47 protein-coding genes (2 of these 47 running past the window's edge) are annotated in these 57,671 nt (G+C 62.8%); 5 read left to right on the top strand and 42 right to left on the bottom strand.

Annotated features, from left to right (window positions below; genetic code table 11):
- From ACUY1T_RS09700 to ACUY1T_RS09690, 3 genes are all read right to left on the bottom strand, one after another.
- On the bottom strand, positions 1-4,758 hold the 5' portion of the coding sequence (locus ACUY1T_RS09700) for a DNA repair ATPase (protein ID WP_446022241.1). The gene continues 180 nt to the left of window position 1, outside the view; the window shows 4,758 of its 4,938 coding nt (coding positions 1-4,758); its start codon is at positions 4,756-4,758; the stop codon falls past the left edge of the window.
- A gap of 153 nt (positions 4,759-4,911) precedes the next feature.
- Complete coding sequence (locus tag ACUY1T_RS09695) at positions 4,912-6,834, bottom strand: flotillin family protein (RefSeq protein WP_446022239.1); 1,923 nt, start codon at positions 6,832-6,834, stop codon at positions 4,912-4,914.
- Positions 6,835-6,894: 60 nt separating this feature from the next.
- Positions 6,895-7,518, bottom strand: coding sequence for a hypothetical protein (locus ACUY1T_RS09690; protein ID WP_446022237.1), 624 nt, complete (start codon positions 7,516-7,518; stop codon positions 6,895-6,897).
- A gap of 175 nt (positions 7,519-7,693) precedes the next feature.
- Between ACUY1T_RS09690 and ACUY1T_RS09685 the strand changes: the two genes are divergently transcribed.
- The 3 genes from ACUY1T_RS09685 (at position 7,694) to ACUY1T_RS09675 (ending at position 9,450) form a co-directional block, all read left to right on the top strand.
- Positions 7,694-8,098: a YjfI family protein gene (locus tag ACUY1T_RS09685; protein ID WP_446022235.1), complete on the top strand. Its 405-nt coding sequence runs from the start codon at positions 7,694-7,696 to the stop codon at positions 8,096-8,098.
- Between the two features lie 20 nt (positions 8,099-8,118).
- Positions 8,119-8,823 (top strand): PspA/IM30 family protein, encoded by a 705-nt coding sequence (locus ACUY1T_RS09680; RefSeq protein ID WP_446022234.1) that lies wholly within the window; start codon positions 8,119-8,121, stop codon positions 8,821-8,823.
- 99 nt (positions 8,824-8,922) lie between these two features.
- Complete coding sequence (locus ACUY1T_RS09675) at positions 8,923-9,450, top strand: hypothetical protein (RefSeq protein ID WP_446022232.1); 528 nt, start codon at positions 8,923-8,925, stop codon at positions 9,448-9,450.
- Positions 9,451-9,940: 490 nt separating this feature from the next.
- Here ACUY1T_RS09675 and ACUY1T_RS09670 read toward each other — a convergent pair whose 3' ends face one another.
- The 36 genes from ACUY1T_RS09670 to ACUY1T_RS09495 form a co-directional block, all read right to left on the bottom strand.
- A complete protein-coding gene (locus ACUY1T_RS09670; RefSeq protein WP_446022230.1) occupies positions 9,941-10,156 on the bottom strand; it encodes a hypothetical protein in 216 nt (71 codons plus the stop codon).
- A gap of 72 nt (positions 10,157-10,228) precedes the next feature.
- Positions 10,229-10,615 (bottom strand): hypothetical protein, encoded by a 387-nt coding sequence (locus tag ACUY1T_RS09665; RefSeq protein ID WP_446022228.1) that lies wholly within the window; start codon positions 10,613-10,615, stop codon positions 10,229-10,231.
- A gap of 33 nt (positions 10,616-10,648) precedes the next feature.
- Positions 10,649-11,272 (bottom strand): hypothetical protein, encoded by a 624-nt coding sequence (locus ACUY1T_RS09660; RefSeq protein ID WP_446022226.1) that lies wholly within the window; start codon positions 11,270-11,272, stop codon positions 10,649-10,651.
- Positions 11,273-11,404: 132 nt separating this feature from the next.
- On the bottom strand, positions 11,405-12,181 hold the full coding sequence (locus tag ACUY1T_RS09655) for a hypothetical protein (protein WP_446022225.1): 777 nt from the start codon (positions 12,179-12,181) through the stop codon (positions 11,405-11,407).
- A gap of 175 nt (positions 12,182-12,356) precedes the next feature.
- Positions 12,357-13,106, bottom strand: a complete 750-nt coding sequence (locus ACUY1T_RS09650; RefSeq protein ID WP_446022223.1) for a hypothetical protein — start codon at positions 13,104-13,106, stop codon at positions 12,357-12,359.
- Positions 13,107-13,229: 123 nt separating this feature from the next.
- Entirely contained in the window at positions 13,230-13,352 is a 123-nt protein-coding gene (locus ACUY1T_RS09645) for a hypothetical protein (protein ID WP_434233032.1), read from the bottom strand.
- Between the two features lie 257 nt (positions 13,353-13,609).
- On the bottom strand, positions 13,610-14,602 hold the full coding sequence (locus ACUY1T_RS09640; RefSeq protein WP_446022221.1) for a hypothetical protein: 993 nt from the start codon (positions 14,600-14,602) through the stop codon (positions 13,610-13,612).
- A 228-nt stretch (positions 14,603-14,830) separates the two neighbouring features.
- Entirely contained in the window at positions 14,831-15,241 is a 411-nt protein-coding gene (locus ACUY1T_RS09635) for a hypothetical protein (RefSeq protein ID WP_446022219.1), read from the bottom strand.
- Between the two features lie 233 nt (positions 15,242-15,474).
- Entirely contained in the window at positions 15,475-15,825 is a 351-nt protein-coding gene (locus tag ACUY1T_RS09630; RefSeq protein ID WP_446022218.1) for a hypothetical protein, read from the bottom strand.
- Between the two features lie 256 nt (positions 15,826-16,081).
- Positions 16,082-17,074, bottom strand: a complete 993-nt coding sequence (locus ACUY1T_RS09625) for a hypothetical protein (RefSeq protein ID WP_446022216.1) — start codon at positions 17,072-17,074, stop codon at positions 16,082-16,084.
- A gap of 371 nt (positions 17,075-17,445) precedes the next feature.
- Positions 17,446-18,036: a hypothetical protein gene (locus tag ACUY1T_RS09620; protein ID WP_446022215.1), complete on the bottom strand. Its 591-nt coding sequence runs from the start codon at positions 18,034-18,036 to the stop codon at positions 17,446-17,448.
- 1,065 nt (positions 18,037-19,101) lie between these two features.
- Positions 19,102-20,274, bottom strand: a complete 1,173-nt coding sequence (locus tag ACUY1T_RS09615) for a hypothetical protein (protein WP_446022213.1) — start codon at positions 20,272-20,274, stop codon at positions 19,102-19,104.
- A 356-nt stretch (positions 20,275-20,630) separates the two neighbouring features.
- Complete coding sequence (locus tag ACUY1T_RS09610; RefSeq protein WP_446022211.1) at positions 20,631-21,746, bottom strand: hypothetical protein; 1,116 nt, start codon at positions 21,744-21,746, stop codon at positions 20,631-20,633.
- Between the two features lie 2 nt (positions 21,747-21,748).
- A complete protein-coding gene (locus ACUY1T_RS09605) occupies positions 21,749-22,411 on the bottom strand; it encodes a hypothetical protein (protein WP_446022209.1) in 663 nt (220 codons plus the stop codon).
- A 462-nt stretch (positions 22,412-22,873) separates the two neighbouring features.
- Entirely contained in the window at positions 22,874-26,317 is a 3,444-nt protein-coding gene (locus ACUY1T_RS09600; protein WP_446022207.1) for a toxin VasX, read from the bottom strand.
- Between the two features lie 24 nt (positions 26,318-26,341).
- Entirely contained in the window at positions 26,342-27,244 is a 903-nt protein-coding gene (locus ACUY1T_RS09595; protein WP_446022206.1) for a DUF4123 domain-containing protein, read from the bottom strand.
- Entirely contained in the window at positions 27,241-29,295 is a 2,055-nt protein-coding gene (locus ACUY1T_RS09590; protein WP_446022204.1) for a type VI secretion system Vgr family protein, read from the bottom strand. The genes ACUY1T_RS09595 and ACUY1T_RS09590 overlap by 4 nt, the downstream gene beginning before the upstream one ends.
- Position 29,296: 1 nt before the next feature.
- Positions 29,297-29,584, bottom strand: a complete 288-nt coding sequence (locus ACUY1T_RS09585) for a type VI secretion system PAAR protein (RefSeq protein WP_197449157.1) — start codon at positions 29,582-29,584, stop codon at positions 29,297-29,299.
- Positions 29,585-29,616: 32 nt separating this feature from the next.
- Positions 29,617-30,192, bottom strand: coding sequence for a GNAT family N-acetyltransferase (locus ACUY1T_RS09580; protein WP_446022201.1), 576 nt, complete (start codon positions 30,190-30,192; stop codon positions 29,617-29,619).
- On the bottom strand, positions 30,176-33,829 hold the full coding sequence (gene tssM / locus ACUY1T_RS09575) for a type VI secretion system membrane subunit TssM (protein ID WP_446022199.1): 3,654 nt from the start codon (positions 33,827-33,829) through the stop codon (positions 30,176-30,178). The genes ACUY1T_RS09580 and tssM overlap by 17 nt, the downstream gene beginning before the upstream one ends.
- 64 nt (positions 33,830-33,893) lie before the next feature.
- Complete coding sequence (tssA, locus tag ACUY1T_RS09570; RefSeq protein ID WP_446022198.1) at positions 33,894-35,324, bottom strand: type VI secretion system protein TssA; 1,431 nt, start codon at positions 35,322-35,324, stop codon at positions 33,894-33,896.
- 7 nt (positions 35,325-35,331) lie between these two features.
- Positions 35,332-35,988, bottom strand: coding sequence for a type VI secretion system-associated protein VasI (vasI, locus tag ACUY1T_RS09565; RefSeq protein WP_446022196.1), 657 nt, complete (start codon positions 35,986-35,988; stop codon positions 35,332-35,334).
- Positions 35,985-37,586 carry a sigma-54 interaction domain-containing protein gene (locus ACUY1T_RS09560; protein ID WP_446022194.1) on the bottom strand — a complete coding sequence of 534 codons (1,602 nt, stop codon included), beginning with the start codon at positions 37,584-37,586 and terminating at the stop codon, positions 35,985-35,987. The genes vasI and ACUY1T_RS09560 overlap by 4 nt, the downstream gene beginning before the upstream one ends.
- A gap of 3 nt (positions 37,587-37,589) precedes the next feature.
- Positions 37,590-40,325: a type VI secretion system ATPase TssH gene (gene tssH, locus ACUY1T_RS09555; RefSeq protein ID WP_446022192.1), complete on the bottom strand. Its 2,736-nt coding sequence runs from the start codon at positions 40,323-40,325 to the stop codon at positions 37,590-37,592.
- Positions 40,326-40,333: 8 nt separating this feature from the next.
- Positions 40,334-41,176, bottom strand: coding sequence for a type IVB secretion system protein IcmH/DotU (gene icmH, locus ACUY1T_RS09550; RefSeq protein ID WP_263581994.1), 843 nt, complete (start codon positions 41,174-41,176; stop codon positions 40,334-40,336).
- A gap of 3 nt (positions 41,177-41,179) precedes the next feature.
- Positions 41,180-42,514 carry a type VI secretion system baseplate subunit TssK gene (tssK, locus tag ACUY1T_RS09545; protein ID WP_446022189.1) on the bottom strand — a complete coding sequence of 445 codons (1,335 nt, stop codon included), beginning with the start codon at positions 42,512-42,514 and terminating at the stop codon, positions 41,180-41,182.
- Positions 42,514-43,065 carry a type VI secretion system lipoprotein TssJ gene (gene tssJ / locus ACUY1T_RS09540; RefSeq protein WP_446022187.1) on the bottom strand — a complete coding sequence of 184 codons (552 nt, stop codon included), beginning with the start codon at positions 43,063-43,065 and terminating at the stop codon, positions 42,514-42,516. The genes tssK and tssJ overlap by 1 nt, the downstream gene beginning before the upstream one ends.
- A gap of 41 nt (positions 43,066-43,106) precedes the next feature.
- Complete coding sequence (gene tagH, locus ACUY1T_RS09535) at positions 43,107-44,489, bottom strand: type VI secretion system-associated FHA domain protein TagH (protein ID WP_446022186.1); 1,383 nt, start codon at positions 44,487-44,489, stop codon at positions 43,107-43,109.
- A 4-nt stretch (positions 44,490-44,493) separates the two neighbouring features.
- Positions 44,494-45,513 (bottom strand): type VI secretion system baseplate subunit TssG, encoded by a 1,020-nt coding sequence (gene tssG, locus ACUY1T_RS09530; protein WP_446022184.1) that lies wholly within the window; start codon positions 45,511-45,513, stop codon positions 44,494-44,496.
- Positions 45,477-47,240: a type VI secretion system baseplate subunit TssF gene (gene tssF, locus ACUY1T_RS09525; RefSeq protein WP_446022182.1), complete on the bottom strand. Its 1,764-nt coding sequence runs from the start codon at positions 47,238-47,240 to the stop codon at positions 45,477-45,479. Before tssF ends, tssG begins: the two co-directional genes overlap by 37 nt.
- 30 nt (positions 47,241-47,270) lie before the next feature.
- Positions 47,271-47,702, bottom strand: a complete 432-nt coding sequence (gene tssE / locus ACUY1T_RS09520; protein ID WP_446022180.1) for a type VI secretion system baseplate subunit TssE — start codon at positions 47,700-47,702, stop codon at positions 47,271-47,273.
- A 15-nt stretch (positions 47,703-47,717) separates the two neighbouring features.
- Positions 47,718-49,199 (bottom strand): type VI secretion system contractile sheath large subunit, encoded by a 1,482-nt coding sequence (tssC, locus tag ACUY1T_RS09515; protein ID WP_446022178.1) that lies wholly within the window; start codon positions 49,197-49,199, stop codon positions 47,718-47,720.
- A gap of 82 nt (positions 49,200-49,281) precedes the next feature.
- Positions 49,282-49,791, bottom strand: coding sequence for a type VI secretion system contractile sheath small subunit (gene tssB / locus ACUY1T_RS09510; protein ID WP_446022176.1), 510 nt, complete (start codon positions 49,789-49,791; stop codon positions 49,282-49,284).
- Between the two features lie 502 nt (positions 49,792-50,293).
- Positions 50,294-52,216 carry a 1-deoxy-D-xylulose-5-phosphate synthase gene (dxs, locus tag ACUY1T_RS09505; protein ID WP_446022174.1) on the bottom strand — a complete coding sequence of 641 codons (1,923 nt, stop codon included), beginning with the start codon at positions 52,214-52,216 and terminating at the stop codon, positions 50,294-50,296.
- 36 nt (positions 52,217-52,252) lie between these two features.
- Positions 52,253-53,137 carry a (2E,6E)-farnesyl diphosphate synthase gene (ispA, locus tag ACUY1T_RS09500; protein WP_446022172.1) on the bottom strand — a complete coding sequence of 295 codons (885 nt, stop codon included), beginning with the start codon at positions 53,135-53,137 and terminating at the stop codon, positions 52,253-52,255.
- A complete protein-coding gene (locus ACUY1T_RS09495) occupies positions 53,127-53,423 on the bottom strand; it encodes an exodeoxyribonuclease VII small subunit (protein WP_446022170.1) in 297 nt (98 codons plus the stop codon). Before ACUY1T_RS09495 ends, ispA begins: the two co-directional genes overlap by 11 nt.
- 212 nt (positions 53,424-53,635) lie before the next feature.
- On the opposite strand from ACUY1T_RS09495, the gene serA reads away from it, so the two are divergent.
- Complete coding sequence (gene serA / locus ACUY1T_RS09490; protein ID WP_446022168.1) at positions 53,636-54,886, top strand: phosphoglycerate dehydrogenase; 1,251 nt, start codon at positions 53,636-53,638, stop codon at positions 54,884-54,886.
- Between the two features lie 107 nt (positions 54,887-54,993).
- On the opposite strand, the gene ACUY1T_RS09485 is transcribed toward serA, so the two are convergent.
- Both ACUY1T_RS09485 and ACUY1T_RS09480 read right to left on the bottom strand, forming a co-directional pair.
- The gene (locus ACUY1T_RS09485; RefSeq protein WP_446022167.1) at positions 54,994-55,332 is read right to left on the bottom strand and encodes a hypothetical protein; all 339 of its coding nucleotides are present in this window, start codon (positions 55,330-55,332) and stop codon (positions 54,994-54,996) included.
- A 75-nt stretch (positions 55,333-55,407) separates the two neighbouring features.
- Positions 55,408-56,145: a maleate cis-trans isomerase family protein gene (locus tag ACUY1T_RS09480; RefSeq protein WP_446022165.1), complete on the bottom strand. Its 738-nt coding sequence runs from the start codon at positions 56,143-56,145 to the stop codon at positions 55,408-55,410.
- Positions 56,146-56,293: 148 nt separating this feature from the next.
- Here ACUY1T_RS09480 and ACUY1T_RS09475 point away from each other — a divergent pair, with 148 nt between their 5' ends.
- A complete protein-coding gene (locus tag ACUY1T_RS09475) occupies positions 56,294-57,214 on the top strand; it encodes a DMT family transporter (RefSeq protein WP_446022163.1) in 921 nt (306 codons plus the stop codon).
- On the opposite strand, the gene ACUY1T_RS09470 is transcribed toward ACUY1T_RS09475, so the two are convergent.
- Positions 57,211-57,671, bottom strand: the final stretch of a protein-coding gene (locus ACUY1T_RS09470; protein ID WP_446022162.1) for an amino acid deaminase. Its footprint extends 778 nt past the window's final position; only the last 461 of its 1,239 coding nucleotides appear in the window; its start codon lies off the right edge, out of view; the stop codon is at positions 57,211-57,213. The two genes, ACUY1T_RS09475 and ACUY1T_RS09470, sit on opposite strands and share 4 nt — an antisense overlap.

Below are 57,671 nucleotides of genomic sequence, written 5' to 3'. Positions count from 1 at the left end.
CAAGGTACCGCGAATCTCCTTGAGCTTGAGCAGGTTCTCTTCCGCCCCTTGGGTCAACAGCTGGGCCTCACCGAGGTAGTGGTCGTCGAGGATCGCTTCGAGTTCTTCGTCGGACAGGATCGGCGAGATCTTCTCGGCCAGGCGGTTCATGTTGCGGTAGCTGCCCTGCAGGCGGAAGCTCGGCTCCGTACGGTAGGCATCCGCCTGGGCGCTTGAAGCGATGTACTGCTGATTCACCCGCAGCACTACCTCGCGTACCTTGAACATGTGCTTCAGCACCGCCACGATTTCCTCCCGCTCGGCAGCACTGTAGTCGTGCTCGAAGTCGGTGCTCGCTACCTCACGGCCCGCTGCCAGGTCGGCGAAGCGATAGAAGTCGTCCAACCCGCGGGTCGCCAGCGGCGCCAGCACCGTATTGGAGCTGATGGCATTCTCGATGTAGGAAAGGGCAAAAACGCCCTCCATGCCGCTCAGCACGTCGCCGAGGTTGTAGACGTCGGCCCGATTGGCCAGCATGTCGGGTACCTTGAAGGCTTCCCCGCTCTCGGTGTAGGGATTGCCCGCCATGGCGATGCAGAAGCGCTTGCCGCGCATGTCGTAGGTCTTGGTACGCCCCTCCCACACGCCGTCGATGCGGCGGCTGCCATCACACAGAGAGATGAACTTCTGCAGGAACTCCGGATGGGTGTGCTGGATGTCGTCGAGATAGAGCATGACGTTGTTGCCCATCTCCAGCGCGAGGTTGAGCTTGACCAGCTCGGCCCGAGCGGTGGAGTGGGCGGCCATTTCCGGATCCAACGAGGTCACGTCGTGTCCAAGACTCGGGCAGTTGATCTTCATGAAGATCAGCCCCAGGCGATTGGCGACGTATTCCATCAGGGTGGTCTTGCCGTAGCCGGGAGGCGAGATCATCATCAGCAGGCCGCTGTTGTCGGTACGGCGGGTGTCGCCGACGGTGCCCATCTGTTTGGCCAGGTTGTCGCCGATGATCGGCAGGTAGCTCTCGGTGATCAGCTTGTTGCGTACGAAGGAGTTCAGCGGCTTGGGCATGAACTCCTCGAGACGAAGCCGTTCGCGCTGCTCACGCAGGACGGCCTGGCGGCGCTCCTGAAGCTCCGACCAGCCGCGCAACACCTCCTGCTGGTGGTGGCGCAGGCGTTCGTGGAAATCGTCAAGTTGCAGCGACAGGGCCTGCTGAGACAGCCGCGGGTGCTGCCCCAGCAGCCCCTCGACGAGAAACGAGAGCTCGACGTTGTGGGTCGCCGTGGCCAATCGATCCGCCGTATTCAACAGGGCAATCGCTTCCGGCAGGTAGTGCAGCAGCGCCTCCTTGCCCGCTTTGCGAGCATGCGCCTGCAGCCAGTGTGATGTGATCGTCCAGCGTGGCCCGGGCTGCCCGGCCACCACCGCCAGCGACTCCTCGAAGTGGCCGTAGTGTCCTTGCTGCTTCATCGCGGTGATAAAGCCGTTGACCAGCTCCGCGGCATACTGGGTGACGGGGAAGCTCTCCCCCTCCTCGGCGAGCTGGCGCACCAGGTATTCCGAGGCGCTTCTGCGTTCGCTCGGCGACCCGGCAAGCTGGCACTGGCTGACGAAGGCGTCCAGCAACGGGGCAACCTCCTCGACCAAGGCCAGCAGCAGGTCTTCATTGCCCATGACCCGGCACAGCATGCCCGCCGACAGGCAGCGCGCGCGCAGGTTGCGTGAAGCGGCCTCGTCCTCACGGCATTGCGCCCAGTAGAGCATCGCGATGGACCGCGGCAAGGGGCCATAGCCGAGCAGCCCGGCACTCTGGCGCGCGGGCCAAAGGGTGCGCACGATTCTGGCTGCGTCGTGGTCGTGAATGCCTTTTTCATAGCCTTCGCGGTAGCGCGGCGAAGCAAAGCGGCTGATGTGGCGCTCGAGCTCAGCCTGATCCTCGACGTTGACCCGCTCGGCCCCGGGACGGGCCATCTCTTCCATGATCAGGTAGGCCAGGTACTCGGCCCGATAAACGGCATCGGTTTCCGAGGGCAGGGTGATCGACCAGTAGGGGCGCAGCGCTTCGAGGCGCTCGTCCGCCAGCGCTGCATGGAACTGCGTCCCGGTGAGATGCAGCATGATCCGCTCGTCACGCGGCACCAGCGTCAGGTCCAGATGCTGTTGATTGACGCTGAAGCGATGGCGCGGCCCCAGGCGAATGACGTTGCCGCCGGACTCGTAGATATCTGCCCGGTCGCGGACGCTGCGCAGGGCGGCGTCCTGGGTCGAGCGCAAGCGTCCCGCCAGGTCGTCGGCCTCGAGGCTGGCGCCCATGGCGCGCAGCTCCTCCGCCATGCTGCGCACCTTGGCTACCATCGCATCCGAGGCGAAGAAGCTGTGCAGGGCCTCAAGGGTCTCGAAGCGCTCGGTGCGCCGCTCCACGTTGTGCAGAATGCGCTTGCTGGCATCGGTGAGTGTGGTGACCCGGCGCTGGCGCTCGTCCTGCAGCTGCTGGCGGCGCGCCTCGATGCTCTCGTGGGCACTCTCGCGCTGCTCCAGGATCATGCCCAGGAATTCATCGAACTCGCCGAACTGCCCTTCCAGCTCCTGCAGTTGATCCAGCATCCGTGTCATCAGCCGGTCGCAGTCGTCGGGTTCGCGCAAGGCCCCCACGCCGTTGGCCAGGCTCTGCTCGAACAGGCGGATCTGGGCAGCAAACTGGGCCTGTGCTTCGGCACTGCCCTGCTCGCGCATGCGGATCTCCGCCTCGGAGCGCTGCTGGTTGATGGTGGCGTAGATGCTCGAGATGTTCTCGGTGATACGGGTCTGCTGGGTGGCATCGTCGCCGGACATGGAAGAGAGCATGGCCTGTATCATGTCGAGGCCAGCCGTCAGCTCGCGGTACTCACCCACGCATTTCGCCAGTTGATCCCGCGTTTCGGATTCCTTCACCCGCTCCGCCAATGCCGCCAGGGTCTCCCGGTAGCCGTTCAGCGCCTCGGGGGTGGCAAGGAAGTCGAAGGTCTGCCGGGTCAGGTTCTGCTCGGCCTTGTCCAGCGCCTGCTCCAGCTCCTTGAGGCGCTCTTCGTCGAGATAGCGACGGTCGCGCAGCGCCAGCAAGCCACCGCGATGGTCGCGCAGCGCCTTGAGATACGATACGAACTGGTCCGGTGTCTTCCAACTGCTCGGCTTGAGCTCCCGCAGCAGTTCATCCTGCCGCTTGCCGACGTTGTCCAGCGCCTCGGCCGTCTGCGCCCGAATCGCCAGGACCTTTTCGTATTCGTCCAGCATCAGCTCGGCGGTATGCTTGAGCTGCACCAGCAGCTCGTGCACCGCCTGGAAGGCAGGTTCCCCCAGCCAGTGGAACTGGTTGAGCGCACGATCCACTCGGCGAATGATGGCATTGTAATGCCGCTCGGATGCCTGCTGTTCACCGGCCAACTGAACGATGCTGTTCAGCTCGGCGATGCCGCGCACCAGCTCGGGGTTACCGATCCGGCCCAGCGGAGTATCGTTGCGAACGGCATCCTGGGCGTGGAAGCTCTCCGACATGAAGGGCGTGTCCCACACCTGGATCGGGTGTACCAGGGTCGGTTCATCGTCGGAGTGGAAAATCGACAAGTGACCATTTTCCAGCAGCGCGAAGCCATGACCGACCATCGGCGTGTCGGTCTGCTTGCGAATCAGGTTGTAGCGGTAGAGCACCACATGACCGGTCTTGGGTGCGTAGAAGATGTAGAGAACGTCCTCGCCGTTCGGCGAGCGCACCATACGCTTGAAGCGCAAGTCCTCGTCGGGCACCTCGTAGGTTCTCAGCTCACCGCTGTTGAGATAGTAGCCCGAGGGAAAAATGATGCCATGGTTCTCGGGAAGCACCACGACCGAGCCGGCCATGTCGTCGATGCGCTGGACCACCTGCTCGGCGCGGTTGAACAGGTAATAGCGCCACTGCCTCTCATTGAAAGGCAGGATTCGAACCAGCAGCACGGCTCCCAGGTCGGCGTATTCGAAGGTGGCATCGTCCAACGACTGGGAGTCGGACTCCACGGGGTCGGAGTAGATGCCCTCGCCGCTACTGGTGTTGTTCTCGATCTTGAAGGTAATGTTGCCGCGCAGGTTGTCGATGAACACCGTATCGAGAATGTTCAGGTGCGGCGCCCGCCCCTGCTCATGATGGTCGCGGCCCGCCTCTTTCCAGGGGAAGGCAAAGCGCTCCGGCAACACGAGGTCGCGCTCGCCGCGGTTGTCGATGTAGCGGCTGACATTTCCATCCGCCGACAGCTCCCAGCGGAAGACACGAACATCGGTCAGCTTTTCGCCAATCTGGAAAGCCGCCAGCAGCATCCCGTTCATGGTCACCAGTTGGACCAGTACGGCATTGCTGTAGTACTGCTGCAGCTCCCTGAAGTCCTGGACGAACCGGTCATCGGTCAGGAAACTGCCCTCGATCGGTGCCTCCTGAAGCTCGAAGCCCTCGGCGGTGTCCTCCAGATAGTAGAGAGCAAAAAGGTCGACGACTTCCAATACCTTGCGCAGGCCCAGTTGCACATTGAAGCCGAACAGTATCCTGTCGCCGATGCGCACCATATCGCGCGCAACGGCATTGTTCTCGGTACGCACCCGGGCACGCCCCAGCAAGGCCATGGTGCTGCTACCGAAAACCCCGGCCCGCTCTTCGTTCAGCTTCCCGACTGACGCATGCAGGCTTTCCCCCTGAGTTCGCAAGCGTCGCTGGATGGTTTCGAACGCTGTGCTTTCCCTGACGATGCTCTCGACCGGAGATGGTTCCTTCGACATAGTCTTCATCCTGGAAGTAGGCTGGCAATGGCAAGGACCGCAACATGCGCGATACATGGCGGCCCTGATGCGAAAGGTCGGGGCGGCGGCAGGTGCCGGCCCCGACGGCAGCGCGTTCTAGGCGACACCACCCAAGGCGGTGCCGCCCATGCCTCATGCGGTCTCGGAGGACTTGACCGCCGGCTGGCTGCCCATTGCCCGGCTTGCGATCCCCATCAGGGTCGCCTGCAGCGCCGGCGACTTGTCGAGAACCCCTTGCACGGTCTTGCCGTATCCCAGGCCCTTGGCGAATTTCTCGAAGATATCGCCGTCGCCACCGATCAGCTCGAACTTGGCATTCTGCAACGCCGCCGCCATGACCTTGCCGTTCTCCAGCATGCCGATGCGCTGGGCCTCGATCTGCGCCATGACTTCCTTCTCGTGCACCTCGAGGTTCATGCGGAACTCCTCGAAATGACGCGCCTCCTCGGACATGTTGTCGTAGGCCCTGAGTTTCTCGACCAGGCCATTCGCCTCGGCACGTGCCATTGCCTCGCGCGCCTGGGCCTTGGCGGTGCCCAGCTTCTCTTCGCCCATCGCCTCTGCCTCGAGGCGCTGTTCGAGTACGCGAACCTCGGCCATGCCGGCTTCTTCATCGGCCTTGGCGTTCGCCGTCTTGACCTCGGCCTGGGCCAGCCCCTCGCTGCGCAGCGCATGTGCACGAGCTTCCAGCACCTGCGCTTCCGCCAATCCGTCGGCGGCGGCCATCGCTTGATGACCACGCGCCTGCTTCTCGTCCGCCGCGGCTTTCTTCTCGGCGGCATCCAGTTCCGCCTGTGAACGAATCACCAGCTCTTCCGCTTCGAGCTTGGAACGTTCGAAGGTCGCCTCGGCCTGCCTCACTTCCTTCAGCTTGCGTTCTTCGGCCTCGGCCTGGGCAGCCGTCAGACGAGTCACCTTATGGCGTTCGGCTTCGGCACGGTTGCGAACATCGTGGATGTTCTCTTCTTCTTCCGCCACGCTGCGCTCAACGGCAATCCGCTGGCTGGTAATGTCGGCAATTTCCTTGCGCTCTTCCTCCAGCGCCTTTTCCATGCCGATGCGCTCGATTTCCACCGCACGTTCGCGGTTCACGTCCTCGAGCTCACGCGCCTGGCGAATGCGTACCTCTTCGATCTGCACAGCGCGCTCGCGGGCCTTGGCCGCCATCTCGATCTGGCGCTGCATGTTCTCATCGGCAATCGCCAGTTCTTCGTCAGTCTTGATCCGCGCAGCCTCGCTCTTGGCGCGCTCCCGCTGACGAACCTGCTCGGTTTCGGAACTCTCCCGCGCCTGCAGGCTCTCGATCTCCCGGCGCTGGCGCGCCTCAGCGTCGGCCTGGGTCCGCTCCAGCTCCAGCCCCGCTTCACGGGCAGAAACGTTCTTGCGCTGGATTTCCAGCTCCTGATCACGCTCCAGCCGGTTGGTTTCGACGTTATGCTGGGCCGTGATCTCGGTAATACGCTTGATGCCTTCCGAGTCGAGGATGTTGTTGGGGTCCAGTGAGCTCTTGGGCGTCTGCTCGAGATAGTCAATCGCTACGTCTTCGAGGATGTAGCCATTCAGGTCCTGGCCAATGGTTTCGACGATGGCGTCACGAAACTGCTGGCGCTCGTCGAAGAGCTGCATGAAGTCCATCTTCTTGCCGACGGTCTTCAACGCCTCACTGAACTTGGCATTGAACAGCTCGTTCACTGCATCCCGGTCGGAAGCCCGCCCCACGCCAACCGACTTGGCAACGCGCAACACGTCATCCGCAGTGGCATTGACCCTGAGGTAAAAGGCGACGCTGATATCGGCGCGCAGGTTATCGCGGCAAATCAGACCTTCCTTGCCGGTACGATTCAACTCGAGAGTAATGACCGAGATTTTCATGATCTCGGATCGATGGATGACGGGTAGCACCATGGCACCCGTGAAATAAACCTTCGGTGTCGCTGAAAGATCGTTGACGATCAATGCCTGCCCTTGGTCGATCTTTCTATAGAAAGCCTGGAACAAGGCCAGCAAGGCAAAAATGGTGAGGGCGATGACACCAACGGCAACTATCAGTGGCATGATCCATGACAAGTCCATTTCTTTAGTCTCCCAATGTTTCCTGCGCGTTTATAACCCGGCTCAGCCGGAATGGAACTCTTTTTCTGGTACGACCCAGTAGGCCTGCTCTTCCGCCATGTACTCGATCAGTACGGCCCTATCTCCACGAGCCAGAGCCGTGTCGCTTCTGACTTGCAGAATCAAGTGAGAGCCATCGACATGCACGTCGGCGCGTCCGCTGCTCGGACCAACCGAGCCGGAACGAATCGTGCAAAGCGTGCCGATGAGCTGCGCTTCCTGCGGTTTGTGATATGCCCGCGTGAAGAGTGGCCTTAACGGGCGGACAAGTATCGCGGTTGCAACGAAAGCACCAACCAGAGAGGCAATGAAGAGAATGGTGCCCAATAACCAGCTCAGCCAGCCCCCCGCAGCACTGATACCCAGCCAAAGGTCAGCGAAATAGCTCAGCAACCACCCCGTTAAAGACAATAGCGTCATCATGAGAGGCAAGGGCACGCCCTGAAGCCCAAGGGTGGCCAGTAGACCACCGAAATCCACCGCCCCATCTCCTCCGATATCACCATCCAGTGCATCGCCATCGACCAATCCCGTGAGGGACACCAGCCAGTAGATAACGGCCACGCAGAGCAGAGCGGTAAAGAAAACGGTAGGAAAAGACGTGACAATAGAAAGGAATATCGACATTTATGCAATCATCCCTGATACAGACTTCACCCAAGGCCGCCTAAGAAATCCTTGGCAAAGCCCCCTTCAACGACATGCGTAATCAATTGTCGTTGCCAACCCCCGAGTCAACTGGATAAACTTAAAGAGTTGTATTAATTCTGTCAACAGGCTTCCACGAGAAAAGGAGAGCGAAGTGGATACACAAGACCTAACGTTACACCTCAGTGACACCACCTATGAAGGCCGCCACTTTCATGTCATGCCGATAGAAGGCAAAGAAGACGTTCTACAAGTCACCGTGTCGGGTGCAGAAGAGGTGCCTGTCTACCTGACTTTCGACGAAACACAAATCCTTTTTTTCACTTACCTTTTTGATGAGAGCGAAGTCACTCCGGAGCGCCTTCCGGAACTCCTCGACAGCATGCTTCGGCTCAGCGTGCCCCTGCCGTTGAGTGCTCTTGGCAAAATCGAGCAACGCTATGTCGTGCATGGTGCCCTTGCCACTTCGGCAACTTACAGGGAAATCGCGCAGGAACTCACCACTCTTGCCGACAACGCAATCGATCTGCTTGAAATATTTGAAGAATTTTTAAAGTAAACAGGAAGGAGCGACAGGGAATGAGATCGATACTCAAAAAAATTCTTACCGCTGTCCGCGGTGGAGCCAACGAGTTGGGCGAATCGGTAGTGGACAGCCAAGCGAACCGTATTTTCGAACAGGAAATCCGTGACGCCGAGAACGAACTTCGCCTGGCGCGCCAGGAACTCGCGGCTCTCATGGCTGAGAACACCTCACTGGCCCGCCAGATCAAGAATACTGAAGACGAAATTGCACGCCGTGAAGACGAAGCCCGCAGGGCCTTGCAAGCTAACAAGGAAGAGCTCGCTCGCGAAGTTGCGGAGCGAATCGTTGAAGCCGAGCGTCAGCGCAACGATCTTTCCACTACCCGCACCAACCTGCAGGGTAAAGTGGATGTCATGCGCGAGCGTATGCAACGCTCCGAGAAGCAGCTGGCCGAATACAAACGCGAGCTTCAAGTCGTCAAGACCAACGAGCGGGTGCTGCGTACTACGGCACAGATCGACACCAATATCGGCAGCAACCAATCCTCCCTGACCAGTGCCAAGGCCACTCTGGAGCGTATCCGCGAGCGGCAGCAACGCATCGAGGACCAGCAGCACGCCAGCGTGCAACTGGAGAAGGAGCTTACCGGCGCCGATCTCGACGAGCGCTTGAAGGCGGCGGGCATCAATAAGGAGAGCGATGCCGTGGAAGACGTCATGGCTCGCCTCAAGGCCTCGCGTAGCGAACCTGCCTCGTAACTCCCCATAAGGAGCCATGGAAACATGGCTCCTGATGTCCCCCGCAAATCGAGCCTGCCGCACCGGGCTTCACCTCGATCCCTGAGACCGACAAGACCCATGCGAACGGAATCCAAGAAGCTTTCCCCTCCTGCGACACCTGCGTGGGAATCCATTCTTGTTTATGTCGTGCTTGGGCCATGGCTCCCCATTTTACCACTTGTCCTCGTTTCTCCTGGACTGATACTTGCCATTCCTTTTTTCCCCTTGGTTTATGCATTCGCCGGCCTGGCTCCAATGGTGACGGGAATAGTCTATGTTCTTATCCGACGCTATCTGGCTCGCCACAGCTATCCTTGGCAAATTGCCATGGGCCTCATCGCGGCCACCTTGGCATTGATGATACTGCGTCTCGATTATTGGCCTATGAACCGGCTGCCTCCCGCCATTTTCATGAGTAAAGACGAAGATGCAGATTTCATAGTTATTGCCTCCCTGATTGCCAGCCCGCTATGTGCTTGTTTCATTCGCTGGGGAGACAAGCGGCCGCGAATAAGGCGCTGCGCCGCACTGATACCGCTAGCCCTGATGCTTTGGGTAGCAGTTCCCTTAGGCCTATTCCTGCTCATCGCGGCCATCGCGCATTGATCTCGAGTCAAAATCATCAAGATACCTATGTAATCTTCGATCAAGACCCAATTGCTACCGCAGTTATCGCATGTGTGACAACGAAACAAGTCATCCAGAAAGCTGAGGACCAGGTTCCCGCTAGGCATGAAGTGCATTTCATGTAGTCAATCCCTTCAAAACAAAAACTCTGTTACCCTATGAACTCCATAACAGATTTAAATCACGTGCCAGTACGCTCAGTACCGCCCTGGCCTTCATCAACCCCAAAGCGACTTAGCTCTTCTTCGCTATAGTGGTCAAAACGAAACACGTTACCCTCTACATGCTCCACTTTCACAGGCCTATCCCACTCTTCCTCGCTCTTTAACCCATAATATGTCAACATATAGCTCTCAGGAGTGTGATTAATCGGGACGAGTCTGCCTCCCAAAAAAGCCAAAAGGGCTCCAACTGAAACGATAGGGCCGGGATATAGCTGAAGAAACTGTATGAATGTAGGGCCTGAAAATCAGTTGATCATGACGGTGCTTGGCCCGAAGATCAAAAAACACCCCCCGACAAAAACCATCAATGCGGCCACACCCATTATCATGTTAGCAACAACCTTGGTTGTCTTGCTTTCCCTGCAGTAAGCCTCATATCGAGACTCAAACCTTGGCACCTCCTTCTCTTCAGGTAAATTTTCAACATCAATTTCAATATCACCAAATACCTTATTCTCCACAGCACCCTCTTTTTTACTCTACTAAAGAAAATTTTATTGCCACCAGAACGCTACCAAACGCTCAAAACAGGATTACTCCGCCAGCCCCAAGCGAATAGAAAGATCAGTCTTGCTATCGAACAGCATCTTTAAACAAGAGAAGACCACAAGCCCCATGGGCATATAAAGCAAAAAACCCAGCCCACCAAAAAAGAGGGATACGATGAGCCCACCTAAAGCGTAGATCAGCATAAAGACAAACATTGCCTTCCCGAATCTATCTTTCTTTTTAATGAAGGCAGCCAGTCCATCTCTCTCCTCTTTCCCAAGCAGAAGCTCGCCACCACAGCTTGGGCAAGCGGCTGCCCCGGACTCAAGTAGGTTAGTGACCCATTGAGAATCCTTGCAGAAGCAAGAACCACACGAGGAGCATTCGAAATCGAGATCTTCTATTACATTTTTTTCTTCTTTATTACTCACACTTGCATTCTCCTATACTGAGGCATAATGGGGCTATGTATGGGATGGTTTTGCGCCTTCTCCGTCTTGGTTAAGAAGCCTTTTCAGCTTGGCTCGGCCGAGCGACTTGATCATCGGCAACGTCAAGAGACTCGCCGGGGAGGTGGGTAAGGCGCCAATGGCGAGGAGGATTACGGAAGGGACGACCCATTTCTCTTGGTCAGGTTTATACGAATAGGCCATCAACGCTAGGCCCGAGAGAACAAAAGCCAAGCAGGAAAGAATATAAGGGTAAAGGAATTCGACATAATTATTGACGGTATAAACCAATCCGCCCCCTGCGACTAGCACGGCATAAGCCAGGATGCAGATGATTCCAGTATCAAAGCTGACTTCTTGACGAGCGACACCCTGTTCCTTCAGAAAGGCGAGCAATGGAGCACGCAGCTCTCCTGCGTGCTTCATATGCACGATGCCTTCTTTCGGCCCCATACCGAACAGCGGCTTATTGCTGCTATTGCGAATTTCCCCAATGCCAGCCTTGCTGGGGACATCGGTCTTGCGTCCGCTCTTAGTTCTAAGCACCAGCTTCAATGATTCGTCATGGCCCTGGAGGTGATCATAAAGGGACTGGAGAAACTCGATGTCGAAAGACCGTTTGAAACTTAATGGTAACATGCGCTTTTCCTTAGTGATTAAAGAGCGATCAGATAGAAACAAAGTAAATATTCCTGGCACTCTATCCTTAACTGTAAAACGCGTTCCGGCGAGAGTTCGCACAGCCCGCTTTTAAGGCTGCAAGTCAGAGCATCAAGGTGCTGCGCGGTAGTGTTCGAACAGCCCATGGCGCACCCGCACACCACGCTCAGCGCTTGGGGCGAGCCATATTCCAAGATCCTTGCCGTCCAGCTCGAAACGGGCCAGACATAGAGTGTGAAGCTTCACGCCCGTACGTGAAGAGCTCTTGACAGTGCGACAACTACTTAAACGAACATCCTCAACCAGCGTTTCCTGATAAGGGAAAGCAATCTCCATCATTGCTAGTATCAGCAGCACATTGAGTGTATGGGCCAACAAGCCGATGCGGTGAGGCCAAAGGGTGACGACCTGATCGACCCCAAACGGTCCGAGCAACATCAGCCCCAGCACCATCCCTGCGAGCACATATCCAGGTACCGAAGAGCTCGTGCTCCTGATTAACAAGGTGTCGTGCACTGCAATCAGCAGCACTACCGGCAATACGAACATTACCAACACGAACATCGCCATTTTGCGACCGCTGTCGTGCTCACCAAAGAGCATCACCATATGGTTAGCAACCAGTAACCAGACTATCCCAAGAGCGAGCAGTACGCCGAAAGGAGAAATTATCAGAAGGAAGCCGCCTATCGGCGAGCCAGTTGCCATTAACAAGATGCCAGCTAGCGAACAAATACCAAAGATCAGCGGACCCCAAAGCGGGAAGAGTCCCTCCAAGGTGCGCACCAGTAGTAAATTGGCTGCCTGTGTGACGCGACCCAACGGGAGGCGTACCGAGTTCTCGGGGTTTAAGGACATGTAATTTCCCGTTCCGATATGATCTTTCATACTGGCGAGACGCGCTCTCTGAACCGCAGCCTTCACGCCTCCCCACGCTACCGCCGGGGCAGACGCCCCGCGCCTACCCTGATTTCATCGTTTTCCGCCCCGCTGCGCGGTTTCAGGCAACAGCGGGGGCTAGGGCCTTCCTGTGAAGGCCCGGTGATGACTCGATGACTGTGGCTTAGCGCAGGCGGATGTTCTTGCGGTACTTCTCTTCCTGGATCTTCTTGACGCTGGCTTCGTCCATGTCACGCCAGTAGCGCGGGTTGCGGCCCTGCTGCTGATCGGCTGCCGCCGTAGTGGGATCCTTATGGCGGTGAATCTCCAGGCCCGGCACATCGGGCAGCGGCTGCGAGACGTCCATGTAGCGCTGCAGGAACTGCCACGCCGCAACCAGTTCCCCGGGCATCTTGGTCGGCGGGAACTGGGCATCCAGTTTCTGCCGGATTCGCTGGAAGGGGTGATAGAGAATCAGCGAGTAGGTGGCACTGCCCTGGGTATCGGGGGAGCTCTGCAGAAAGGCATCGAACTCCCAGAAAGGGGCTTCCAAGCGAGTCTTCCAAGCATTCTTAGGATCAAAGATAGTGAACAAGCCTGTTTGGCGGTTAAGCTGCCAAAGCGGCGCCTCGCGCATGCCATAAAAGACCGTCGGCTTTTTTGCTTCTAAAAACCTCCCCCCCTTCCAAAAAAACAAGCAGACCATCACCACAGGCAAGCACAGCCATAAGTTCATCAAAAGTCCCAAATAAAACTCTTCAACACCGCCCCTGCCAAACAGCCAGTAAAACAAGTCAACAGCTACAAGAAAAATAAACCCAAAGGCAAAGAAATAGAAACCAACAACCGAAAATGCCATGATGATATACAGAAACTTCGCTACAGCAGTGTAATTAGGAGGCATCATAACTTGGTGATCGTAACGCACCTTCATCGCTTTGAAAATATCATCGCCTTCCAGCCTCCTTCTTGCCCGTTGATCTTCCCAATTCTGAGAAATAGAAATATTATTATAACCATACTCCTCGTTTGTCCCGTTATCCTGGGTCCGGCGATTTCATGATAGCCGCGAGCCGATAATAGTATCCCGCTCAGGGTTGGCTGCCTCCCATTGCTGGCGCTTGGTGGGGGTGTAGGTAGTATCGGCATAGTAGTCGCCGAGATTTTCTTTAGCGGACATTGAGTCTTTCCTTGATCCAGTAGTCATCTTCAGCTCTCTCGATGCTGAGGACGGTGGACATATCCTCCGGCATGGCTGTCAGCGGAGCAGGCGCCAGCCAACCCCTCATGCCTCTGGATTTCCCCACGCTACCGCCGGGGCAGACGCTTGGCGTCGGCCCTGATGGTTGTGTGTTTCCGCCCCGCTGCGTGGTTTCAGGCAATAGCGGGACCAGAGCCTTCGTGTAGAAGGCCCGGCGATTGGCTCGTTGACTGCGGTTAACGCAGGCGGATGTTCTTGCGGTACTTCTCTTCCTGGATCTTCTTCACGCTGGCTTCGTCCATGTCTCGCCAGTAGCGTGGGTTGCGCCCCTGCTGCTGATCGGCTGCCGCCGTAGTGGGATCCTTATGGCGATGGATCTCCAGGCCCGGTACATCGGGCAGCGGCTGCGAGACGTCCATGTAGCGCTGCAGGAACTGCCACGCCGCGACCAGTTCCCCGGGCATCTTGGTCGGCGGGAACTGGGCATCCAGTTTCTGCCGGATTCGCTGGAAGGGGTGATAGAGAATCAGCGAGTAGGTGGCACTACCCTGGGTATCAGGGGAGCTCTGCAAAAAGGCATCGAACTCCCAAAAAGGGGCTTCCAGGCGTGTATTCCAAGCATTCTTAGGATCATAGATAGTGAACAAACCCGTTTGGCGGTTAAGCTGCCAGAGCGGCCCTTTTCTTGTTCTAAAAGCCAAATCTTTTTTTCTGTTTACCCATTCCCCACCCTTCCATATAAAAAATGAAACTATAAAGCAAGGGAAGAGCAGAACAAAAAAAACCTTAACTATCTCTAGGTACCTCTTGGAATCAATATTTCCAAAAGCCAAGAAAAGGGCATATACAATTAGAAAAAAAATAAAAGCAATGACCGACAGGTAACTGACAACCTTCCCAAGCGCCATGGAAACAAAGAAATATCTTGCGCTTGACTTATAATTTGGCGGCATTATAGCCTGGTGATCGTAGCGCATTTTCAGCAAGCGGTATACTTCATCGCCTTTAGCATTATTCTCTAGGCAGCGCCGATCTTCCTTTTCGGAAATTTCAAGATGGCTGAAGTCATAATCCTCTTCCATGGCATTATCTTGAGTTTGGCGAACCCAAGATAACCGCGAGCCAACAACAGTATCCCGTTCAGAGTTGGCCGCTTCCCACTGCTGCCGCTTGGTAGGGGTATAGGCGGTATCGGCGTAGTAGTCGCCGAGATTTTCTTTAGCGTACATTGAGCCTTTCCTTGATCCAGTAGTCATCTTCAGCTCTCTCGATGCTGAGGACGGTGGACATATCCTCCGGCATGGCTGTCAGCGGAGTAGCGTCCCCCACGCTACCGCCGGGGCAGACGCCCCGCGCCTACCCTGATTTCATCCTTTTCCGCCCCGCTGCGCGATTTCAGGCAATAGTGGGGCCAGGTCCTTCCTGTGAAGGCCCGGTGATGACTCGATGACTGCGGCTTAGCGCAGGCGGATATTCTTGCGGTATTTCTCTTCCTGGATCTGCCTGACGCTGGCTTCGTCCATGTCGCGCCAGTAGCGCGGGTTGCGGCCCTGCTGCTGATCGGCTGCCGCCGTAGTGGGGTCCTTATGGCGGTGAATCTCCAAGCCCGGCACATCGGGCAGCGGCTGCGAGACGTCCATGTAGCGCTGCAGGAACTGCCACGCCGCAACCAACTCTCCCCGCATCTTGGTCGGCGGGAACTGGGCGTCCAGCTTCTGACGAATTCGCTGGAAAGGGTGATAGAGAATCAGCGAATAGGTGGCACTGCCCTGGGTATCGGGTGAGCTTTGCAGAAAGGCATCGAACTCCCAGAAGGGGGCTTCCAGGCGAGTTTTCCAGGCGTTCTTAGGATCATAGATAGTGAACAAGCCTGTTTGGCGGTTAAGCTGCCAGAGAGGTGCCTTTCGCATTCTATAAAAAACGGAAGGGTGTTGTTTCTCCAAATACCGCCCCCCTTTCCAGAAAGCCAAGCAGACAGCGATGATTGGAAGAGAAAACTTGGCGCTTACAAGCAATCCCGAATAAAAATATTCAGCATCCTGACTTCCAAACACCCAGCTAAACAAAGCGATTAAAAACACCAGAACAAAGCTGGCTGAGGCTAGAAAAAAAACACAATCCCGAATCCCATGGAAATATGTAGAAACTTAGCCATTGCCGTATGATTAGGCGGCATAATGCTCTGATAATCATAACGCACCTTCATTTCTTTAAAGATACTGCTTCCTTCCAGCTTTTTCTTTTCTCGCTGCTCCTCCCAGTTCTGCGAGATGGCGATATTATTGAATCCATACTCTTCGTTAGTGCCATTATCCTGGGTCCGCCGGTCCCAGGAAAGCCGCGAGCCAATAATGGTATCCCGCTCAGGGTTGGCTGCCTCCCATTGCTGGCGCTTGGTGGGGGTGTAGGTAGTATCGGCGTAGTAGTCGCCGAGGTTTTCTTTAGCGGACATTGAGCCTTTCCTTGATCCAGTAGTCATCTTCAGCTCTCTCGATACTGAGGACGGTGGACATATCCTCCGGCATGGCTGTCAGCGGAGCAGGCGCCAGCCAACCCTCATGCCTCTGGATTTCCCCACGCTACCGCCGGGGCAGACACTTCGCGCCGGCCCTGATGGATGTGTGTTTCCGCCCCGCTGCGCGGTTTCAGGCAACAGCGGGGGCCAGGGCCTTCCTGTGAAGGCCCGGTGATGACTCGATGACTGTGGCTTAGCGCAGGCGGATGTTCTTGCGGTACTTCTCTTCCTGAATCTTCTTCACGCTGGCTTCGTCCATATCACGCCAGTAGCGCGGGTTGCGCCCTTGCTGCTGATCCGCTGCCGCCGTAGTGGGGTCCTTATGGCGATGAATCTCCAGGCCCGGCACATCGGGCAGCGGTTGGGAGATGTCCATGTAGCGCTGCAGGAACTGCCACGCCGCGACCAGTTCCCCGGGCATCTTGGTCGGCGGAAACTGGGCATCCAGCTTCTGCCGGATCCGCTGGAAGGGGTGATAGAGAATCAGCGAGTAGGTGGCACTACCCTGGGTATCAGGGGAGCTTTGCAGAAAGGCATCGAACTCCCAGAAGGGGGCTTCCAGGCGCGGTTTCCAAGCCTGGTTGGGATGATAGATGGTGAATAGACCCGTCTGGCGGTTAGCTTGCCAGAGCGGACCACTCCTTGTTCCGTAAGCAAAGTCCGAATTTTTACGTGTTAGCCACCCCGCCCCCTTCCATATAATTAGCATTATGATAGCAACCGGTGCTAAAATAAAAGCCATCATCCTTATGGCCATTAGTGATTGCAAAAATTTTCCATCAAAAACAGCCATGCCTAACAAACCAGCGACAGCCAACCCAAGAATCCAGAAGCAAATAAAAAAACAACCCTTAGCAACTGCCATAGATATGAAAAAAAATCTTGCACTGGGTTTATAATTTGGCGGCATTAAGGACTGATTGTCATAACGCATTTTCAATAGATTGAACTTTACGTCGTCATTTACATCATTAGAAACGCAGCGCCGCTCCTCTTCTTGGGAGATTATAACATGACTAAAATCATAATCTTCTTTCATCGCATTATCTTGGCTTCGTCGATCCCACGATAGTCGAGAGCCAATAATAGTATCCCGCTCAGGGTTCGCTGCTTCCCACTGCTGACGCTTGGCGGGGGTATAGGCGGTATCGGCGTAGTAGTCGCCAATAGTTTCTTTAGCGGACATTGAGTCTTTCCTTGATCCAGTAGTCATCTTCCGCTCTATCGATGCTGAGGGCGATGGACATATCCTCCGGCATGGCCGTCAGCGGAGCAGGTGCCAGCCAACCCTCATGCCTCTGGATTTCCCACGCTACCGCCGGGGCAGACACTTCGCGCCGGCCCTAATGAATGTATGTTTCCGCCCCATTGCGCGATTTCAGACAATAGCGGGGCCAGGGCCTTCCTGGAGAAGGCCCAATGATTCACTAGCTCACTACGGGTTAACGCAGCGAATGTCTTAGAAACTTACCGCACGTTGGCTGCATTCATGTATTGACTTAAGTGAGCGATAACCACTCTGCTTGTTGGCAAAAGCCCGCTTTCGAGGAGAAAGCATCAGGCTTCGACTCCCTGCCGACGATAGGCTTCTGCGAAAACTTCTTCGACCGGTCGCTGCGGATCGCGCTGGCGAATCCGCCGTACCTCTTCTGACAGGCGCGCCAACTCCTCGCTGGGCTTGGCCCACTGCTCCTTGGGGAGCGGCTTGGACCACTCCGCCAGCCAGTCCCTGGGTACCGCCTTGGGCAGCACGTGCTTCATGCGATATTCGGTGTACCAGTGAGCGAAGCGGGCATGCTCCCATAGCCGCTTGCGGCGGAAGCGCCGCCAGCGGGCCATGTCGTTGGTGCGTTCACATTCCGCCTTTTCCCGGGCGACGTAGGCGTCGTACCACTCGAGGCCCCACTCCCGGGCCGAAGGCGTGATGGCCTCTGGTCCTTCTTCCATGAAGCGGCGAATGTACTCCCACTGAGCCAGCGCCCCGGGCAGGCCGCCCACACCGACGATAATGCCGGCCCCGGGCAGGGTATAACCCGGCCGCTCGGGGTCGGGTGGCAGCAGGGCAAAGTTCCAGCCGAAGCCTGTGACGGCCCCGGCGCTCACGCTGGGGTTGAAGACCGCCAGGGCAATCACGTCCTCCCAAGGCACCAGGACCGTCTGCCGTTCTTGCCCCGCCAGCTTACGGCAGAAGTCGTAGACATACGGATATAGCGGAAGGAAAGCCAGAGAGGCGACATGCAGAAGCAGTATCTTTAGTGGGAAGCCCGCCTCACCGCCAGGGCGCAAGAACTCTGCGGCGTCCATAATCAGGTAGTGCCCGGACACACCAGCTGCTACCCATGTAAAAGAGCCTAGCCACATATTAGAGGGACTGGGTAGCCAAAGTCGCTGCCCCGGGCTTTCTACCACGAAGGCTACCTCACGGCGATGTCGGTGCAGACGGATGGGGGGGGTACGCTTAAGGATTATATTTCCCATTATGATGGCCAGGATAAAAGCGAAAAGAACAATCACATAGAACATCCCCCCCCACCCTGCGACCAACTCCAATGGCAACGATCCTTTGGAAATGGCCATAAGCAAGAATATAACTCCAAGCCCTACCATAAATGTTGTTAATCCACTGGCAATATGCCCCATGGTCAATAAGCTTTCGTGGTTGGCCCCCTGGCGAAGATCCATGGTGGCGTCGTTATGGCAAACGTCGATATGGGCGACATCCACCCCATGCTCGCTATCGGTGGGCAGAGGCAGGGGACTTAGGCAGTATTGCTCGCCGCCGGCGCGGCTTTCTCGCTCGCCGGCACGCATCGGGGGAAGCGAATCGTCAATGGTCGGTTTGGGCATGGTGCGTCAAATCCCTTATCGTTATTGCCAGGCCGTCAGAGGCATGTTAGGCCAATTGCCTACCCGGCCACGCGTCCAGAAACTGTCACCAAGGGCAGAAATGGCACGCCACTCGCCGGATAGTGCGCTGCCGCGCTTTTACAATTCGTGGGCTACACGTCCCTGTTATACGGCAACCAAAGCCACCTTTAGATAGGCTGCTACTGCCGGGGCAGGCAAGAAGTGCCTTCCCTGGCGGGTATCGTATGAGGGCGCTTCGGGTGTGGATAACCAAACCGGGCATCCGCTCTGCAGTCAAAAGCTAAAGATAAAGCGCCCTTGGGGGCCTCCTTGCGGAGGCCCCGATATCTGTCGTCGTGCCGGATATCAGCGTGAGCGTTGGTCGTTTTCCTGTGGCTCCGATGAGTCCTGGGGCGGTGTCGCTTCCGGCCGGTCGAGGAACTTGCCGGCTTTCCAGGGGAAGCGGCCAAAGGCGTTGACGTCCTCCGGTTCGCCCCTGCGGGTCTCGCGGTAATTGGGCACCGAAATCTCCATCAGGTCCGGGCGGCCACCCCAGGCTGTACCGTCCACCTCGGCGCGGTGGGCTTCGCGCAAAGCCTTGAGTTCCGCGTCACTGCTGTTGGCGTAGAGGTCGCGCCAATAGGTGGCGGGACGGCCCCGCTTGCCCGCCTCGTCATAGGCCTTGGTGGTCGGGTCGAGATGACGGAAGGGTTCCACTTGGGGAATATCCGGCAGTGGCTGAGAGACATCCATATAGCGCTGCAGCATATCCCAGGCAGCATATAGCTGGGCGATGCTGCCAGCTACGGTAAAGCTGAACTCCAGCGGATGCTTGGTATGCGGCAGACGGCTGCGGTGCGGGTAGCGATGGATCAGCTTGAGCGAATGAAACTGCGAACCCTGGGTGCCCACGGTCATTTCGATATAGGCATCGAACTCGTAGAAAGGAAAGTCGCCGATATCCGTCTTGACCATGCCGCTACGCCGATAGAAGGCGTAATCATTCGACCAATTTCGATTTCCTTTATAGAATTTAATAGAGTGCTTTTCCCAAAGCTGGCGAAGAACAGTTGCAACACCACAAATAGCGCCAACGGTAAGAGGTATTCCAAGAAGCAGAAAAGGGAAGCGTGGCTCATCAACGAAAAGCTGCCCTATCGCCCCTACAACAGAGACAAATATGGCAATCCCTGTAAACACCCACCCCCCCCCACCGGCGAAACTAAATCCGTGGGAGAAAATGACAAAAACAAACCTGACAATACGATAAAAATCGTTGAGGTTTTCGTCAACACGCTGTGACCAACGCAACTCGTTGATCATGGTATAGTCGTGATACTCCTCGCCAATATACTGATACTCCTTGAACCAGAGTTCGGAATACTGGTAAGTGGTGGGATTGACTCCCACATAGCTTCCCCAGGGGAGACGGGTTTCGAGGATACGCCCGCGCAGCATCTCATTCTTAGGAGCATGGCTCTGCTCGGGAATGGCATCGGCGCGATAGGCAGTTTCCGCATAACTCTCATGTAGACTCATCGGCGGTCTCCCTGCCTGGCCCATACCCAGGTCAGCGAGGCGGGGTGCGTGGTAAAGGTCATTTCGTTCTCAATGGGTTGGGGTCGACGATAGGTGTTCGATTTCCCACGCTACCGCCGGGGCAGATGCTTGGCGCCGGCCCTAATGAATGTGTGTTTCCGCCCCGCTGCGCGGTTTCAGGCAACAGCGGGGGCCAGGGCCTTCCTGGAGAAGGCCCAATGATTCACTAGCTCACTACGGGTTAACGCAGCGAATGTCTTAGAAACTTACCGCACGTTGGCTGCATTCATGTATTGACTTAAGTGAGCGATAACCACTCTGCTTGTTGGCAAAAGCCCGCTTTCGAGGAGAAAGCATCAGGCTTCGACTCCCTGCCGACGATAGGCTTCTGCGAAAACTTCTTCGACCGGTCGCTGCGGATCGCGTTGGCGAATCCGCCGAACCTCTTCCGACAAGCGCACCAGCTCCTCGCTGGGCTTGGCCCACTGCTCCTTGGGGAGTGGCTTGGACCATTCCACCATCTCCGGTGGCAGCGACTTGGTACCGGAGCGCCTAGCCAACCATGTCGTCCATTCAGCCAGATAGCCCGGCAGGGTCCAGAAAGTGAGCAGGTGATAAAGGTACCAACCCAAGGTATAGAACCAGCCTACCTCTCCGTTGCGGCGGCGCCGGTGAAGCCGGCGATGGGCGTTGCGAATGGTATGCGCTCCCTCCCAGGGGGGATCCCCCTCTTCCCGGATGGACAGCGGGCTCTGGATCTCATCGAGCGTGTTGATCTCGTACTCCATATAGCCGCGAAGCGCTTCCCATTCAGCAAGGGCCAGAGGCAAAGCCGGCGTCATGAACTCCGTTTTCACCCACTGGTCGGTGCCGGGCAGCACATAGCCGATCCCCATACCGTACTGTTGCTGCACGCCATATTGAGTAACACCACGCGTCTCGAAAACCCACGCTCGAAGTGATTCCCAAGGCACGAAAACTGGTGACCCATAACCATCACCATTATTTTTTTCTGGCACAAAGCAGACTTCTCGTCGCTGGCGATGAAAGCGCACGGGAATAGCCTTTTTTCGATCAATAAAAGCTTTAATCGTTACCAAAACCCCTACACTCATTCCAATGGATGCCATATAAAGCCCGTTCCTTACAAACCCATCGGAGAGTGCATTGAAGAGTCTTTCCGACATAAATGGCGACAATATTAGAGGAGCCACGACTGCCATCAGAAGAAACGACGCAAATGAGACCCCTAAAACTAGCTGGTTGCCAAAGACTCCAAACCATCCAACACCATAGTCCAGCCAGGTATCATTGAGTCCACTGACAGCCCCTTCGTTTAGCGCCGGCTCTCCCGTCGGGAGAGGTAGAGGTGCCAAGAAGGCGATACGGCCCCCTGGCAAAGGCTCTACATCACCAGCTCGCTGTGGCTGGGTGGGGTCGGGCCCAGAAAAGCCCTTGCGCTGTTTGTCCATCGTCAGGCTTCGACTCCCTGGCGACGATAAGCCTCGGCGAACACTTCTTCGACCGGTCGCTGCGGATCGCGCTGGCGAATCCGCCGTACCTCTTCTGACAGGCGCACCAACTCCTCGCTGGGCTTGGCCCACTGCTCCTTGGGGAGCGGCTTGGACCATTCCACCATCTCCGGTGGCAGCGACTTGGTACCGGAGCGTCTGAGTAGCCACGTTTCCAACTCAGCCAGATAGCCCGGCAGAGTCCAGAAAGTGAGCAGGTGATAGAGGTACCAGCCCAAGGTGTAGAACCAGCCTACCTCTCCGTTGCGGCGGCGACGGTGAAGCCGGCGATGGGCGTTGCGAATGGTATGAGCTCCCTCCCAAGGGGGATCCCCTTCTTCCCGGATGGTCAGCGGACTCTGGATCTCATCGAGCGTGTTGACCTCGTACTCCATATAACCACGAAGCGCTTCCCATTCGGCAAGGGCCAGAGGCAAAGCCGGCGTCATGAACTCCGTTTTCACCCACTGGTCGGTGCCGGGCAGCACATAGCCGATCCCCATACCGTACTGTTGCTGCACGCCATATTGAGTGATGCCACGCGTCTCGAATATCCATACGCGCAGCGACTCCCAGGGCACGAAAACCGGCGCCTCATAGCCCTCACCGTTCTTCTTTTCCGGCACAAAGCAGACCTCACGTCGCTGTCGGTGAAAACGTGTCGGAATTACCTTTTTGCGCTTTGAATGGACGGAAATAACACCCCAAAGGCCAGCAATTAGCACAGTGGCCGACATGTATAGGCCATTCCTTATAAAGCCATCAGAGAGGGCATTGAAGAGTCTTTCCGACATAAATGGTGATAGAACTAGAGGCATCACAACAGCCACTAGAAGAAACCCCTTAAAGGCTCCCCCCAGAACTAGTTGGTTGCCAAAAACACCGGGCCAGCCAGCGCCATAGTCTAGCCATGTATCGTTGAGCTCGCTGACTGCCCCTTCGTTTAGCGCCGACTCCCCCGTTGGGAGGGGGAGAGGTGCCAGAAAGGAAATACGCCCCCCTGGCAAAGGCTCTACATCGCCGGCGCGCTGCGGTTTGGTTGGGTCAGGCCCCATAAGGCTGTTTTTCTTGGCCATGTAGGCTCCCGTTTACGGATTCATTACCATGGTGCGCGGATCGATAGCGTACCAGCCATTCGGCTCGATGGGTGCCGTCATGCTATCGGTTGGTTGGTAGTGAGAACCCGGCCCCGTGCCCAGCGAGGGATTCAGATAGATCAGCTGAATATCATGGACGTTGGTCTGGTACTCTCCTTCATCATTCAAGCGCTCCAGACGAACGGCCACCGCATAGTGTTCCGGCGTAAAGCGTCGTGGGGGCACCACACCCCGAATGGCGACTCCCGTTGCGCTAGCCGTGGTAAGTAAGCCCAAGGAAGGCCCAAAGTCCTCCGTAATAGGGCTCCATAGCTCACCTGGCTGCGCCGGACCCGGCCCAGCACGGCGATTCCGAGGCTCAGGGCGTATCTGCCAAGCCTGGAAGGATATCCGTACTACGGGCCGCCCACCCAAGGGAGCCTGCAAGGCTTCTTTGGCAAGGCTAGGCAATACAATACCTATTAAATATTGGTCGTCACTCCGAGCCAGAGTGGCATGTACCGCTTGATTGATGGAAAGCAGCTCTTCCGTATACGTTTCAAGCGAACTATCCCGATTAGCGCTACCCCAAGGAGTGGTTTCCAGCCAGCGGTCATGCCGATCCAGGTTGTAGCGATTGTAGACCCAGGTGCCACCCAGTTGGAGCAGGGAAAAGACCAGCCCCAGCAGATTGACTCTTGCCAAGACCTGACCAAGGTACCTTCCAGCCACATCGAGAGTGACACGACGCAGAAGTACATCACGACCTGTGGTTATTGTTCGTTGCAGACCATAGAAAAAATTTCCTGCCAATCCGGCACTGCCGCCTGCTGCGGTAAGGGCCCCATATTGGGCGGTGCGGTTGCCGCTACGCAGCGCCGACTGCCAGTTGCTGAAGTCGTTGGCTAAGCTATATAGCGCCGCACCAAAACCTGCCGCATAGCCTAGAATACCTATAGCCAGATGCAGACGCCCCATCTGCGAGTAAACGGTCTTGGTGCCCGAAGCCCTTTCACCCAAGGCTTTGGTCATCGCCTGGGCATGGCTGGAAAGAGCGGTATGGCCGATTGCCTGAGCAGCCAGCAGACCAGCCGCTGCCGTACCGAATGCAGCCTGCCAGAACTTGGATTCCTCACCCTCTGCCAGTGGGTCTGTTGAAGAAGGCCTGTCTGACTCCTTGATCGTCGCCCAAAGATTGACCGCCTGGGCCAGGAAAACTAGCAGAGACAAGGCATCGCCACCCTTCGCCACTGGCGATGCCGAGCGGTAGCCCTGTCTAATATTGCGAATCATGCTTCCCGTCTGCTGTAGCTGCGTACTGGTGACCCCGCCACCAGCAGCCACCACGGTCAGACCAGCACGTGCCCTGCCCGCACTGCTGGCTTCGCTTGGTGAGGCAAGCCGTTCAGCGTCTACCGGCAAATCTTCCACCGGACTGATGGCTCGTGCCAGTTGCTCTTCCAGGGGAGTGAGGCGCTGCTGAATTTGCCGTTTTTCCTGCTCCAGATGTCGGTAGCCCTCTGTGCCGTGCTGCCTGCGATCACGCAACTGAGAGGTCTGGCTGTTCAAGCGTCCCAAGTTGATCCTCAACGCCAACACTTGCTGCAATAAGCGGCGGAAGTTTGCCACTTCAGCGTCGTTAGCCAGTTGAAAAGTTAACCTGCCCTCTCGGGCAGCGCTCATCAAGCGTTGCCCCAGAGCCTTGGGCAGGTCACGGAATATCTCCTCCAGCGGTGGCAAAGCGCCCGTCCCCTCCATGGCATGGGCAAGCGCTTCCATAGAACGAGCGATGCCTCTACTCACAGCAGGCGTCAAGTTCTCCCGCGCCATGACAGCCGTTGAACGAGTGTCGTCCGACAGCTCCGTGATATCGGGAAGCTTGCCTTGCTCCAAAGCATGCAGACGATCTGCCCACTCGTCGAGATTTTCCAAAAGCGCAATAGAGCGCGTTCCAACGCCGTAGCTAGCTGAAACAAGATTGCTCAGCTCGATAGCCAATGCACCTTGATCTTTCAGGGAGAGGGTATGGAAGAGCGGCCTGTCGTAAGCAGGGTTTCGTTCTAGCCAGTCACCGATGCGTTCGATAGTTTCATCATTGCGACAAATATCCTTGGTGCAGTTGTATTCGGCATCGAATGCCAGCGCTAGCTGCTCTTCATCTTGAGGGTCGAAATACCAGGCGGCCTTGTGAAGGCGATTTTGGCATAGCATCTCGGCGCGATCATGGCTTATGGCATCCAAGATCGTGCTCCAGCGGGCAAGTTTCGCGCCCTCGGCTACCAAACACTGTGTCATGCTTCCACGATCAATCAATTGGTCGATACCACGCTGGCCTAGGTTACGGCCATTGAGGGTATGAAAGGTTTCAAGATTGAGACGATTGATCAAATCCCGGTGTTTGGCATAGAGCTGCTCACCCAGTGCATCATGCATGGCAAGAAACGTCTGGACGTACTCATTGTCTGCAAATCGCTCATGCCGCCAGTGGGATTCCGTTCCCATGGGGATCGCACCCCGATGGTCCCGCCGAGCTATGAGATGATCGTAGATAGCCTGTCTTTGGCCTTCATTGGTATCTTCCAATAAAGCCAGCGTTGCTTCGTCACCCCCCTGGGCGCGGAGTAGTAGCCTATCCTCGTTCACTGTGATCAAGGAGTCTATGTAGCTGCCAAGGACATAATCTCGCTTGGTTTTTCCCCCTTCCTCCACTGCCCAGTCTTGATGCCACCCCACTACGTTGTCTTGGTACATCGCCAGGTCGCGCATGACGCCGATGTCATCGCGCACCACCAGGCACAAGCACTCGTCACGGTCCTCGACCTCATGCTGCTTGAGTAGCTTGCCAAGGCGAGACTTGTGGTAGTAATGGTCGTTTTCCCAGTGGTAGGCCTCGCCTTCCTGCTCATGGCCGCCTTCGGGCTGCTCCAACTCGGCATCTTCGGCGAATTCCGCGACCCACTCTTCCGCCTGGGCCGTGGTGATCAAGTGCTCGCCGCCCCCTGTGACAGGATTGGCGCCCGAGAGATCGACTGCCTGCATGAAGGCATCACGATCTTCCTCGCTCTCCAGCACCTGGGCACGCTTGGTGTCGGTCCACTTCACTTCAGAGAAGCAGACGTAGAGGATCCGATCCGTCTCGTATTCGAGCTTGCCACCGGTGATCTCATCACCCTGTTCACGAAACTCGTACTCGGCGAGTTCGTTGGTCTCGCCATCGAGCACATAGAGATAGCCGTTACGCAGCAGGCGAATGCCCAGCGGCCGCGCACTCAGGATGTAGGGCGTGGAGCATCCGGGTACCAGCTCCTCGACCAGGCCATAACGCAGCGGCAGCAGCTGCACCTTGCCGCTGATCAGCGGGCAGGTCGCGCCCTCCTCGCTATCGCGGCAGGAAAGTTCATAGGCGGCCAGGGCACCGTTGTCGCGGTCATCATTGGGTCGCTCGAAGGCAGACATGTGACATTCTCCCTATGTCGTAACTTAGGATTGTGAGGTTGTGGCCGCGCTCAGAGCGGCTTCGAGACGCTCGATTCCGCCCAGGCGTTTATCGCTCAGCTCGTGATAAAGGGGGGTATCGGTATGGCCATGCCACGTCAGGGTTCCTAGCTGGGCCATCAGGGTGCACAGCAGCGCCCATTCGCGAGGCGTGTTGAAGCCCATGTCGCGGGCTTCGCCGATAACCCGCTCAAGACAGGCATATCGCTGCGACTTCGGCGCGTCCGGCAACCAGCCGTTGCAATGTCGCTCGACGAAGCTCAGCAGTTGACGTGTATCTCGACGCAGATCGCAGACCTGGAGCCGGGCAAGCTGCACTTCCGACAGCCGGTAGCCTTCGGTGTCCAGTGCAATGGGGTCGGCTTGCACTTGAGCGGGCGAGCCATAGCCCCACTCTTCCGTCACGGCATTGGGCACGACCAACTGATCGATAGCCCCCCAAGGGACATGTGCCGGTGAGCTTTCAGCGATTAGCAGAGCTGACATGACGGCTGGATCGGCCAGGCGCAGCAGCATCGGAACCCCGCTGGGGTGTACGACCTGCACCAAGCGGCGCAGATGATCGGCCACTTCCAGCAGGCTGGCTTGGCCGATGATGAGATAACCCCATTCCGGCTCGAGCCCCTCCTCGAGGAAATGCTGCAACACCGGGTCGTCAGGACCAGATAGCCGTACCAGCCAGGGAGAAACGTGACTGACCGTCGCCCAAGGGGTTCCCGCGTAGAGCAGATCGGCCTCCAAACGCCCCTCGGACCACTCATAAAGCCGACGCGGTAGTTCCTGGACACGCACGCCATCGAGCAGCAGGTATACGTGCTGCTCGACGGGCCAACGCCATGGGCCACCCGTCAGCCCTCGGGAAAACGGCCAGCTCACTATATCCGTCACGCGCTACCATCCTTTTCGCATACGGGACACAGCGCTTTCTGTTGCAGCAGCGCCGCTTGCTGAGGAGCCTGTATCGGGGTGAACTCGGGCGCCGCTTCCGCCTCCCGCGGCAGCGCCGGTGCCTGGGCGGCCTGGCCGGAGCCGGAGCCGGGGCTGCCGCCGGAGTTGATCTTGACCTGGCTGCCGACGATGGTGACGCCGCTGGGGTCGAGCTTGACGAAGCTGCCGCCGGCCTTGAGGGTAATCTCGGCGCCGGCTTCGATCACCACCTTCATGCCCGCCTTGTGGTGGATATCCTGGCCGGCTTCGACGAGCTGGGCGCGGCCGTACTTCTCGTGGCGGCTGGCGTCGACGATCAGGTGGTCGTCGCCGTCGATCTGGGTGTGACGCTGGCCATGCACCGTCAGGTGATCGTCGGCGTCGATCTCGCCGATACGGTCGTGATGCACGGTGAGGAAGCTGTCGTTGCCGATCTCTTCGGTGCGGTCGTTGTGGGTCAGCAGCTCCAGGTCCTTCTGGGCGTGCAGCCAGATCTGCTCTTCGCCGGCCTGGTCCTCGAAGCGAAGTTCGTTAAATCCTTCGCCCTGGTGGCTCTGGGTACGGATCACGGTGCGCGTCTTGTGCGCCGGCAGTGCGTAGGGCGGCGTGTTGACGGCGTGGTAGGTGCGCCCGGTGATCAGCGGCTGATCGGGGTCGCCCTCCAGGTAGCTGACGACCACCTCGTGCCCGATCCGCGGGATGGCGATGCTGCCGTAGCCGCCGCCGGCCCAGCCCTGGGACACACGCACCCAGGCGCTGGCGGTCTCATCAGGCTCGGCGTAGCGGTCCCAGGGGAACTGCACCTTGACCCGGCCGTGTTCGTCGCAGTAGATCTCCTCGCCCTCGGGGCCGACGACGAAGGCGATCTGCGGGCCGTCGACGCGGGGCTTGGCGTTGGGCTTGGGGCGCCAGGCGCGGTCGGCGGGGGTCAGCACCAGTTCGTTGTCGAACTTGGTCATCTGGCCCATTCCTGCCCCGTCACTTTGGGTGAAGCCGTCCTCTTCCAGCGCCTGGGGCTGGCTGCCGTGGTGCGTCACCGCCACCACCTGCCAGTCGCGGTTGAGCTCACTGAGGTCGTGGTCGGTAAGGGTGAAGCGGGTGCCGGGGGCAAGCTCGGGCAGGTCGCTCTCGGCGGCGCAGGTCAGGGCGTCGCTTCTCAGGTGCTCGAGGCGAATGCGGGTGAAGGCCTCGCCGGAGGCGTCGGCCTTGTAGCGCCCGGGGTAGTCGTAGTGCTCGTAGTCGTCCCGTTGGGCGTGCTCTTCCAGGCCGTCGGCAGAGTATTCATGCAGCTGCGCGTAGGCGGGGTTCTTGAACGAGTAGTCCTTGAGCGTGACCGAGGCCGGGGCGACCCGGGCGAGCTGCTGGAGCTTGCGTACGTGACGGCTCGGCGGGGTACCGCCGGCACGGCCGTGGTAGGTGCGCTCGCCCAGGTGGGCCAGCACCTGGGGCGCGTCGGCGAACACCAGGCGGTGGGCACCGTTCGGCGCCGCTTCAAATTCATGAAAGTAGAACAGCCCTTCCTCGGCAGCCAGGCGCTGAAGGAAGGCGAGATCCGTTTCACGGTACTGGGTGAGGTACTCCCTTTCCTGCGGTTCCCGAGTGGCGGCAAAGGCCACATCCGTGAGGCTGCGCTCGTCGCACAGGGTGTTGATCACCGTGAGCGGCGAGACCTGCTGGAAGATGCGTGAATTCTGGCGCAGGCCGAGGCGCCACAGCGCCGGGCGAGCGACCAGCGAGTACATCGTACGGCGGTGGCCACGGTCGCCGCGGCCGAACTCGCTGACGATGGCGTGTACCCGGCGCAGCGCCTCGCCGTCCTGCCAGATCGTCAGGGTCACCGGGCGGTCGAGCAGCGCGCTGGCGGAGAGGCTGGCGTCGCGGCTGGCGAAGCGCAGCTTGAGGGTGAAGGGCGCGGAGAGCGCTTCTTCCAGGGAGAAGTCGACCACCGCCAGCTCGGCGCTGTCGGCCCCGGCGAGCGCGAGGGTGAATTGGAGTCCGGTTTGATTGGCCACGTCAGCTGCCCTCCCCGCTGGCGGAGCCGATCACCACGCCGCCACAGTCCACGGCGTGGCCGGTGAGGGCGGCGGGCTTGCCGTCGATCAGGATGCTGCCCGAGCCTTCGGCGATGGCACGCGGGTGGGTGGGGTGCTTGGGCTTGTCGTGCGGCGCCAGGGGGTCGCCCAGGCGCGCCGCCGGCTTGCCGTCGATCAGCACGGTCGGGCTGCCTGCGGTGACCGGCGTCGGCGGGAAACCGTCGTGGTCGGTGCCGATGTCACCCACGAGTACGAATTTGCGTCCCATCTATCGTTCTCCTGTCTTTGCGAGCTGGCTGGCTAGTCCCACTCCGCGGGCGCCTCGAAGCTGGCCACCTCGAAGGCGTTCACGTGCATGCGTTTGAAGCCGGCTTCCTCCAGGCTGCGTACGGCGGCCTGGCAGGCCAGGGGCAGCCGCACGTTCAGCGGCACGCCGCTCAGGCTGTGGCGCGCCGCCTGCAACAGGCGGGCGCCGTGGCCGCTGCCCTGCCACTCCTTCTCGACGAAAAAGAAGCGCAGCTGCCAGGCCGATTCGTCATCCGGCCGGCAAGCCAGCAGCATGCCGAGGGAGGGGCCTTCGCCGTGGCGCAGCTTGAGCAGCCGGCCCTGCCAGCGGGCGATGTTGCCGCCGTCACGCTGCAACCACTGGCCGCGCTGTACGGTGAACTCCAGCGCTCGGCGCAGGGTGATCAGGCGGGCCTCGTCGCGCAATACCCAGGGCGAGTGCCCTTGGGTATCGGCACGCCTGGCGGCTTCAAGGAAGCCTTCGATGTCTTCCATCGAGGCCTCTTCCAGCCCTTTCGCCTCCTCTACCGCGCTGGCAGGAGCCGCCTTCTGGCGTTCACCGCCGAACAGGCGCTTAAAGGCTGCCAACATCGAAACCTCCTTCGGCATACAGCGCGGTGGGCAGTTGAAAGCCTGCGACCAGCGGGCGGGTGAACGGGTTGCGCGCACCGGTGGCATACAGGCGATAGCGCGCCGAGCCGCCGTCGACCTGGAAGCGCAGCTCCAGGTCACGCTCGCTGGCACTGGTGATCTCCGCTTCGTCGAGCAGGCGGAACCAGGCCCAGGCACCGTCGCGGCTGAGGCTGCGCGGCGAGCGGTTGACCTGGCTCGGCACCAGAGTGATGCGGCTCTCGTTGCCGCCGCGCAGGGCGTTGGGCCAGATCATCGAGACCCGAGAGCTCGCGCTGTGGGCGTAGTCGATGATCTGACCATCGATGTTGATCACGCTGCGGCGCTTGTCGGGGCTTAGGCTCACCGGCTCCAGGGCGAACTCCACGTCGAGCACGCCGTCGCGGCCGAAGTAGGCCTGACGGATCTGCTCGGCGCGCTGGATGGCGGTGAACACGCTGTCACGCAGCAGCGGGCTGCCCTCGGCGTCGACCAGGTACTCGGGGGCCTCTTCGATGAAGGGCCGCAGGTTGTCCTGGTAGAAGCGGTCGAGAATGCCGCCGGCGGCGAAGAAGGCCTCGAAGTCGTTCAGCGCCACCTCACGCGAGGCGCTGGGCACCAGCGGGTAGCGGCCTGCCAGGCGCTCCTGGTAGGGCCCCACCACCTCGTCGAGCCACTGATGCTCGAGATGGCGAATGGCACTGGCCATCATCAGCTGCCAGCTCTGGTCGGCCAGGCTTTCGAGCATGCGATCCACCGGGGCCGGTGTGTTCTCGGCGATGCGCTTGAGGTTGTGGATGGGGTCGCCGCCGCGCAGCGCCAGGCGGTCGCGGGCGCTGACGAAGGCCGCACGGCCCGGGTCGCTGGCACCCTGCACTTGGCGCAGGTAGTCGCGCAGCTCGCCGATGGCCACCTTGATCTCGGCGATATCGGCGGGATTGTCGCCACGCGCATCGAGCAGCCCGTTGAGATCGCGGAAGTTGCGCTCGATCTCGCCGGCCAGGCGGTAGCGCGGCGAGCGCTCCAGCGCCTGGCGTGCCACCTCGTCGTCGGCCGGCAGCTCGGGATAGAGCCTCGTATGGTGGGCCACTTCGCCGAGCAGGCGGTCCAGCGGGCGGCTGGCGCCGAGCAAGGTATCGGCCACGAACACGGCCTGGTCGATATCGGGCAGCGGCACCAGGTAGAGGTCGTCGAGCACCTGACGCCAAGTCACGTGATAGTCGCTGACGTAGCGCTCGTGCAGGGCATCGCGCAGCTGGCGTTCGTCGGCGGCGCTGAAGGCGATGTCGTCGCGCTGGCCCAGCACCCAGAGGTCGATCAATGCCAGCTCGGTGGCCTGCTCGATCTCCTTGAGGAAGTAGCCCTCGAAGCCGTCGCGAGTCAGCAGGGTCGGCAGGCGCAGGCGCTCCAGCTCGTCGTCGCGGGCCATGAACACGGCGTTGAAGGAGGGGCCGACGCCCTGGTGCAGGTCGAGCGCCGCGCCGCTGCGGCTACCGCTGTTGGCCTTGAGGGTGGCGTAGACGCGCTCGTCCATGGGCTGGCGCGAGAGCTCCTCCTGGGCGGCCTGCAAGCTGCCGCGCAGCGCCGCCATGGCCTGCTCGGCATGACGATCGCCGGCGGCCACACGCCCTTCGAGGTCGGTATGCGCCATGGCGTAGGCGAGGTGGTCGAGCAGGCGCTCCTGCACGCTGCCGCGCTGGGGGAAGGCACGCTGCCAGCGCCGCTCCATGTACGCCTCGACCCGCTCGGGCTGGCGCCCGCTGGCATCGGACATCATGCGCAGCACGCGCAGCAGGGCCAGCTTGTCGTTGCTGCCGGCCTCGGCGCGGTTCATGTCATCCATGATGCCGATCATCAGCGAGGGCAGGAAGTGGTAGCTGAGCATCGCCAGGTAGGCGTCCTCAATCCCACGCCCCACCGCATGGCCCTGGTAGAGGCCCATGTCGGCCAGCCACGGCAGGTGCTCGCGATAGTCACCGAACTCCAGGGTGGCGGCGCGCAGGCGATCGAGGGGCTCCAGCAGCGCATAACCGGTGGGGTCGTCGCTGTGCAGCTCGTCGGGCTGGGCGGCCAGGAAGTCCTGGGCCTTCTCTTCCACCGCTGCCAAGGCCTGGGTGTTCTTCTGATAGAAATGGCTCCAGCCGCCCACCAGCGCCAGCCCGGCCAGCAGGCAGGCAAAGGCGCTGGCACGCCGCACACGGCGCCGACGCCGGGCGGCGCGGGCGTTGTCGCCGGCCAGCCCCGCCTCGGGATAGATCACCTTGTCGAACAGCTCCTCGGTGAAGTAGAGCGCGCTGCGTGCGGCGCGATGAGCCGGCTGGGTGGTATCGGCCATGCCGTAGCGGCGCGCGGCGGCATCGACGAAGGGATCCTCCGGCACGCCCTGCTGGTAGACCGAGGTGAAGTAGGTACCACGCACCATGGCGGCGGTGGAGTAGCGGTCGCTGGAGAGCGCCTCGCGCAGGAAGCCGAGCAGCACGTCGCGCAGGCCGGCGAGCTGGCGCACGAAGCGGAACACCGATTCGCGCTCCTCGCGGTCGCGGCATTCGGCCAGCAGCGTGGGCAGGCTGCGGTTGAGCCGCTCGAGCATGGCGTCGTAGGCGTCGGCGAATTCGTCGGCCCACTGGTCGACGCGTTCGACGCTCTCGGCGCTGAAGGTGAAGCCCAGCGGCGCCCGGCGCGCGGCACGGGAGTAGTGGCGGAAGAAGTCGTCGAAGCCGTGCAGCAGGTCCATCTTGCTGAAGGTGACGTAGACCGGCAGGCGCGCGCCGTGACGCTCCATCAGTTCGCGCATCCGCGCGCGCAGCAGCGAGGCGTAGGCCTTGCGCACCGCCACCCGGGCGTCGCTCAGGCGCGCCAGGTCGAGCACCAGCACCACGCCGTCCAGCGGACGCTGGGCGCGGTTGCGCTCCAGCCAGCCGACGAAGTGGTCCCACAGCCGGCTCTGGAGTTCCTGGGGCTCGCCGCCTTCCAGCGCGCCCTGGGTCAGCAGCTCGCCGTCCGGGTCGATCAACACGGCCTTGTCGCCGATCCACCAGTCGAAGCCGTACTGGTTGCCTTTCTTGCCCTGGCCCGACGCCTTCATCACGTGGGTCAGCGAGAAGTTCTGGCCGGAGCGGTTGATCAGGCTGGTCTTGCCGGCGTTCTCCACGCCCATCACCAGGTACCAGGGCAGCTTGTAGCGCGCCCCGGGGCCGGCACCGAGATTGTCGAGCAGCTCGTGCAGGGTGGCGTTGAGCGTCGCCTCCTGCTGCTCCACCTGGCCCAGCACCGGGTCGAGCTGCAGGCGTTCGTTCTGGCGCCGCTCGTCGTCCACCTCACGCAGCCGGCGAGCGAGGCGCACGCCCCACACCACGGCCGCCAGGGTGGCCAGCGCCAGGGTGGCGAGCAGCCGGTTGAGCCAGGGCGCCAGGGGGTAGCTGTCGCGTACCTGCCACATCGGCCCCAGCCACCAGATGGCGACGATCAGGGCGCCCAGCAGCAGCCACCAGAGCACGACGGTGAGCTTGCTCGCCTGCTTGCCGATACCCTGGGCCTTGTTGCCGTGCATCTTGGCCTGGTTGGCGTTGCTTTGTGCCCGAGAGGCGCCGGGTACCCAGCGACTCAGACCGGACTTCACACTTTTCCACATGAGCCTTAGCCCTCGTCCCTGTCGATGATGATGATGTTGTAGGTAGTGATGTTCATTTGCCCTTCTCCACCGCGCGCTCGAGCCGCTTGAGCAGCGCCGGCTCCCACTGTTCGAGACCCAGGCCCGCCAGCGACTCGCGCACCGCGCGATAGTGCTGGGCGGCCAGCGCCGCCAGGCCGGCATCGCGCAGCAGGTCGGCGCTGGCCAGCCGCCAGTAGGCGATCTCGCGCGGCGAGCGGGCCTCGGCCAGGCCGCGGTCGAGGCCCATCAGGGCCGCTTCCAGCCCTTCCGCGGCCAGTCTCTCGCGGGCTTCGGCAAGCCCCTCCTGCCAGGGGTCGCCGCCGGCTTCCTGGCTGCCTCCTGCGGCACTGCCCGGCGCGGCCTGCAGCCATTGGCGGGTCTCGTCGTCGACGAAGGCGCTGCCGTCGTTGAAGGTCAGCGACTCGATGCCAGGCAGGCGCTCGACGAAACGGCTCGCCTCGTCGCGAATGGCGGCGGCACAGCGCGGTTGACCGAGACGATCGGCGGCACTGGCGCTGAGGCGATGCCCCTCCAGCCAGTAGGGGCTCACCGCCAGGCTGTTCTCGATGCGTTTCCACAGCGCGATGTCGGCGCCGCGCGTGAGCGCCTCGCGATACTCCGCTACCCGGTCGGCGGCGGGCGGCACCAGCTCGGAGCGCACACCGTCGCGGGTGGCCGGCAGCGCCTGGATGACGCTCCAGATGGCATGGCGTCGGAGCCGGTAGCCGAGCGGGTCGCCGGGGCTCTGCTCGTTGAGGAAATCGGCCATCTTCAGCAGGGTCTGGCGATTGCCGCGCTCGTTGCCGGCCTCCAGGCGCATCTCGGGCAGCTTGGTCGTGGGCGATGCGGTGCTGGCCGGCGTAGCGCTTTCCGCCGCCGCACCGCGAGTGGCGGACGCGGCGCTTGAACCCGCCTGGCTGGGGCGGGCCTGGCGCAGCTGGCGCTGCAGGTCGACCAGGGCCTCGTCCGGCAGCTGGCGTGCCCGTGCCGCTTCCAGCAGCGCCTCGTTGGCGGCTTCGCAGGCCTGCTGCTCGTCGGCGGCATTGTCGAAATCGAGCGACTCCGCCAGCGCCAGGGCGCGCTGGGTGAACTGCCGGAACAGCCGCGGCCGCAGCCGCTCGCCCTGGACGCCACCATAGGGGTAGGCGTCGTCCCACCACTGTTCGAGGCTGCCCGCCAGCAGGCGCAGCGAGAGGGCGAAACGCACGCCGTCGCCGTCGCGCTGCAGGCAGTGCAGCAGGTGGCCGAGCACCTTCAGGTCCTTGCCCGTGGTGCTCAGCAGGCGCACGGCGCGGGTCTCGGCGCCCTCCCAGTCGACCCCGCCGTGCTGCAGCGAGCCGATCTTCATCATCTCCTCGTCGAGCCAGGCGTAATCGGCGCTGTCGTCGAGGGGCCTGCCGACGCCCTCCGGGGGGAGCGCGGCCAGCAGTTCCGTCAGCTGTGTCTGGTTGACGATTCGCATCTTTACCTCACCAGCGACAGGCGTCGCGCAGCGGCTGTATCGCCTGGCGCAGCCCGGCGATTTCGAAGCGCTGGCCATCGAGCACGGCCTGGTCGCTGCCGAACGTCAGCTCGTCGGCATCCAGCAGCTGCTGCAGCGTGGCGATGGCCGGCAACCCGCGGCCGCCACTGACTACGTAGCCACCGTCGCGGGCCTGCCAGACCTGCTCCAGTTCGCGGCCTCCTGCACGCAGGCGCACCTGAACCCGCGGCGCGTCCAGCGCCTGGGGCAGGTGGAGCTGGAAGCGCGTGATGGTCTTCTCGCAGGCGATGACCAACTGCGGGCGTGGCGGCACGCTGCCCAGCGCCGGCACGCTGATCAGCACGCCATCGCTGCGCTCGCGCACCAGCAGGCCCATGTCGTCACCTTCGCGCTCGGCCTCCTGGGCGTTGATCGAATGCCACAGCGCGGGGCGCAGATCCTCGCTCGCCACCGGCTCGTCACGGGTCATGAACAGCGCGTCGTAACAGCCCAGCCTATCCAGGCGCGAGGGCTCGATGGCGCACTCGCGGGCCTCGGCCACCAACGCCTCGGCGGCGGTGTCGCCCCAGGCGTCGGCCACCAGGGCCAGGCTTGCGGCCAGCGCCAGCCACGGCGCCCGGCGAAATATCAGGGTCGAACTCATTTGGCATCCAGTTCCAGCTGTCGGCACTTGTGTGCCAGGGTGCGCTTGGGCAGGCCGAGGCTCTCGGCCGCCAGGGCGCGATTGCCGTCGAACAGCAGCAGTCGCTGGCGGATCAACTCCGCCTCGTAGTCGCGCAGGGCACGCCGCAGGTCCTGCACGCTGTCAGCCGTCGCGCTGAGCTGCGGTGTCCACGCGGGATCGCCAGCGTCGCTCGTTTCCGCATCGGCCCGTTCGGGCAGTGCCGCCGGAGCAACATCCTCTCCCGGGCGGGTCATGGCGCAGGCGTAGTCGATCAGGTTCTTCAGCTCGCGGACGTTGCCCGGATAGTCGCGCTCGCGCAGCAGGCGCAGCGCGGCCGGGGTGATCCCCATCTCGTCGCGCCCCTCGCGGGCGCAGAAGTCGGCGACGAAGGCCTCGGCCAGCTCGGCGATGTCCTCGCTGCGTTCGCGTAGCGGCGGCAGGGTCAGCGGGAACTGCCCCAGTCGGTAGTAGAGATCGGCGCGAAAGCGCTGGTCGCGAATCCGTTCGCGCAGCGGCTGATGGGTGGCCGCCACCAGGCGCAGGTCGGCGCGCCGCTCTTCGTTCGCCCCCAGCGGCCGGTAGCGTCCGTTTTCCAGCACCCGCAGCAGCTTGGCCTGCAGCGGCAGTGGCATGTCGCCGATCTCGTCGAGGAACAGGGTGCCGCCGTCGGCCTGGCTGATCAGCCCTTCGCGGGCCTGATCGGCGCCGGAGAAGGCGCCCTTGGCGTGACCGAAGAGTTCCGACTCGAGCAGCGACTCGGGAATCGCCGCACAGTTGATCGCCATGAAGGCTCGCTGGCTGCGCGCCGAGAGCTGGTGGATGGCGCGCGCCACCCGGTCCTTGCCGGTGCCGGTCTCGCCCTGCAGCAATACCGCCAGGTTGGTCTCCGCCGCGCGCACCACCTGGCTGCGCAATGCCTGCATGGCCGCCGACCCTCCCAGCAGTTCGCCGGCCAGCCGCTCGGCCAGCGCCTGGCGCCGGGCGCCATCGTTGAGCTGGGCAAGCGACTGGCGCAGGCTCGCCTCGCGCTGGCGTTCGCCCTGGTGGCGGGCCAACCCCGCCCACAGGCGGCACAGCAGCGCCTCGAAGGCGGCGAACTCGGGATCCGCCTCGAGCCGGGCGAGGACTTCCGTCTCGCCGGCCATGGCCAGGGCACCGAGCCACTCGCGCTTGCCGTCCAGCGCCCGCAGCGGACGCACCACCAGCTGCAACCCGCCGGGAAGCGCCGCCACCTGGGCCTGGAAGCCGGCATGATCGAGCCGTGAGCGCGCCTCCACCAGCCCCAGTCGCAACGGCTTGCCCTGACGGATGGCATGGGCATAGGGGTGACGAAAGTCGTCGCAATCGAAGCGAACGTCGTCGCTGTCGCCGCCCAGCCAGCGGCCGCTGCCGTCGAGATAGAGACAGGTGACCCAGGCCAGGCCATGGCTGGCCTGGAGGATACCGCCGGCGCAGGCGCGCAGCCCGGCGGGCGAGGTGCTCTCGACCAGCGCCAGCGCGCGTGCCATGCCGCCGAGGCCGGGCCCCGTCGGCAAGCCACCCTCGCACCAGCGCATGTCGATCGCCTTCGCCGTCATCGCCTACCCCACCTCCGCGGTAAAGGCGCCCGCCGCGTCGACGCCCAGCGCCACCCGGGTGACCGGCTCTTGCCGCGCCAGGCGGTCGAGCAGCGCCCGCGACACCGGCGGCAGCAGCTCGCCGTCGATCACCGATTCGAGCATGCGTGCGCCGTTCTCGCTGCGGGTGGCGCGGGCACAGATGGCGTCGCGCAGGGCCTCGTCGAGTACCACCTCGGCCTGGCGGTGGCGCGCACGGATGCGCTCGGCCAGGGTGTCGAGCTTGGCCGCCACGATGTCGCGCAGGGTGTCGGCGCCCAGCGGGAAGTAGGGCACCACCTCCATGCGCGCCAGCAACGCCGGCTTGAAGAAGGCGGCCAGCACCGGGTAGAGCGCATCGTCGAGCGCCGCGGGCTCGTCGGCATGGGCGACGATGGCTTCATAGCCCAGGTTCGAGGTGAGGAAGAACACCACGTTCTTGCAGTCGATCAGGCGCCCTTCGCCGTCGGCCAGCTCGCCCTTGTCGAAGGCCTGGTAGAACAGGTTGAGCACGTCCGGGTGGGCCTTCTCGACCTCGTCGAGCAGCACCACCGAGTAGGGCCGCTGGCGGATCGCCTCGGTCAGCAGGCCACCCTCGCCGAAGCCCACGTAGCCCGGCGGAGAACCGATCAGCCGCGATACGGTGTGCTTCTCCTGGTACTCGGACATGTTGATGGTGGTGAGGAACTGGCGCCCGCCGTAGAGCCGCTCGGCGATCTGCACCACGGTCTCGGTCTTGCCCACGCCGCTGGGACCGACCAGCAGGAAGGCGCCCAGCGGGCGGCCGGGGCGGCGCAGGTCGGCGCGGGCGGTAAGCAGGTGGCGGTGCACGCGCTCGATGGCCGTGTCCTGGCCCTGCACCAGCCGGCCGAGATGTTCGGGCAGCTCGGTGAGGCGGGTCAGCTCGTCGCTGGTCATGCGCTCCACCGGCACGCCGGTCCAGTCGCCGATGACCTGGGCGATCTGCGCCTCCTCGACGCTGGCGTTGACCAGCGCGAACTCCTGCTGCAGCTCGGCCAGGCGCGCCTCGTGGGCGGCCAGCTGGGCATGCAGATCGACATCAGCGGCAGCGTCATCCGGTTCAACCGCGTCAGCCGCTGCTTCACCGTCGATTTCGCTGTCAGTGTCGATTTCACCGACGACTGCATTGTCGATACCTGCCTCGGCCTCGGCACTGGCCTGCTCGACGGCGGCCTCATTGTTGCCCGCATCGAGCAGCTGGCGATGCAGGGCGATGATGGCATCGACGCACTCGCGCTGGTCGGCCCAGGCCGACTCGAGCCGTTCGACCTCCTCTTCCAGCCGCGCCAGGCGGGCATCGAGCTCGGCCTCGCGGGTGGCGTCGGGACTGCGCCCCAGCAGACGCTCGCGGTCGAGCTGCTCGCGCTCGCGCTGGGCGGCGATATGTTCGCTCTTGAGATGGCTGAGCCGGCGCGGCGGGGTATCCAGCGCCTGGGAGAGCCGCGCGCAGGCGGTATCGAGCACGTCGATCGCCTTGTCGGGCAGCTTGCGGCCGGCCAGGTAGCGCGCCGAGAGTTCGGCGGCGGCACGCAGGCCGCTGTCGCCGACCAGCACGCCGTGGGCGGTCTCGTAGGTATCGCGCAGGCCGCGCAGGATCACCAGCGCCTGGTCGATGCTGGGTTCGGCCAGGGCCACCGGCTGGAAGCGCCGCGACAGCGCCGGGTCCTTCTCGAAGTATTTCTTGTACTCGCGCCAGGTGGTGGCGGCGATGGTGCGCAGCTCGCCGCGGGCCAGGGCCGGCTTGAGCAGGTTGGCGGCATCGCCGCCGCCCTCCTGGTTGCCGGCACCGATCAGGGTGTGGGCCTCGTCGATGAACAGCAGGATCGGCCGGGGCGCGGCCTTGACCTCCTCGATCACCGCCTTGAGGCGCTTCTCGAACTCGCCCTTCACCGCGGCGCCGGCCTGCAGCGCACCGAGATCGAGGCTCATCAGCTCGACGTCGGCCAGCGCCGCGGGCACGCGGCCCTCGACGATGCGCGCGGCAAGCCCTTCCACCACGGCGCTCTTGCCCACCCCGGCGTCGCCGATGACGATGGGGTTGTTCTTGCGCCGCCGACCGAGGATGTCGAGCATCTGGTCGATCTCGGGGTCGCGGCACAGCACCGGGTCCAGCTCGCCGCGCCGGGCCTGTTCGGTGAGCGAGGTGGCGAAGCGCGCCAGGGCGCTGTCGCCCTGGGTGGCCTGGGCCTGGCGACGCCCGCCCTCGTTCGGCTCGGCGCGCGGCGCCTCGGCGGAGTCGGCGGCCAGTCGCTCAAAGCCGCGACGCAGCCCTTCACGATTGATCTCGGCCAGCAGCGCGGCGCTTCTCGGCCCCAGGTAGCGCCCCGCGTTGTGCAGCAGGGTGGTGAAGATCAGGCCGCTGCGCAGGCTGTCGTAGGCGAACTCGGTGGTGGCCAGCAGCCAGGCATCCTGCAGCAGCTCGACCAGCAGCGGCGAGAAGCTCGGCGTGGTCACGGCGACGTCGCGCGGCGGCCGGGTCTCCTCGGCCAAGCACGCGCGCAGCTCGAAGACGTCGACGCCCTGCCCTTCGAGCAGGCAGCGCAGGTCGCACAGCGGCTGGTCGATCAGCGCCTGCAGCAGGTGGCCGACGGTGACTTCGGGGGCCTGCTGTTCGGCGCACAGCACCGCGGCCTGCTCCAGGCCTTGGCGGGATACGGCATTGAGGCGGCCGATGAGCGCGGGAAGCTCTACCCTGAGCATGGGATCTCCTAACGGTAAATCTGGTCGAGAAGGGTGCCGACCTGGGCCGCTTGCTGATCGAGCGTCCAGGCGAAGCCCAGGTAGGTGCCGGCCATGACCACGGCGAACAGCGCGAATACGGCCCATACCGGCAAACCGCGCCCGCGGTGACGCCGACCCGGCATGACGTTGTCGAGCGGCCGGGTCAGGCTGTCTTCCGGGGTATCACCGAGCGCTGCCAACTGGTCGCCGAGGGTGCGCACGATGTGCTCGTACTCCTCGCGGCCGTGGTCCATGACCTTGTAGCGCCCCTCGAAGCCGAGACACAGGCAGAGGTAGATGAACGCCAGCATGTCGCGATAACGCTGGGGCTCCTGTTGCAGGCGCGAGAGGATCGAGAAGACCTTCTCGCCGCCCCAGGTCTCGTTGTGGAAGCGCGTCAGCAGCGAGTGCTCGGCCCAACTGCTCTGCTGCCCCCAGGGCGTGCCCATCACCGCCTCGTCGATGAACGAGCAGAGTACGTAGCGAAAGGCCAGCAGCGTGGGCCGGTCGTAGCCCTGCTCGGTGAGTTCGACTTCGATCGCCGAGATCTCGTCGACCACCTGGCGGTAGAGCCGGTCGAGGTCGCTCATGCCGTCGAGCTGGCGTACCCGCACCACCATGCCCAGCAGCGAACTGGCGGCGTCCACCAGCGGATTGAGGTTGTACCCGCGCAGGCGGAACCAGTAGTCCTCGTCGGCATCGAGATGTTCGGCGTGGCTATGAATCAGATGATCGAGCCCGCGTTCGTCGATGCGGTCTTCGTGCCGGCTGGGGCTGAAGCGCGCCACCGAGCCGGGGTTCGATTCGTATTGCGTGGCAAGTTCTTGCATGGCTTAGCTCCTGATCGCCCAGAACTGCATTTCAAGCCCGGGGAATTCCCCAGCCACGTGGAAGGCGAAGCCGCTGGCGCCGTCGAGCATGCTCCAGGCCTGGCTCTGCCGGTCGAGGCGGAAGTAGCTGTAGCCGGCGTGGTAGGGCAGCTCGCGCGGGGCCACCGGCAGCGGCTCCAGCGGTACGCCGGGCAGCTGCAGGCTGATGAGGTCGCGGATTCGCTCCACGCTGGCCACCTTGGTCTGCTGCAGGAACAGCTTGCGCAGCCGCTCGTGGGGCATGTCGGCGCGCACCGCCAGGATGAAGTCGGCGCTGTCGAGCAGGGCCGGGTCGGCGAGCGGGGCCACCAGCAGGCCATAGCGCCGCGACTGCAGCTGGATCGCCAGCGCGCGTGGCTCGAGTACCGTGGAGAGCGCCTGGCGCAGGCTCTGCATGAGCTGGCGGAAGGCGCGCTCGGGGTGGTCGTGGTCGTAGGCCGGGTATTCCGGCGGCAACCGCGACTCGTCGGTGAAAGTCACCAGCTCGCTGGCGGTTTCGAGCATGGTGGCGAACAGCCGCTCGGGGTGCAGGTGGCCCAGGCGCGCCAGGTGCTGGAAGCGCGGCTGGGCGCGGTTGAGCAGCTGCAGCAGCATGAAGTCGGAGACATCGGCCACGCCGGCCTGGTGGGGCGAGGCGAGACGATGGGCGATGTTGCGGGCGCGCTCGCGCATCAGCCCGGCCATCTCGCCGACGAAGCGCTGCAATACCGGCGCCGCCTGCACGTTGAGCAGGGTGGGGATGAACTGCTCGTCGAGTACCAGGCTGCCGTCGGGGCGCCGCTCATGGATGCGCGCCACCGCCAGGCAGGTGTAGGCGCTGCGGTCGTCGCGCTCGAGCAGCAACCGGGGGGCGACCCGGGCAACATCGAGCATGGCGGTGTCGCCGTCGCGGGAGTGCAGGTCGCGCACGCTGCGCTGCGCCAGGCGATAGCGGGTCGGCAGGTCGTCGTCGGGCCAGCGCACCTCGCCCACCGCATCGGTGGCCAGCGGCAGGCACAGGTAGACGAGCTGGTTGGCGATGCCGGCGTCGTCGATCTCCAGCGGCTGCGGTTCGACATCGTCGTCAGGCAACTGGAACGCCGTGCCGTCGGGCATCACGCCGCTGGCACGGCTGATGGCGATGCGCCCGAAACTCAGGTACTCGGCGTTGAGTTCCAGCGTCTGGAAGCCGTACAGCGCGTGGCTGACGCCGCGCAGACGCGCCTCGAGCAGGCCCTCCAGGCTGCGCTGCTGCTGCTGGAAGTGCTGCGGCTTGATGAACAGCCCTTCGCTCCATACCACTCGGTTGCGGCTGGCCATCAGTCTTCCTTCCTCAGCTCGGCCTCGTCGGCACGCAGGTGCACCAGCAGGTGATAGTCCTCGCTGCGTGTCGTCACCTTCACCACCTTCTTCCACTCGGCCTGGTCGGGATCGCTGTAGAAGGCAATCAGGCCGATGTAGCGGGTCTCCTCGTCGATCTCGAACGGCTCGTAGAACTTCCACTGCCCGGGCAGCAGAGTGAAGTCGTCATGCGAGAGGTAATTGGTGCCCAGGGCGCCTTCGAGGTCGTCACGAAGTTGGGTGTGATCGGCCGCCATCAGCATCGAGTCGTCCTTGAGCTGCAGGATCTGGAAGCGCAGCGGCGTGCCGTCGCCCTCGACGTTGGGGTTGACGTCGGGCTCTGCCAGCATGGCGAGGTCGACCGTGGTCGGCCGATCCTCGGGGTAACCCACCGGAATCGACGGGTCGCGCATCACCTGCCAGGCCTTGCCGGCGGCCTCGCGGGTCGAGGCACAGCCGCTGAGAAGGAGCGCCAGCAGCACCACCGCAACCCACAGCAGGGAACGTCTCGAAGTTCGATTTGTGCGCAAATGTCTTGTGCTCATGTTTCCTGCGTCCCGTCTTGTTGTGTTCACTTGATTTCGCGCTGCTGGCGTCGCACCGACTGGTCGTAGGCCTGCTCGAACACTTCCCAGAACAGCTTGGCGAAGCCCTGCTGGCGGCCGGAGTTGAGCTCCTGGTAGTAGTGGCGGTACATCTCCCACGCCCAGCTGCCTTCGTCTTCCAGGCGATTGCCGGCGCCGCGGTAGGCGTGGAAGCGCTTCAACAGGGCTTCCGGGGCGAAAGCGTCGAGAATCGCCTGCAGCGCCTCGCCGATGGCCTCCTCCACCGCCGCTTGGTGCTGCCCTTGATGGGCCAGGCACTCGGCCACGGCGGCCGGCGCCGACAGGTGCACCGGGCTGCGGCGCGCGGAGAACATGGTCTCCACCGTGTCGCGGTAGGGCTGGCCCAGCCGCAGCGGATTGTCCTCGATCGGCTGCAGGCGGCGATCCCGCAGCGGGTAGCGGCTGTCGTCCTGGGCGCGGTGGAGCGCCTGCAGGCCTTCGATGGCGGCGCGCAGGGTCTGGCCGGCTTCGGCGACGAAGTTGAGCTGCTCCTCGCTGTCGGCGAAGCGCAGTTCGGCCCCCAGGGCCCGCAGCAGCGGGTCGGTGCCGGCGGGACCAGCGCTTGCTGGCACGGTATCCTGCCAGCGCTCCTCGAGCTGCTCGCCGACCGAGCGTTCCAGATCGTTCAACAGCCCTTCATCCATTTCCCGGTTCATCGTTGTATCGTCCTCGTAACGTCGAATCGTCGGCGCCGCCTCGCGCCGTGCCTGCGGTTCATGTGATGTTCCTTCGCTCCAGCCCGGCTCCTCCAGGGTGTCGAGCAGCGTGCCGTCGTCGGCACTCAGCTCACCCTCATGGGATAGCGCCATGAGCGGATCGCGCTGGCTGGCACCGGGCGTGGCCTCGCCCAGCGCCTCGAGAGGGTCGTCGCGTCGCGGCGGTGCGAACGCCGCCGCCGGCGTGGCGCGGTAGGGCACCACGCCATGCCCGGCCAGCGCCTCCTGCTCTTCATCGATCAGTGCGGCGAGCGGCTGGGAGCCGGGTAGCCCGGCCTGGCGGTCACCGAGGTGCACGCGCACCCGATACTCGCCGAGACCCAGTTCGTCGCCATCGCGCAAGGCCACCCGCCGGTCGCGGCCCAGCGGCAGCGTGGCCTGGTTGATCGAGGTGAGGCCGCTGCGATCGATCAGGCAGAACTGGCCGTCGATCTGGCGAATCTCGGCATGTGTGGGGCGGATACGTCCGGCGTGGTCCTGCAGCAGCCAGTCGTCGCTCTCGGCGCTGCCCAGGGTGCCACCCGCCAGCGGGAAAACGTGGCTGCTGGTGGAGCGCCCTTCCAGCCGTTCGCTGTTGATCACCACCAGGGTGACGGCGCTTGCGGCGACCTGGGGCCGGGTGAAGTTAGACATCGCGTTACCCTGTCATCTGAATGCGTACCCGGCGCCGCCTCGAAGCGGCGCCGGATTGGGGATTGACGAAAGTGGTCCAGCCGAGCTGGCAGCAACCTTGGTCGCCGAGCCGCATCGGCTGTACCGCGCTCTCCAGCAGTTCCAGCTCCAGGTCATAGGCCAGCGGCTCACGCAGCACGAAGCTCACCAGCGTCTTGAGCGGCGCATGCTCGCGGCCGTCGGGCAGGAAGTCGCGAAAGCGGGCGAGGCCGAGCCCCTTCAGGCACAGGGCGAACTTGCCGCCCACGTCGGCGACCCGCTCACCGGCCACCATGTCCTCGCCCAGGGTCATGCCCGAACGGCCGGTGCGGCTGCGCTGGTCTTCGGGAATCTCGACCCAGCGGTGCACCCACTGCTCGACGCTCACGTCGTCGAGATCGAAGCAATGGCCGACCACGCTCTCGACCACCTCCGGCGAGCGCGAGCGCCCCGCCAGCAGGCCGGCATAGGCGAGCATCTTGCCCCAGTTGATCGGCGTCTCGCCGCGCAGCTCCTCGTCGGCCAGCCCCACCAGGGCGAACACCGCGGCGGAGAAACCGTCGCTGGCGCCGTCCTGGTAACGCACGTAGTGGCGGTACTTGCGCCAGCTGCGATGCACCAGGGTCAGCAGGCGGTGATTGAAGAAGTCGAGGAAGTCGCGGGCGACGCCTTCGTGGTGGGCCGCCTCGTGGGCCAGCGACTCCAGGTAATAGCCGGGCAGCGGCGACTGGGCGCCCTGCAGGCCGAAGAAGCTGACCTCCAGCGCGTACTCGCCACTGGGGCGGGATTCGAGCGCCACCACGTCGCTGCCCGGAAAGCCGAGCGACGCCGAGGCGCTGAAGCGCACCCGCTCGCGGCCCGGGCGCACGTTGGCGACACGCTCGAGGTCGTCGTCGTGATGGCGATGCAGCAGCTCGACGAGCTGGTAGAAGTCATAGCGCCGGGCCCCCTCGATCAGGGCCACCGGGGCTAGATCAGGGGTTGTTGGCCCGACTGTAAGGTCCATGCGTAACGCTCTTGGTTGTGGCGATTGACGACGTGCAACTCATGGAACGAGTTGATGCTGGCGTAGAGCGAGAAGAAGCGCGCCAGCACGCTGCCGAACAGGTAGAGGCCGCCCTCGTCGCCGAAGGCTTCCTGATCCAGGGTCATCACCGAGCGCAGCCCGCGCACCGGCAGTCCGCGCTTGAGGCGGTCGATGGAGCGGGTCTCGATGCCCACTACCCCGGCCAGGCGCTTCTGCGACATGCGCTCGGCCTGACGGTCGACCAGTGCACGGAAGTCGTAAGCGCGCAGCACCGAACACAGGGCATCGCGCTCGAGCAGCGACAGGTAGTTGAGCGACAGGTTGGAGATCAGCGTCCATAGCAGGCTGCCGTCCAGGGTCGGGCGCAGTGCCGGCGTGGGCCGAGTGATGTTGCGATAGGCAGCGAACACCGGACTGGTGTCGGTGGAGGCGCTGATATCGCCTACCGCCAGGCGCTCGGGCAGGGTGCGGTTGCTGCAGGTCAGGCGCAGCGAGATGGTTTCGCGCATGCCCAGGCAGGCCTGCTCGTCGCCGCGCACGAAGGCGATGTCGTGGTCGAAGCCGTCCCCACGCAGGCTGTCCCGTACCCGCACCCGGAAATAGCGGGCCTCGCGGCCGCGGTCGCGCTCGATCTGGTGCTGGAAGCTCTCGAACGGCACGTACTGGCGCGGTTCGCCGCGCATCTTGCCGGTATCGCTTTCCAACCAGCCCTGCACCGCATCGACGCTGAACACCTCGTAGTGCTCCGGCGCGCGGCTGCTGGGCCGAATGCGGTACTCGCTGCGCTCGCCGTTGAGATCGATGGGGTCGGCATCGTGGCTGAACAGATTGATCGCCGGCGTACAGTAGAGCGCCAGGTGCTCGTCGCGCACCTTGGCGTCGGCCGGCAGCGTGCGCGAGAAGACGAAGCGCAGCACGATCCGCGAGGCATGCCGCGCCGGAAGCAGGCGGCCCAGCCCTACCAGGTCGACGAAGTGGAAGGCCTCGGGGAAACAGAGGTACTCCTGCAGGATGCGATAGCCCTGGTGCACGTTGCGCGGATAGGGCAGCAGCGCATGCCCGGGCTCGAAACCCACCGGTTTCAGCATGTCGCGGGGCAGCGGCATGACGGCACCGTCGATTTCCAGCTCCAGGCGCGACAGGTAGTGGCCGAGCCACAGGTAGAGGCTGCGCGCGGTATAGCCACCGCCGCCCAGGTGCAGGCGCAGATGATCGATGCCCAGGGCATCGAGCGATTGGTCGCCGTCCACGTCAAGCGCGAGTTCGACGATCGAGGATTCCCGCGAATGCCTTGCCTCGACGCCGCCATGCAGCAGCGGGTAGAGCGACACATCGTGGCAGGTGCGGAAGCGGCAGGCGGTGCCGTCGATCGGCCGCGACGCCAGCGTGGTGCCGACAGCCACGTCCTGGCGGCCGCTCAGCGCCCCCTGCTTGGGCGTGAACTGCATGATCGTCATGCTCGGCACCGGACGCAGGTAGTTGGGCCACAGCATGGCGATCAGCGAGTGGGTCAGCTCGGGGAACTCGTCCTCGACCTTCTCGCGCATGCGTCCGGTGAGGAAGGCGAAGCCCTCCAGCAGGCGCTCGACGTCCGGGTCGGTGCTGCGTTCGGAGAGGAAGCGGCTGAGCCCCGGGTTGGCCTCGGCGAACTCCCGCCCCTGCAGCTTCAGGTAGTCGAGCTCATCCCGGTAATAACGATTGAGCATGCGCTTCTCACTCCCTGAGTGCCTAGGTGCTCAGTTCAAGCACTGGTAGCGTTTGTCGTTGAGCAGCAGATCGATGGTGGCCTGGCCGTGGTCGCGGCCGAGATCCACCGTGGCATGCACCTGGAAACGCAGCTGCAGCGGGTCGCTGCCGCGCGGCAGCGACTCCACTTCCACCTGCTGCACCCGCGGCTCGAAGCGTTCGATGCATTGGCGAATGGCACGCTGGATGTTGCGCTCCAGATCGAGCACGCCGATGGTCGCGTCGTTGAAATCGAGCAGTCCCAGCTCCGGGGCACACTCGCTGTGCCCCGGGTGGCTGTTGAGCAGGTCGACCAGGTGGCGCTTGATGGACTCGACGATTCCGGCAAGGCTGGCCTCGGCGAGGACTTCCTCCGACCGCCCGGGCGTTGCCAGGCGCTCGAACAGCCGGTTGCCGAGCACGCCGCCACGGTGAAGCGTCATGGCCGCATCCTCCCCTTACTCCTTGTCCAGGCGACCCACCAGCGACAGCTCGAAGTTGGCGCCCATGTACTTGAAGTGCGGGCGCACGGCCAGCGACACCTGGTACCAGCCCGGATCGCCCTCGACATCGGAAACCTGGATCGAGGCGGCCCGCAGCGGACGGCGGCTGCGCACCTCGGCCGGCGGGTTCTCCTGGTCGGCGACGTACTGGCGGATCCACACGTTGAGCTCGCGCTCGAGATCCTGGCGCTCCTTCCAGGAACCGATCTGCTCGCGCTGCAGCACCTTGATGTAGTGGGCCAGGCGATTGACGATGAACATGTAGGGCAACTGGGTGCCGAGCTTGTAGTTGGTCTCGGCAGCCTTGCCCTCGGGCGTGTTGGGGAAGACCTTGGGCTTCTGCACCGAGTTGGCGGAGAAGAAGGCAGCGTTGTCGCTACCCTTGCGCATGGTCAGCGAGATGAAGCCCTCTTCGGACATCTCGAACTCGCGACGGTCGGTGACCAGCACCTCGGTGGGAATCTTGGCCTGCAGCTGACCCAGCGCCTCGTAGGTATGCACCGGCAGGTTTTCCACCGCACCACCGCTCTGCGGCCCGATGATGTTGGGGCACCAGCGGTACTTGGCGAAGCTGTCGGTGAGACGCTCGGCGAGCAGGTAGGCGGTGTTGCCCCACAGATAGTGCTCGTGGTCCTCGCTGACCGTTTCGCGGTAGTGGAAGGTCTTGACCGGGTTCTCCACCGGATCGTAGGGCATACGCAGCAGGAAGCGCGGTGCCGTCAGGCCCAGGTAGCGGGCATCCTCGGACTCGCGCAGGCTGCGCCAGCGGGCGTACTTGGGCCCTTCGAAGATGGCCTTGAAGTCCTTGATGTTGGGCAGCTCCTGGAAGCTGTCGATGCCGAAGAAGCTCGGCGCCACCGAGGACAGGAACGGCGCGTGGGCCATGGCACCCACCGCGGCGGTGAACTGCAGCAGCTTGATGTCGGGGGTCGAGGGCGAGAAGTCGTAGTTGCCGATGATGGCACCCACCGGCTCGCCGCCGAACTGGCCGTACTCGGTCGCGTAGACGTGCTGGTAGAGCCCGCTCTGGCTAAGCTCGGGGGCGAACTCGAAGTCCTCGAGCAGCTCTTCCTTGGTGGCGTGGAGCAGGTCGAGCTTGATGTTCTGGCGGAAGTCGGTGCGATCGACCAGCAGCTTGAGGCCGCGCCAGGCCGATTCGATCTGCTGGAAGCCGCGGTCGTGGAGGATCTCGTCGACCTGGCTGCCGATCTTGCGGTCGAGCTCGACGATCATGCGGTCGACCACCGCCTTGTTGACCTGCGGGGTGTCGTCCTTGCTCTGCAACAGCTCGGCGATGAAAGCGGCCACACCCTGCTTGGCGATGTCGTAGCCTTCTTCGGTCGGCGCCATGCGGGTCTGCGCCATCACCTGATCGAGAAGCGATCCCTCGGCCTGGGCCTCGATGGCCTGCCCCTGCGTTTGTGCCATTTCGCTCATTGTACGTGCCTCGAATCCTTTGCCTGCCTGGCGTGCGCCGCGCTATGGCTCGGCGCGCCCGGGTGCGTTGTCGATGGATGCGTCAGTCGCGGGAGTCGTCCCGGGAGTCCAGCAGTTCGAGTTCGGCGAGCAGCTGGGCGCGTGCCTCCTCGCTCTCCATCAGCTTCTGCAGGCGGTCGCGGAAGTTCGGCACGTTGCCCAGCGGCCCCTTGAGCGCGACCAGCGCCTCGCGCAGCTCGACCAGCTTCTGCAACTCCGGCACCTGGCGCGCCACGCTGTCGGGGGTGAAGTCATCAAGCGACTTGAACTCGAGGTTCACCGCCAGGTCGCCGGCGTCCTCGCCCTCCTCGAGGCGATTGGGCACGCTGGCCGTCAGCCCGAGGCCGGCTTCACGCATCACCGACTGGAAGTTGTTCTTGTCTACCGAGACCTTTTCCCGCGACTCGATCGGCGTGGCCTCGGCGCCGCCCTTGAAGTCGCCTACCACCAGCAGCTTGAGCGGTAGTTCGGTTTCCGCCTGCTGGTCGCCGGTGGCCGGCACGTACTTGATGTTGATGCGCTCTTTCGGCGCAACGGTTCCTTCCTTCGCCATGTTGAAGCTCCCTGGTGAGCCGCCTTGTTTGGAATCGTGTTGCTGGGTCGGCAACGCCCCACGAGCCGGCCGCATCGGCCCGGCGTCATGCAGGCAGATGCAGTAGTCGGTCAAAATGAGAAACGTTACCCCTTGCTCGTGAGGCGAGAGGGTAAACAGGCGGCGCGCGCGTGCCAAACGGCACCTTGGCGCCCATGACGGTTACAAAGGCATAACGCGATGCCGCATTGGCTTACACGATTCCGCTGCCAACAGCGAAGCGGTGCGGGTCCAATCCTTGATGCAGGCTCTGGACGACACGCGAGGTCGCCAATGTCTTACAAGTCGTGTAGGAAATTAGCTACAACAATATAAGAGATATAGGGCAAGCTGATGCGCCAATCACCTCGGCCAGGCGCCATACTGGAGGCGCTGAAAGAGTGAGAAACGTCAGGGAGGGAGACTGAGAAAACTCGGCCGGGCAGATGCCCGGCCGAAGAAGAGACAGCAAGCGAGGCGAGTTTCAGCCGAGGCGGGCGCGTATCGCCGCTTCGATACCAGCGGCGTCCAGGCCGCACTCTGCCAGCAGTTCGGCGGGCTTGCCATGCTCGACGAAGGCGTCGGGCAGGCCCAGGTTGAGCAGGGCGACCTGCACGCCTTCGGCGGCGAGCAGTTCACTGACACCGCTGCCGGCGCCTCCTGCTACCACGTTCTCCTCGAGGGTGACCAGCAGCTCATGCTCGGCCGCAGCCGCCATGATCGCCTCGCGGTCGAGCGGCTTGACCGAGCGCATGTTGAGATGGGTGGCATCGAGGCTTTCGGCTACCACGGCCGCCGGGGTATTCAAGCTGCCGAAGGCGAGCAGGGCCACTCGCCGTCCCGCCTCGGCGCCACTCCTGCGACGCAGCTGGGCCTTGCCGATCTCCAGCGGTTCGAGGTGGGTGGGGATCTCCACGCCCGGTCCGGTGCCGCGGGGGTAGCGCACCGCGGCGGGGCCGGGATAGTGGTAGGCGGCGCTGAGCATGGCGCGACACTCGGCCTCGTCGGCCGGGGCCAGGATCACCATGCCGGGCACGCAGCGCAGGTAGGAGAGATCCATGCTGCCGTGGTGGGTGGGGCCATCCTCACCCACCAGGCCGGCACGATCGAGGGCGAAGGTCACATCGAGTTCCTGCACCGCCACGTCGTGAATCAGCTGGTCGTAGCCGCGCTGCAGGAAGGTGGAGTAGATCGCCACCACCGGCTTCATCGCCTCGCAGGCCATGCCGGCAGCCAGCGTCACCGCATGCTGCTCGGCAATGGCCACGTCGTAATAACGCTCGGGATACTCTTTTGAGAAGCGGATCAGGTCGGAGCCTTCACGCATCGCCGGAGTAATGCCGATCAGCCGCTCGTCCACCGCAGCCATGTCGCACAGCCACTGGCCGAACACATTGCAATACTTGGGTGCCTTCCTGACGGGGGTGGCGGGTGCGCTGGGCGGCGCGGCGCCGTTCTTCTCCAGCTCATTCTTTTCCAGCTTGGTGATGGCGTGATAGCCAATGGGATCGGCCTCGGCGGGCAGGAAGCCACGCCCCTTGCGCGTCTTCACGTGCAGGAACTGCGGGCCGTCCAGGTCGCGTATGTTGCGCAGGGTCTGGATCAGCGTGGGCAGGTCGTGGCCGTCGAGGGGGCCGATGTAGTTGAAGCCCATCTCCTCGAACAGCGTGGCCGGGCTGACCATGCCCTTCATATGCTCCTCGGTGCGGCGCGCCAGCTCCAGCGCGCCCGGCAGGTGCGACAGCACCCGCTTGCCCTCCTCGCGGAAGGCGAGATAGGGCTTGCTGGAAAGGATTCCCGCCAGGTAGCTGGCGATGCCGCCGACGTTCTCGGAGATCGACATCTCGTTGTCGTTGAGCACCACCAACAGGTTGGCATCGACGTGGCCGGCATGGGCCAGCGCCTCGAAGGCCATGCCCGCCGTCAGCGCGCCGTCGCCGATCACCGCGCAGACCCGGCGCTTGTCGCCCCGGGTGGCACTGGCCAGGGCCATGCCCAGCGCCGCCGAGATCGAGGTACTGGAGTGGCCCACGCCGAAGGTGTCGTAGGGCGACTCGGCGCGCCGCGGGAAGGCCGCCAGGCCACCGTACTGGCGGATGCTGGGCATCGCCTCGCGCCGGCCGGTGAGAATCTTGTGCGGGTAGGCCTGGTGGCCGACGTCCCACACCAGCCGGTCGTGGGGCGTCTCCAGCGCGTGGTGCAGGGCCACGGTGAGTTCCACCACGCCCAGGCCGGCGCCGAAATGGCCGCCGCTGCGGCCCACGCTGTAGAGCAGGTAGGCGCGCAGCTCGTCGGCCACCTGCAGCAGTTGGGCGCCGGTCATGGCCCGCAGTGCCGCTGGCGTGTCCAGCGAATCGAGCAGCGGGGTCACCGGGCGCTCGACTGGTATTACGTCGTAGAGCTTCATGTGCGATTCGGTCGTCCTGGCTGTCATGCCATGTGGCTAGTGGTCGCGCTCGATCATGTAGCGGGCCAGCTGTGCAAGCGGACCGCCCGCCTCGCCCAGCGGCGCCAGTGCCGCCAGTGCCTCCTCGGTCAGCTCGCTGGCCCTGCGGCGGGCGCCTTCCAGCCCCAGCAGGGCAGGATAGGTGGGCTTGTCGCGCGCGGCGTCGGCACCCGACGTCTTGCCCAGGGTCTGGGTGTCGCCGGTGACGTCGAGGACGTCGTCGTGAATCTGAAAGGCCAGGCCGAGCGCCTCGGCGTAATGCTCCAGCGCCGCGACACGAGGATCTCGCTCCTCTACCGCCGTCAGTGCTCCCATGCGAACCGCTGCGCGAATCAGCGCACCGGTCTTGTGGGCATGCATGGTGGCCAGGGCCTCCACGTCAGGGTGGCCGCCAACGGCCGCCAGGTCCAGCGCCTGCCCCCCTACCATGCCGTCCCGCCCGGCTGCCGTGGCCAGGGTGAGGATCAGCGCCGGCAGCCGCGGGTGGGCGGCACGGGCAAGCACTTCGAAGGCCAGCGTGTGCAGTGCATCGCCGGCGAGTATCGCCGTGGCTTCGTCATAGGCACGGTGCACCGTGGGCTGGCCACGGCGCAGGTCGTCGTCGTCCATGGCCGGCAGGTCGTCGTGCACCAGCGAGTAGGCGTGGATCAGTTCGACGGCGGCGGCCGGCGCGTCGAGCGCCTCATCATTGGCCCCCAGTGCCCGCCCGGCCAGGTAGACCAGCAGCGGCCGCAGGCGCTTGCCGCCCACCAGCAGGCCGTGGCGCATGGCCTCTTCCAGACGTGGCGCCGCTGGCCGGCGCTGCTCGAAGGCTCGGGCCAGGAAGGCATCGACGCGCGCCCGGTCGGCGGCCAGGAGAACCGCGAACGAGTCAGTCTTCACCGTCGTCCTCCGCTGCCGGGGCATCGAAGGGTGCGAAGTCGATACTGCCATCGGGGCGTTCGATCAAGGTGCGCACCCGCAACTCGGCCTCGTCGAGGCGACGCTGGGCTTCGCGGGTCAGGCGCACGCCCTGCTCGAACGCGGCGAGCGAGCCTTCCAGCGACAGCTCGCCGGACTCCAGCCGCTCCACCAGCCGTTCCAGTCGTTCCACGGTAGTAGCGAAGTCGACTTCGACGTCCTCGCCCGCCGCCATCTCGCTCGCCGTTTGCTTGTCACGCTCGGCCATGACACCTCTAGCTCGTCGCCGCTGTTTTCAGGAGGCACAGTATACACGCACTGCCCTATACGCACTGCCCCGGGGGCGTCTGTCTGCGCCGCTCAACGTGCAGCGCGCTCATCTTCGCGACGCAGCATTTTCATCTTCGCGCGTAGCGCTTGTGTTAACATGAGCGCCCTGTTTTCCAGCACGCGGCGCACCAAGAAGGGGTTGATTCGATCATGGCCAAAACGTCCCTGGACAAGAGCAAGATCAAGATCCTGCTGCTCGAGGGCGTCCACCAGAGCGCGGTGGACAATTTCCTGAATGCCGGTTACACCAACATCGAGCACCTGCCCACCTCGCTCGACGAAGAGTCGCTGATCGAGAAGATCCGCGACGTGCACTTCCTCGGTATCCGCTCGCGCACCCAGCTCAATGAGCGGGTCTTCGCCGCCGCCGAGAAGCTCAACGCCGTGGGCTGCTTCTGCATCGGCACCAATCAGGTCGACCTGAAGGCAGCGCTCTCGCGCGGTATCCCGGTGTTCAATGCGCCCTACTCCAACACCCGCTCGGTGGCGGAACTGGTGCTGGCCGAGGCGATCATGCTGCTGCGCGGCATCCCCGAGAAGAACGCTCGCGCCCATCAGGGCGGCTGGCTGAAGAGCGCCAAGAACTCCCACGAGGCCCGCGGCAAGACGCTGGGCATCGTCGGCTACGGCAACATCGGTGCTCAGCTCTCGGTGCTGGCTGAGTCGCTCGGCTTCAACGTCATCTTCTACGACGTCGTGACCAAGCTCGGCATGGGCAACGCCAACCAGGTGGCGAGCCTCGAGGAACTCCTGGCCCGCGCCGACGTGGTCAGCCTGCACGTGCCGGAGCTGCCCTCCACCAAGTGGATGATCGGCAAGGACCAGTTGGCACTGATGAAGCCCAGCGGCATCCTGATCAACGCTTCCCGTGGCAGCGTGGTCGTGATCGAGGAGCTGGCCGCCGCGCTCGAGGCCGGCCGCCTCTACGGTGCCGCCATCGACGTCTTCCCGGTGGAGCCCAAGGGCAACGACGAGGAGTTCGTCAGCCCGCTGCGCGGGATTCCCAACGTGATCCTCACGCCGCACGTCGGCGGCTCCACCCTCGAGGCCCAGGAGAACATCGGCATCGAGGTCTCCGAGAAGATGATCACCTATTCCGACAACGGCACCACCGTTACCTCGGTCAACTTCCCCGAAGTGGCGCTGCCGGCCCACCCGGACAAGCATCGCGTATTGCACATCCACGACAACGTGCCGGGCGTGCTCTCCGAGATCAACCGGGTATTGTCCGAGAACGGCATCAACATTTCCGGTCAGTACCTGCAGACCAACGAGAAGGTCGGCTACGTGGTCATCGACGTGGACAAGGCCTACGGCCCCCAGGCCCTCGAGGCACTGCGCAAGGTCGAGCACACCCTGCGCGTGCGGGTGCTCTACTCCGAGACCAATTTCGAGGGATAAACGCTTCATTACGCATCGAGCCGCCGCACCACCACCAGGAGCGGCGGCTTTCGTTTGGCGGTAGCTCTCCATCAGCAACAATCTTTGCGGGTCGAGCCTGCAGGCGTTCAGAGGCTCTGGATATCGATCACATACCCGACGATCGGATAGCCGGCTTTCCTGGCGGCCTTCTCGGCTTCCAACTGGGCTTCCAGCTTGGAAATGCTGGTGGAGCGGTGCTCGAATACGGTGTCGGCTTCCAGCTTGCGCGTCCTCACGGCGAGCCGGACCAGGTGCCCGGTCTTGTAGGACTGGGCCGGCTTGTCGCCAGCCGGCTCCGAGTGCTTTTTCCCGGAGCGTTTTTCGCCAGGCAGCACAGGGGCTGGAGAAGGCTCGTGGCCGGGCTTCAGAAAGGCGTCGATCTCGCGCTTGACGCTCTGCTCGAACTCACTCAGTTCGTCGCTCATTCGTCCTCCAATGACAGAGATTCCCACCCCGTTCGGAACATAGCAAAACTCCTCGTTTATCTTGCTTAACCCAAGTTATGTTACTTCGCTCAATACCTGCAGGTAGCGAGCCGGGCCGCCACTGCGCTGCAACAGTCTCAGCCCCGCCCATAGACTCACCTGGTTGGCCGTCAGCACCGGGCGCCCGGCCTCGCGGTTCATCGCTTCTACCAGCTCGAGGGTATTGATGGCGGTATCGGGCACCAGGATCGGACTATCCGATTCATGCCTCCTGGCGAAGTCACGCACGGCCGCGACGATATCGAGCCGGTGAGAATCCGCCGCGTAGGGACAGTCCAGCACTCGAACGTTTTCTGCTGTCACGCCACTGTCGCGCAGGAACCGTACCAGTTGCTCGGTGACTTCCGGTGGATAGGGGCTCAACAGGTCGACCCGGCGATAGCGCAAGGCCGACAGGGCATCGCGAAACGCCAGCGCGGTGCTGGTGACGGGAACCTCCAGCCACCGCGAGAGTTCGCGCGACTGGGCCAGGGACCATTCCAGCCCACCGATGAAACTGCCACTGGTACAGGCCCACACCACGGCCTGGGCGCCGTTGTCCTTGATCAGCTCCTCACCCACCGCCGCCAGGCGATCGGTAGCGCCGAGGGCCATCAGGGCAGTGTGTTCATGGTGGCCGTCGCTGAGTATCTTTCCCACCGCGATGGCGGGCAGCGCCTCGCCGATGCCGGGACGCTCGTCCAGTTCGTACCATTCATAATCGGGGGGACCATCCTCAGGCAGCAGGATACCCAGACACTGTGTGTTTTGCATCGGTACCTCTCGTCGGTCAATGCCTCATGGCATGTATGGCTGAGATATTTCAACCGGGATCGGCAGCCTCGACGATTCGACGCGATAGTTCTTGTTATGCTAATGATTAATTTCCAAAGCATCCCGCATCGTACCAGGGAAGACCCGCATGCCGACTGCCGCCGCCTACCTGATCGTAGTGCTGGTGTGGGCCACCACGCCACTGGCCATCAAATGGAGCGCCGAGGCCGGCGCGCCGGTGGGCAGCGTGATGTTGCGCATGCTGATTGCCTTCCTGGCGGGGATGGTAGTGCTGCTGCTGATGCGCCGGCGTCTACGCCGGGACACCCGTGCCATGAAAAGCTATGCCGCTGCGGTTCCCGGGGTGTTTGGCGCCATGGCATTGAGCTATCACGCCTCGATGACGCTGCCTTCCGGCATGATGTCGGTGATCTTCGGCATGGCGCCGCTGATCTCGGGCCTCATCCTGCAGCTGCTGCCCGGTGCCGTGAAGCTGCGCCGCTGGCACTGGTTCGGCTGCACGCTCGGCGTGGCAGGCCTGGCCGTGGTATTCGCTGACAGCCTGGTGCTGGGCAGCGACCAGTTGCCGGCTCTGCTGATGATGCTGCTCGCCGTGACCCTGTTCAGCGGCAGCGGCATCACGGTGCAACGCGTGGCGGCAGGCCTCGGCCCGCTGGAGCAGACGCTTGGCGCACTGGGCCTGAGCCTGCCGTGCTTCTTCATCCTGTGGCTGATCAGCGGTGAACCCATGGCGGTGCCGCTGAGCGCTCGCGGGCTGTGGTCGGTCCTCTACCTGGCGCTGTTCGGTTCGCTGCTGGGCTTCCTCTGCTACTTCCTGATCCTTTCGCGGCTTACTGCCGCTACCGTGGCGCTGGTCACGCTGATCACCCCGATACTGGCGCTGGGCCTCGGCATGACGCTCAACCAGGAGCAGCCTTCCTCCTCGATGCTGGCAGGCGCCGTGCTGATCCTGGTAGCGCTGGGGGCTTACCTGTTCGGCGACAGGCTGGCGCGGCTCAAGGCCGCCCGCGAGCGGACGGCCGAACTCGAGCGCTCCCCCCTGGACTAGAAGCAGGTCTGCATCACCTCGACCACCTCGAGCCGCTCGTCGACGCGGCAGATCCGCCGCCACTTGTCGAAGGTCAGGCAAGGGTGGGAAGCGCCGAAGGCGACGATATCGCCCACTCGTACCCGGCCATTGCCGTTGCCGGGCTCATCCTCATCCGTGGGAAGGCTGACGAAAGCGTGCTGGTCCATCAGCTTGGTCACGCGCCAGCCCTCCACCGGCAGCGAACGACCTCGCTCGTCGCCCTCCCGATAGCGCCTCAGCGGCTCGGGCAACTGGTCGTGACCGATGTCGCGCTTGCCCATGCCGATGATGGCAAGCCCCGGCTCGGGCAGCGATATCACCTGGGCGAAGATCTCGAGCGCCGGCTTCAGCCCGCGCTCGATCTGGGGCTGTCGGCCCAGAAGCTCGCGCTGGGCCTGGCGATAGATGCCATGGTCGTGCACCACGTAGCAGCCGG

The organism is Billgrantia sp. Q4P2 (assembly GCF_052806135.1).
This window is presented reverse-complemented; position numbering and strand designations above follow the sequence as displayed.

Excerpts from the sequence above, each read along its gene's own strand:
- ACUY1T_RS09695 (WP_446022239.1), bottom strand. The coding sequence starts at position 6,834 with ATGCCACTGATAGTTGCCGTTGGTGTCATCGCCCTCACCATTTTTGCC.
- ACUY1T_RS09690 (WP_446022237.1), bottom strand. The coding sequence starts at position 7,518 with ATGTCGATATTCCTTTCTATTGTCACGTCTTTTCCTACCGTTTTCTTT.
- ACUY1T_RS09680 (WP_446022234.1), top strand. The coding sequence starts at position 8,119 with ATGAGATCGATACTCAAAAAAATTCTTACCGCTGTCCGCGGTGGAGCC.
- ACUY1T_RS09675 (WP_446022232.1), top strand. The coding sequence starts at position 8,923 with ATGCGAACGGAATCCAAGAAGCTTTCCCCTCCTGCGACACCTGCGTGG.
- ACUY1T_RS09660 (WP_446022226.1), bottom strand. The coding sequence starts at position 11,272 with ATGTTACCATTAAGTTTCAAACGGTCTTTCGACATCGAGTTTCTCCAG.
- ACUY1T_RS09655 (WP_446022225.1), bottom strand. The coding sequence starts at position 12,181 with ATGAAAGATCATATCGGAACGGGAAATTACATGTCCTTAAACCCCGAG.
- ACUY1T_RS09650 (WP_446022223.1), bottom strand. The coding sequence starts at position 13,106 with ATGAAGGTGCGTTACGATCACCAAGTTATGATGCCTCCTAATTACACT.
- ACUY1T_RS09645 (WP_434233032.1), bottom strand. The coding sequence starts at position 13,352 with ATGTCCGCTAAAGAAAATCTCGGCGACTACTATGCCGATACTACCTAC.
- ACUY1T_RS09640 (WP_446022221.1), bottom strand. The coding sequence starts at position 14,602 with ATGTACGCTAAAGAAAATCTCGGCGACTACTACGCCGATACCGCCTAT.
- ACUY1T_RS09630 (WP_446022218.1), bottom strand. The coding sequence starts at position 15,825 with ATGTCCGCTAAAGAAAACCTCGGCGACTACTACGCCGATACTACCTAC.
- ACUY1T_RS09625 (WP_446022216.1), bottom strand. The coding sequence starts at position 17,074 with ATGTCCGCTAAAGAAACTATTGGCGACTACTACGCCGATACCGCCTAT.
- ACUY1T_RS09615 (WP_446022213.1), bottom strand. The coding sequence starts at position 20,274 with ATGAGTCTACATGAGAGTTATGCGGAAACTGCCTATCGCGCCGATGCC.
- ACUY1T_RS09610 (WP_446022211.1), bottom strand. The coding sequence starts at position 21,746 with ATGGACAAACAGCGCAAGGGCTTTTCTGGGCCCGACCCCACCCAGCCA.
- ACUY1T_RS09600 (WP_446022207.1), bottom strand. The coding sequence starts at position 26,317 with ATGTCTGCCTTCGAGCGACCCAATGATGACCGCGACAACGGTGCCCTG.
- ACUY1T_RS09585 (WP_197449157.1), bottom strand. The coding sequence starts at position 29,584 with ATGGGACGCAAATTCGTACTCGTGGGTGACATCGGCACCGACCACGAC.
- ACUY1T_RS09580 (WP_446022201.1), bottom strand. The coding sequence starts at position 30,192 with ATGTTGGCAGCCTTTAAGCGCCTGTTCGGCGGTGAACGCCAGAAGGCG.
- tssA (WP_446022198.1), bottom strand. The coding sequence starts at position 35,324 with ATGCGAATCGTCAACCAGACACAGCTGACGGAACTGCTGGCCGCGCTC.
- vasI (WP_446022196.1), bottom strand. The coding sequence starts at position 35,988 with ATGAGTTCGACCCTGATATTTCGCCGGGCGCCGTGGCTGGCGCTGGCC.
- ACUY1T_RS09560 (WP_446022194.1), bottom strand. The coding sequence starts at position 37,586 with ATGACGGCGAAGGCGATCGACATGCGCTGGTGCGAGGGTGGCTTGCCG.
- tssH (WP_446022192.1), bottom strand. The coding sequence starts at position 40,325 with ATGCTCAGGGTAGAGCTTCCCGCGCTCATCGGCCGCCTCAATGCCGTA.
- icmH (WP_263581994.1), bottom strand. The coding sequence starts at position 41,176 with ATGCAAGAACTTGCCACGCAATACGAATCGAACCCCGGCTCGGTGGCG.
- tssK (WP_446022189.1), bottom strand. The coding sequence starts at position 42,514 with ATGGCCAGCCGCAACCGAGTGGTATGGAGCGAAGGGCTGTTCATCAAG.
- tagH (WP_446022186.1), bottom strand. The coding sequence starts at position 44,489 with ATGTCTAACTTCACCCGGCCCCAGGTCGCCGCAAGCGCCGTCACCCTG.
- tssG (WP_446022184.1), bottom strand. The coding sequence starts at position 45,513 with ATGGACCTTACAGTCGGGCCAACAACCCCTGATCTAGCCCCGGTGGCC.
- tssF (WP_446022182.1), bottom strand. The coding sequence starts at position 47,240 with ATGCTCAATCGTTATTACCGGGATGAGCTCGACTACCTGAAGCTGCAG.
- tssE (WP_446022180.1), bottom strand. The coding sequence starts at position 47,702 with ATGACGCTTCACCGTGGCGGCGTGCTCGGCAACCGGCTGTTCGAGCGC.
- tssC (WP_446022178.1), bottom strand. The coding sequence starts at position 49,199 with ATGAGCGAAATGGCACAAACGCAGGGGCAGGCCATCGAGGCCCAGGCC.
- tssB (WP_446022176.1), bottom strand. The coding sequence starts at position 49,791 with ATGGCGAAGGAAGGAACCGTTGCGCCGAAAGAGCGCATCAACATCAAG.
- dxs (WP_446022174.1), bottom strand. The coding sequence starts at position 52,216 with ATGAAGCTCTACGACGTAATACCAGTCGAGCGCCCGGTGACCCCGCTG.
- ACUY1T_RS09495 (WP_446022170.1), bottom strand. The coding sequence starts at position 53,423 with ATGGCCGAGCGTGACAAGCAAACGGCGAGCGAGATGGCGGCGGGCGAG.
- serA (WP_446022168.1), top strand. The coding sequence starts at position 53,636 with ATGGCCAAAACGTCCCTGGACAAGAGCAAGATCAAGATCCTGCTGCTC.
- ACUY1T_RS09485 (WP_446022167.1), bottom strand. The coding sequence starts at position 55,332 with ATGAGCGACGAACTGAGTGAGTTCGAGCAGAGCGTCAAGCGCGAGATC.
- ACUY1T_RS09480 (WP_446022165.1), bottom strand. The coding sequence starts at position 56,145 with ATGCAAAACACACAGTGTCTGGGTATCCTGCTGCCTGAGGATGGTCCC.
- ACUY1T_RS09475 (WP_446022163.1), top strand. The coding sequence starts at position 56,294 with ATGCCGACTGCCGCCGCCTACCTGATCGTAGTGCTGGTGTGGGCCACC.